This is a genomic window from Streptomyces sp. NPDC004788, from assembly GCF_053601115.1.
In genome coordinates, this window is sequence record NZ_JBSGBF010000012.1 from 1 (window position 1) to 52,859 (window position 52,859).

The 52,859-nt window shown below is 73.4% G+C and carries 53 protein-coding genes; 31 read left to right on the forward strand and 22 right to left on the reverse strand.

Going from position 1 to position 52,859, the window contains the following annotated elements; genetic code table 11:
* Positions 1–99: 99 nt before the first annotated feature.
* Together ACWEJX_RS08165 and ACWEJX_RS08170 are read right to left on the reverse strand one after the other, a co-directional pair.
* Complete coding sequence (locus tag ACWEJX_RS08165; RefSeq protein ID WP_451606707.1) at positions 100–324, reverse strand: hypothetical protein; 225 nt, start codon at positions 322–324, stop codon at positions 100–102.
* A 176-nt stretch (positions 325–500) separates the two neighbouring features.
* Positions 501–1,712, reverse strand: coding sequence for a GNAT family N-acetyltransferase (locus tag ACWEJX_RS08170; protein WP_451606708.1), 1,212 nt, complete (start codon positions 1,710–1,712; stop codon positions 501–503).
* A gap of 115 nt (positions 1,713–1,827) precedes the next feature.
* Between ACWEJX_RS08170 and ACWEJX_RS08175 the strand changes: the two genes are divergently transcribed.
* The gene (locus tag ACWEJX_RS08175) at positions 1,828–2,400 is read left to right on the forward strand and encodes a GNAT family N-acetyltransferase (RefSeq protein WP_451606709.1); all 573 of its coding nucleotides are present in this window, start codon (positions 1,828–1,830) and stop codon (positions 2,398–2,400) included.
* A gap of 12 nt (positions 2,401–2,412) precedes the next feature.
* Here ACWEJX_RS08175 and ACWEJX_RS08180 read toward each other — a convergent pair whose 3' ends face one another.
* Together ACWEJX_RS08180 and ACWEJX_RS08185 are read right to left on the reverse strand one after the other, a co-directional pair.
* A complete protein-coding gene (locus ACWEJX_RS08180; protein ID WP_451606710.1) occupies positions 2,413–3,294 on the reverse strand; it encodes a transglutaminase family protein in 882 nt (293 codons plus the stop codon).
* The gene (locus ACWEJX_RS08185; RefSeq protein WP_451606711.1) at positions 3,291–4,307 is read right to left on the reverse strand and encodes a GNAT family N-acetyltransferase; all 1,017 of its coding nucleotides are present in this window, start codon (positions 4,305–4,307) and stop codon (positions 3,291–3,293) included. The genes ACWEJX_RS08180 and ACWEJX_RS08185 overlap by 4 nt, the downstream gene beginning before the upstream one ends.
* A gap of 112 nt (positions 4,308–4,419) precedes the next feature.
* On the opposite strand from ACWEJX_RS08185, the gene fdxA reads away from it, so the two are divergent.
* Together fdxA and ACWEJX_RS08195 are read left to right on the forward strand one after the other, a co-directional pair.
* On the forward strand, positions 4,420–4,740 hold the full coding sequence (gene fdxA / locus ACWEJX_RS08190) for a ferredoxin (RefSeq protein WP_010474859.1): 321 nt from the start codon (positions 4,420–4,422) through the stop codon (positions 4,738–4,740).
* Between the two features lie 103 nt (positions 4,741–4,843).
* Positions 4,844–5,941 carry a bifunctional succinyldiaminopimelate transaminase/glutamate-prephenate aminotransferase gene (locus ACWEJX_RS08195; RefSeq protein ID WP_451606712.1) on the forward strand — a complete coding sequence of 366 codons (1,098 nt, stop codon included), beginning with the start codon at positions 4,844–4,846 and terminating at the stop codon, positions 5,939–5,941.
* Between the two features lie 89 nt (positions 5,942–6,030).
* On the opposite strand, the gene ACWEJX_RS08200 is transcribed toward ACWEJX_RS08195, so the two are convergent.
* Together ACWEJX_RS08200 and ACWEJX_RS08205 are read right to left on the reverse strand one after the other, a co-directional pair.
* The gene (locus ACWEJX_RS08200; RefSeq protein WP_403792447.1) at positions 6,031–6,399 is read right to left on the reverse strand and encodes an ATP-binding protein; all 369 of its coding nucleotides are present in this window, start codon (positions 6,397–6,399) and stop codon (positions 6,031–6,033) included.
* 311 nt (positions 6,400–6,710) lie between these two features.
* A complete protein-coding gene (locus tag ACWEJX_RS08205; protein ID WP_451606713.1) occupies positions 6,711–7,658 on the reverse strand; it encodes a hypothetical protein in 948 nt (315 codons plus the stop codon).
* 29 nt (positions 7,659–7,687) lie between these two features.
* On the opposite strand from ACWEJX_RS08205, the gene dapE reads away from it, so the two are divergent.
* Entirely contained in the window at positions 7,688–8,800 is a 1,113-nt protein-coding gene (dapE, locus tag ACWEJX_RS08210; protein WP_451606714.1) for a succinyl-diaminopimelate desuccinylase, read from the forward strand.
* Between the two features lie 83 nt (positions 8,801–8,883).
* Positions 8,884–9,633, forward strand: a complete 750-nt coding sequence (locus ACWEJX_RS08215) for an LOG family protein (RefSeq protein WP_451606715.1) — start codon at positions 8,884–8,886, stop codon at positions 9,631–9,633.
* Between the two features lie 198 nt (positions 9,634–9,831).
* Here the strand turns inward: ACWEJX_RS08215 and folP are convergent, their stop codons facing one another.
* Entirely contained in the window at positions 9,832–10,692 is an 861-nt protein-coding gene (folP, locus tag ACWEJX_RS08220) for a dihydropteroate synthase (RefSeq protein ID WP_451606716.1), read from the reverse strand.
* 134 nt (positions 10,693–10,826) lie between these two features.
* Between folP and ACWEJX_RS08225 the strand changes: the two genes are divergently transcribed.
* Both ACWEJX_RS08225 and ACWEJX_RS08230 read left to right on the forward strand, forming a co-directional pair.
* Complete coding sequence (locus tag ACWEJX_RS08225) at positions 10,827–11,183, forward strand: DivIVA domain-containing protein (RefSeq protein ID WP_451606717.1); 357 nt, start codon at positions 10,827–10,829, stop codon at positions 11,181–11,183.
* A complete protein-coding gene (locus tag ACWEJX_RS08230) occupies positions 11,180–11,818 on the forward strand; it encodes a DNA-3-methyladenine glycosylase I (protein ID WP_451606718.1) in 639 nt (212 codons plus the stop codon). Before ACWEJX_RS08225 ends, ACWEJX_RS08230 begins: the two co-directional genes overlap by 4 nt.
* Positions 11,819–11,846: 28 nt before the next feature.
* Here ACWEJX_RS08230 and chcB read toward each other — a convergent pair whose 3' ends face one another.
* Positions 11,847–12,650, reverse strand: a complete 804-nt coding sequence (gene chcB, locus ACWEJX_RS08235) for a 2-cyclohexenylcarbonyl CoA isomerase (protein ID WP_451606719.1) — start codon at positions 12,648–12,650, stop codon at positions 11,847–11,849.
* A 279-nt stretch (positions 12,651–12,929) separates the two neighbouring features.
* Between chcB and ACWEJX_RS08240 the strand changes: the two genes are divergently transcribed.
* The gene (locus ACWEJX_RS08240) at positions 12,930–13,097 is read left to right on the forward strand and encodes a DUF3117 domain-containing protein (protein WP_451606720.1); all 168 of its coding nucleotides are present in this window, start codon (positions 12,930–12,932) and stop codon (positions 13,095–13,097) included.
* A 170-nt stretch (positions 13,098–13,267) separates the two neighbouring features.
* Here the strand turns inward: ACWEJX_RS08240 and ACWEJX_RS08245 are convergent, their stop codons facing one another.
* Complete coding sequence (locus tag ACWEJX_RS08245) at positions 13,268–13,948, reverse strand: O-methyltransferase (RefSeq protein WP_403792591.1); 681 nt, start codon at positions 13,946–13,948, stop codon at positions 13,268–13,270.
* 140 nt (positions 13,949–14,088) lie between these two features.
* On the opposite strand from ACWEJX_RS08245, the gene sigE reads away from it, so the two are divergent.
* The 5 genes from sigE to ACWEJX_RS08270 all read left to right on the forward strand — a co-directional run bounded on the left by sigE (position 14,089) and on the right by ACWEJX_RS08270 (position 18,710).
* The gene (sigE, locus tag ACWEJX_RS08250; protein WP_451606721.1) at positions 14,089–14,847 is read left to right on the forward strand and encodes an RNA polymerase sigma factor SigE; all 759 of its coding nucleotides are present in this window, start codon (positions 14,089–14,091) and stop codon (positions 14,845–14,847) included.
* Entirely contained in the window at positions 14,844–15,542 is a 699-nt protein-coding gene (locus ACWEJX_RS08255) for a zf-HC2 domain-containing protein (RefSeq protein WP_451606722.1), read from the forward strand. Before sigE ends, ACWEJX_RS08255 begins: the two co-directional genes overlap by 4 nt.
* 85 nt (positions 15,543–15,627) lie before the next feature.
* Positions 15,628–17,484, forward strand: a complete 1,857-nt coding sequence (locus ACWEJX_RS08260; protein ID WP_451606723.1) for a S1C family serine protease — start codon at positions 15,628–15,630, stop codon at positions 17,482–17,484.
* 106 nt (positions 17,485–17,590) lie between these two features.
* Positions 17,591–18,034, forward strand: coding sequence for a sec-independent translocase (locus ACWEJX_RS08265; protein ID WP_451606724.1), 444 nt, complete (start codon positions 17,591–17,593; stop codon positions 18,032–18,034).
* 73 nt (positions 18,035–18,107) lie between these two features.
* Complete coding sequence (locus ACWEJX_RS08270; protein ID WP_451606788.1) at positions 18,108–18,710, forward strand: hypothetical protein; 603 nt, start codon at positions 18,108–18,110, stop codon at positions 18,708–18,710.
* A gap of 76 nt (positions 18,711–18,786) precedes the next feature.
* On the opposite strand, the gene ACWEJX_RS08275 is transcribed toward ACWEJX_RS08270, so the two are convergent.
* The 3 genes from ACWEJX_RS08275 to ACWEJX_RS08285 are packed head-to-tail and all read right to left on the reverse strand — an operon-like array spanning position 18,787 to position 21,797.
* Positions 18,787–19,920 (reverse strand): Mrp/NBP35 family ATP-binding protein, encoded by a 1,134-nt coding sequence (locus tag ACWEJX_RS08275; protein WP_451606725.1) that lies wholly within the window; start codon positions 19,918–19,920, stop codon positions 18,787–18,789.
* A gap of 43 nt (positions 19,921–19,963) precedes the next feature.
* A complete protein-coding gene (locus ACWEJX_RS08280; RefSeq protein WP_403792423.1) occupies positions 19,964–20,524 on the reverse strand; it encodes a DUF1003 domain-containing protein in 561 nt (186 codons plus the stop codon).
* Entirely contained in the window at positions 20,517–21,797 is a 1,281-nt protein-coding gene (locus tag ACWEJX_RS08285; RefSeq protein ID WP_451606726.1) for a magnesium transporter MgtE N-terminal domain-containing protein, read from the reverse strand. The genes ACWEJX_RS08280 and ACWEJX_RS08285 overlap by 8 nt, the downstream gene beginning before the upstream one ends.
* A 289-nt stretch (positions 21,798–22,086) precedes the next feature.
* Here ACWEJX_RS08285 and ACWEJX_RS08290 point away from each other — a divergent pair, with 289 nt between their 5' ends.
* Positions 22,087–22,917 carry a hypothetical protein gene (locus ACWEJX_RS08290; protein WP_451606727.1) on the forward strand — a complete coding sequence of 277 codons (831 nt, stop codon included), beginning with the start codon at positions 22,087–22,089 and terminating at the stop codon, positions 22,915–22,917.
* A gap of 70 nt (positions 22,918–22,987) precedes the next feature.
* On the opposite strand, the gene ACWEJX_RS08295 is transcribed toward ACWEJX_RS08290, so the two are convergent.
* Positions 22,988–23,500 carry a hypothetical protein gene (locus tag ACWEJX_RS08295; protein ID WP_451606728.1) on the reverse strand — a complete coding sequence of 171 codons (513 nt, stop codon included), beginning with the start codon at positions 23,498–23,500 and terminating at the stop codon, positions 22,988–22,990.
* A gap of 28 nt (positions 23,501–23,528) precedes the next feature.
* The gene (locus ACWEJX_RS08300; RefSeq protein ID WP_451606729.1) at positions 23,529–24,653 is read right to left on the reverse strand and encodes a magnesium and cobalt transport protein CorA; all 1,125 of its coding nucleotides are present in this window, start codon (positions 24,651–24,653) and stop codon (positions 23,529–23,531) included.
* 488 nt (positions 24,654–25,141) lie between these two features.
* Here ACWEJX_RS08300 and ACWEJX_RS08305 point away from each other — a divergent pair, with 488 nt between their 5' ends.
* The 4 genes from ACWEJX_RS08305 to ACWEJX_RS08320 all read left to right on the forward strand — a co-directional run bounded on the left by ACWEJX_RS08305 (position 25,142) and on the right by ACWEJX_RS08320 (position 28,365).
* A complete protein-coding gene (locus ACWEJX_RS08305) occupies positions 25,142–25,732 on the forward strand; it encodes a suppressor of fused domain protein (protein WP_451606730.1) in 591 nt (196 codons plus the stop codon).
* Between the two features lie 192 nt (positions 25,733–25,924).
* A complete protein-coding gene (locus ACWEJX_RS08310) occupies positions 25,925–26,563 on the forward strand; it encodes a DUF6758 family protein (RefSeq protein WP_403792409.1) in 639 nt (212 codons plus the stop codon).
* Between the two features lie 177 nt (positions 26,564–26,740).
* A complete protein-coding gene (locus ACWEJX_RS08315) occupies positions 26,741–27,601 on the forward strand; it encodes a PHP domain-containing protein (RefSeq protein ID WP_451606731.1) in 861 nt (286 codons plus the stop codon).
* 158 nt (positions 27,602–27,759) lie between these two features.
* Positions 27,760–28,365, forward strand: coding sequence for a MarC family protein (locus ACWEJX_RS08320; protein ID WP_451606732.1), 606 nt, complete (start codon positions 27,760–27,762; stop codon positions 28,363–28,365).
* Positions 28,366–28,475: 110 nt separating this feature from the next.
* Here the strand turns inward: ACWEJX_RS08320 and ACWEJX_RS08325 are convergent, their stop codons facing one another.
* The 3 genes from ACWEJX_RS08325 to ACWEJX_RS08335 form a co-directional block, all read right to left on the reverse strand.
* On the reverse strand, positions 28,476–28,628 hold the full coding sequence (locus ACWEJX_RS08325) for a hypothetical protein (protein WP_389208197.1): 153 nt from the start codon (positions 28,626–28,628) through the stop codon (positions 28,476–28,478).
* Between the two features lie 161 nt (positions 28,629–28,789).
* Positions 28,790–29,713, reverse strand: a complete 924-nt coding sequence (locus ACWEJX_RS08330; RefSeq protein ID WP_451606733.1) for an alpha/beta fold hydrolase — start codon at positions 29,711–29,713, stop codon at positions 28,790–28,792.
* Between the two features lie 88 nt (positions 29,714–29,801).
* A complete protein-coding gene (locus ACWEJX_RS08335; RefSeq protein ID WP_451606734.1) occupies positions 29,802–32,843 on the reverse strand; it encodes a DEAD/DEAH box helicase in 3,042 nt (1,013 codons plus the stop codon).
* A gap of 478 nt (positions 32,844–33,321) precedes the next feature.
* Between ACWEJX_RS08335 and ACWEJX_RS08340 the strand changes: the two genes are divergently transcribed.
* Positions 33,322–34,053, forward strand: coding sequence for a ferritin-like fold-containing protein (locus ACWEJX_RS08340; RefSeq protein WP_403792400.1), 732 nt, complete (start codon positions 33,322–33,324; stop codon positions 34,051–34,053).
* Between the two features lie 19 nt (positions 34,054–34,072).
* Here the strand turns inward: ACWEJX_RS08340 and ACWEJX_RS08345 are convergent, their stop codons facing one another.
* The 4 genes from ACWEJX_RS08345 to ACWEJX_RS08360 form a co-directional block, all read right to left on the reverse strand.
* Positions 34,073–34,342 carry a hypothetical protein gene (locus ACWEJX_RS08345; RefSeq protein WP_451606735.1) on the reverse strand — a complete coding sequence of 90 codons (270 nt, stop codon included), beginning with the start codon at positions 34,340–34,342 and terminating at the stop codon, positions 34,073–34,075.
* 167 nt (positions 34,343–34,509) lie between these two features.
* Positions 34,510–34,737, reverse strand: coding sequence for a DUF3107 domain-containing protein (locus ACWEJX_RS08350; protein WP_365338563.1), 228 nt, complete (start codon positions 34,735–34,737; stop codon positions 34,510–34,512).
* Between the two features lie 180 nt (positions 34,738–34,917).
* The gene (locus ACWEJX_RS08355) at positions 34,918–35,577 is read right to left on the reverse strand and encodes a TetR/AcrR family transcriptional regulator (RefSeq protein WP_451606736.1); all 660 of its coding nucleotides are present in this window, start codon (positions 35,575–35,577) and stop codon (positions 34,918–34,920) included.
* Between the two features lie 180 nt (positions 35,578–35,757).
* On the reverse strand, positions 35,758–35,976 hold the full coding sequence (locus ACWEJX_RS08360) for a hypothetical protein (RefSeq protein WP_451606737.1): 219 nt from the start codon (positions 35,974–35,976) through the stop codon (positions 35,758–35,760).
* A 440-nt stretch (positions 35,977–36,416) separates the two neighbouring features.
* On the opposite strand from ACWEJX_RS08360, the gene ACWEJX_RS08365 reads away from it, so the two are divergent.
* The 12 genes from ACWEJX_RS08365 to moeZ all read left to right on the forward strand — a co-directional run bounded on the left by ACWEJX_RS08365 (position 36,417) and on the right by moeZ (position 51,021).
* Complete coding sequence (locus tag ACWEJX_RS08365) at positions 36,417–37,409, forward strand: alpha/beta fold hydrolase (protein ID WP_451606738.1); 993 nt, start codon at positions 36,417–36,419, stop codon at positions 37,407–37,409.
* Positions 37,410–37,417: 8 nt separating this feature from the next.
* On the forward strand, positions 37,418–38,872 hold the full coding sequence (locus ACWEJX_RS08370; RefSeq protein WP_451606739.1) for a DUF3152 domain-containing protein: 1,455 nt from the start codon (positions 37,418–37,420) through the stop codon (positions 38,870–38,872).
* Positions 38,873–38,972: 100 nt separating this feature from the next.
* On the forward strand, positions 38,973–39,068 hold the full coding sequence (locus ACWEJX_RS08375) for an Ms4533A family Cys-rich leader peptide (RefSeq protein ID WP_389208214.1): 96 nt from the start codon (positions 38,973–38,975) through the stop codon (positions 39,066–39,068).
* Positions 39,069–39,227: 159 nt separating this feature from the next.
* Entirely contained in the window at positions 39,228–40,958 is a 1,731-nt protein-coding gene (locus tag ACWEJX_RS08380; RefSeq protein WP_451606740.1) for an ABC transporter substrate-binding protein, read from the forward strand.
* The gene (locus ACWEJX_RS08385; protein WP_451606741.1) at positions 40,955–41,944 is read left to right on the forward strand and encodes an ABC transporter permease; all 990 of its coding nucleotides are present in this window, start codon (positions 40,955–40,957) and stop codon (positions 41,942–41,944) included. Before ACWEJX_RS08380 ends, ACWEJX_RS08385 begins: the two co-directional genes overlap by 4 nt.
* A complete protein-coding gene (locus ACWEJX_RS08390) occupies positions 41,941–42,930 on the forward strand; it encodes an ABC transporter permease (RefSeq protein ID WP_451606742.1) in 990 nt (329 codons plus the stop codon). The genes ACWEJX_RS08385 and ACWEJX_RS08390 overlap by 4 nt, the downstream gene beginning before the upstream one ends.
* Positions 42,927–44,576: a dipeptide ABC transporter ATP-binding protein gene (locus tag ACWEJX_RS08395; protein ID WP_451606743.1), complete on the forward strand. Its 1,650-nt coding sequence runs from the start codon at positions 42,927–42,929 to the stop codon at positions 44,574–44,576. The genes ACWEJX_RS08390 and ACWEJX_RS08395 overlap by 4 nt, the downstream gene beginning before the upstream one ends.
* 194 nt (positions 44,577–44,770) lie before the next feature.
* Positions 44,771–46,489, forward strand: coding sequence for a glycosyltransferase (locus ACWEJX_RS08400; protein ID WP_451606744.1), 1,719 nt, complete (start codon positions 44,771–44,773; stop codon positions 46,487–46,489).
* Positions 46,490–46,502: 13 nt separating this feature from the next.
* Entirely contained in the window at positions 46,503–47,846 is a 1,344-nt protein-coding gene (locus tag ACWEJX_RS08405) for a hypothetical protein (protein ID WP_451606745.1), read from the forward strand.
* A gap of 185 nt (positions 47,847–48,031) precedes the next feature.
* On the forward strand, positions 48,032–48,994 hold the full coding sequence (locus ACWEJX_RS08410; protein WP_451606746.1) for an NAD-dependent epimerase/dehydratase family protein: 963 nt from the start codon (positions 48,032–48,034) through the stop codon (positions 48,992–48,994).
* On the forward strand, positions 48,982–49,767 hold the full coding sequence (locus tag ACWEJX_RS08415) for a spherulation-specific family 4 protein (RefSeq protein ID WP_451606747.1): 786 nt from the start codon (positions 48,982–48,984) through the stop codon (positions 49,765–49,767). Before ACWEJX_RS08410 ends, ACWEJX_RS08415 begins: the two co-directional genes overlap by 13 nt.
* A 75-nt stretch (positions 49,768–49,842) precedes the next feature.
* Complete coding sequence (moeZ, locus tag ACWEJX_RS08420) at positions 49,843–51,021, forward strand: adenylyltransferase/sulfurtransferase MoeZ (protein WP_451606748.1); 1,179 nt, start codon at positions 49,843–49,845, stop codon at positions 51,019–51,021.
* 85 nt (positions 51,022–51,106) lie between these two features.
* On the opposite strand, the gene ACWEJX_RS08425 is transcribed toward moeZ, so the two are convergent.
* On the reverse strand, positions 51,107–52,690 hold the full coding sequence (locus ACWEJX_RS08425; protein WP_451606749.1) for an alpha/beta hydrolase: 1,584 nt from the start codon (positions 52,688–52,690) through the stop codon (positions 51,107–51,109).
* Between the last annotated feature and the right edge of the window lie 169 nt (positions 52,691–52,859).

Sequence of the window (52,859 nt, forward strand, 5' to 3'; positions counted from 1 at the left end):
ACCCCCCCCCCCGCCCCCGGCGCCCCCCCCCCCCCCCCCCCGCGTGCCCCCCCCCCCCCCCGGGGGGGGGCCCCCCCGCGTCTCCCGGCCGGCCCGCCGTCACCACTCGCCGCCGTACCGCCGCTTCCTCGCCCGCAGCCACTCCTCGACCTCCCGCGTCTCGCTCACGGTCGCGGCGCGCAGATCCCCCGCCCGCACCGTCGCGACGAAGCGCACGAACCGCACCCGCCGGTGCTGTCCGTCCACGCCGATGACCTTGCCGGGACCGTAGACGTCGGTCCCGGTGTGGGCGACGAAGCTGCCGGGGGCGTGTGGGGTTGCCATGGGGGCCCTTTCGCTGTGTGTGCCGTACGTGTGCTGCCCACACAGTGGCGCGCCCGAGGCCGCCCCCACGAGGCGGACGCGCCCGAGCCGCCGAACGGCACGCGAAGGGACGCAAGGGCGTGTCGGTGCGGCGCGGCCCACCCCGACCGCCCCTGCCCTCCGCCCCGCCCCCGCCGTCAGAACCAGTGCAGGCAGTGCGGTCGGTGGTCCGTGCGGAAGAGGGTGTCGGCCAGGGGGATCGCGGCCGGGTGGTGGGCGTGGAGGTGGCCGGCGCGGGCGAGGGTGCTCGGAGTCGTGCCGCCGAGGTAGATCGAGGCCAGGTCGCTCACGTCCAGGGACAGGTCGGGGTCGCGGTCCGTCGGGGTGCAGTCGGCCTTGCCGTCGCGGACCGTGAGCAGGTAGCGGTCGCGCTCGCCGAGGAACGGGTCGTCGACGTCGAGGACGAGCTCGCCGTCGGTGGACCAGCCGCGGGCGGTCAGGGCGCGCGGGACGTCGAGGAGCCGTACCCAGAGCCAGTCGGTGTCGCCGCTCGGTTGACCGGCGCGGAAGTCCGCGAGCTGCCAGCGCAGCGGGTGGTCGGACGGGACGTGCTTGAACACGACCCGGTCGACCAGGTCGTGGCCGAGCGCGAACCGGGCCAGGGCCGTGAAGGCGGCGTCGTGCGTGGCGACGGTCTCGTCGACGGTCAGGGTGTCGCCGTCGAGCGAGTAGCTGGCGTAGCCGTCCGGGACGCCGTCGGCGTCGCGGTGGACGGCGACGTAGCGCGGGGCCGGAGCGATCGGGGGCCGGCCCGCGCCCCGGCTCCACCAGCGGTGCGGCCGGGACAGCGCGCCGGGCTGGGCGCGGCGGTAGCGGTCGTAGACCTCTTCGAGGACGCCGCCGCACTCGGCGCGGCGCAGCACCTCGACCGAGCCCGTCGCGGGCGCCGCCGCGGCCCGGGGCGCGGCGAAGGCCGCCTGGTGGCGCGGCACCGTCAGCCGCCCCGTGTACGTCGCCGGCCCGTAGCCGTACCTGCCGTAGATCGGCGCCTCGGAGGCCAGCAGCACGGCGAGGAACTCGCCCCGCTCCCGCAGCTCCACGAGCTGGTGCCGCATCACCGCCGTGAGCACGCCCCGGCGCCGGTGCGTGGGCACGACGCCGACGGCGGTCACCCCGGCGGCCGGGGCGAGGTGCCCACCGGGCAGGGTGAGCTCGAACGGGTACGTGCCGGCGGTCCCGACGGGCCGGCCGTCCTCCGTGGCGGCGAGCACGCAGCGGTCCGGTTCGAGCGCCGCCCACCAGACCCCGCCGCCGTCCTCGTCCGGGGTCTCCGGGAAGCGCCCGAACGCGGCGTGCAGCGTGTCGACGAAGACGTCGAAGTCCTGGTCGGTCGTGGAACGGATCCGCATTGCTGGCGCTGCCTCCCCGGCTCGTGGTCCCCCGTCACAGTGCAGCCCCGACCAGTCGGCCGGTCAAACGAATTACGGTCGACAAGCCCGCCCGCGATCCGGTTGGCTGCGTGCCATGCCAGGACTGCCAGAACCGCCAGAACCGCCAGAGCTGCGAACCGATCGTCTCCTGCTCCGCCGCTGGCGGGACTCCGACCTCGAACCGTGGGCGGCGATGATGGCCGACCCCGAAGTCCGTGAGCACCTGGGCGAGTTGCTCACCCGTGAGCAGAGCGACGCCACGGTCGACCTCATGCGCGCCCAGTTCGACGAGCGCGGCTTCGGCTGGTGGGCGGTGGAACTCCGCGAGACCGGCGAGTTCCTGGGCCGGGCCGGCCTGGACCAGGTGGGCGCGTCCATGCCGTTCACGGCGGTCGACGTCGGCTGGCGGCTCAAGCGGGCGGCCTGGGGCCACGGTTACGCCACGGAGGCCGCCCGCGCCTGCCTGACGTTCGCCTTCGAGACCCTCGGACTGCCGGAGGTGATCGCGATGACCACCGTCCGCAACGTGCGCTCGCAGGCCGTGATGCGCCGCCTCGGCATGACCCACGACCCCGCCGACGACTTCGACGACCCGAGCGTCCTCGAGGGCCCGCTCCGCCGCTGCGTCTTCTACCGGATCGCCGCGCCGGCCAAGCCTCCGGCGTAGCCCGGGCGCGGCTCAGTTCAGCCGCGCCCGTGCCGCCTTCGCCCGCTGCCTGATCGTCGCCGCCGCGCTCGGTTCGACCGCGTCCATCACCGTCGCGTACGCCTCCATCTCCGCCGCGCCCGTCAGGAAGTCCCCGCGCTGGACGAGGAGTTCGGCACGTTCGTAGCGGAGGCGGGCGGGGTGGGAGGGGAGGAGGAGGGAGAGCTCGACGGCCCACAGGGCGACGTCGGAGCGCTCGGGGCGGGCGGCGGCCCAGGCGCGGATGTTGTTGAGGATGCGGAGCACGATCGCGGGGGCCGTCGCGGGCCGCAGCATCGTCGGGTCGAGGGCCTCGCCGGTGGCGCCCGCGACCAGGAGCTCGGCGTCGGTGGCGGTCATGGGACGGCCGCCCGCGAACGGGTCGGCGAGGTGGAGCTCGGCCGGGTCGCCGAAGCCGACGACGAAGTGGCCGGGCAGCCCGAGCCCGTACACCGGCGCCCCGGCCCGCCGGGCCACCTCCAGCCACACCACGGAGAGCAGGATCGGCAGGCCGCGCCGCCGCCTCAGCACCTCGTGCAGGAGCGAGGACTCCAGGCGCTGGTAGTCGGCGGTCACGCCCTGGAAGCCCGCGCGCCGGCCGAGCAGCTCGCCGAGGGCCGCGATCCACGCGTCGGCGCCCCGGGTCCCGTACGGCACGAGCCCGGCGAGCCGGTCGAGCTCGATCTCGGCCAGGTCCAGGTCGGCCTGGGTCACCGCGGGGTCGGCGACCGCGCCGACGAGCAGGCAGAGGCGGGTGAGGTCGGGCCGCTCGGACCTGGCCTCCTCCGCGAACTCGCGCCGCCAGTCGGGCCCGGCCTCCCCGCCGGTCCCGTCGAATCCGCCCTCGCCCTCGCCCCCGGCGCCCGCGTCGGTCACGCCTCGGTCCCGGTCCCGCGGTAGTGGTGGTAGTGGTGGTGCACGGTGAAGCCCATCCCGTCGTACAGCGCCCGCGCGCCGTCGTTGTCCGACTCCACCTGGAGCCAGGCCGCCGAGGCGCCCTCGTCCAGGGCCCGGCGGGCCAGCACGGTCATGACGGCCGTCGCCAGCCCGCGCCGCCGCTGTTCCGGGTCGACCTCGACCGCCATGAAACCGGCCCAGCGTCCGTCCACGACGCAGCGCCCGATCGCGGCCGGTATGTCTCCCGTGCCCGGCACGGACGCGAACCACACGCTCGGCCCGCTGCCGAGCACCTTCAGGACGTGCGGTCCGGGCTCGCCGAAGCGCTGGTAGCGCCGCAGCCACTGCTCGTCGACCGAGCGGGACAGCCGGACCCCCGCCACGGCGGACACGTCCGCGTCGAGGTCGCCGATCGGCGCGAGCGCCGCGGTCCGCAGCTCCGCCGAGACCTCGCGGACCCAGCCGCGCCGCTCCAGCTCGGCGCCGAGCACCTCCTGGGTGCCCTCCGCGCCCGTCGCGGTCTGGACGTACGGGGGCAGGTCCCGGGCCGCGTACCACTCCCGTACCCGGGTCAGCGCGGCGTCCAGCGGCATCCCGGGGTCGCCGAGCGGCAGCACCGAGTTGGCCCGCCGGGTGAATCCTCCGGCCGCGCGCAGCGTCCACTCGCCGAGCGGCTCGCTCTCCACGGGCTGCCAGGCGCGCGCGGCGGCCCGGGCGAGCTCGGGGAAGCCGGCGGCGGGGCCGCGGCGGCGGGCCGGGGCGGCGGGGACGACCTTGCCGGCGGCGAGGGCGGATTCCGCGATCCGGACGGTCTGGCCGGTCCGGCGTGTGATCAGCAGCACACCCTCGTCCCATGATGTGAGAACACCGACCGCGTCGGTGAATCGCTCCCCCGGCGTGGACGACTCCGTCACGTACCGAACTGAGACACGTTTTCCCACGTCAGCGGCGGTAATTCGCACTTCGAGGCGTCCGCCATCGGTGAATTCCACAGCTTCTCAGCCCCTCCTGTTCGGATCGTCCCCAAGAACGGAGATACTAGGGGCGGGCATCGACGACACCGCGCTCCCGCGCAGACCAGCCCTATCGAGGAGGAACGACAGCGTGACCTACGTCATCGCGCAGCCTTGTGTCGACGTCAAGGACAAGGCGTGCATCGAGGAGTGCCCCGTCGACTGCATCTACGAGGGCCAGCGGTCCTTGTACATCCACCCGGACGAGTGCGTCGACTGCGGGGCCTGTGAGCCGGTCTGTCCGGTCGAGGCGATCTTCTACGAGGACGACACCCCGGAGGAGTGGAAGGACTACTACAAGGCGAACGTCGAGTTCTTCGACGAGCTCGGTTCGCCCGGTGGTGCCTCCAAGCTCGGTCTGATCGAGCGCGACCACCCCTTCATCGCCGCCCTGCCGCCGCAGAACGGCTGATCGGACGATCATCCACCCTCGGTCCCGTACGGCGACGCCGCCGCTGTACGGGACCGTTGTGTTCTCCGTGTTCTCCGTACGTACGAGGAAGTGAGCCCCCACCGTGAGCGCCCCCGTCTCTTCACGTCTGCCCGTCTTCCCCTGGGACAAGCTGGAGCCCTACAAGGCGACCGCGACCGCCCACCCGGACGGCATCGTGGACCTGTCCGTGGGAACGCCGGTCGACCCGGTCCCCGCGCTGATCCAGGAGGCCCTGGTCGCGGCGGCGGACTCGCCGGGCTATCCCACGGTGTGGGGCACCAAGGAGCTGCGGGACGCGCTCACCGGCTGGTGCGAGCGGCGCCTCGGCGCCGTCGGCTTCGCCCACGAGAACGTGCTGCCGGTCGTCGGCTCCAAGGAGCTGGTGGCCTGGCTGCCGACCCAGCTCGGCCTCGGCGCGGGGGACCGGGTCGCCTACCCGCGGCTGGCCTACCCGACGTACGAGGTCGGCGCCCGCCTCTGCGGCGCCGAGCCCGTCGTCTACGACGACCCTACCGAGCTCGACCCGGCCGGCCTGAAGCTGCTGTGGCTCAACTCTCCGTCCAACCCGACCGGCAAGGTCCTCGGCAAGGACGAGCTGACCCGGATCGTCGCCTGGGCGCGCGAGCACGGCGTGCTCGTCTTCTCCGACGAGTGCTACCTGGAACTGGGCTGGGAGGCCGACCCGGTCTCCGTCCTGCACCCGGACGTCTGCGGCGGCTCGTACGAGGGGATCGTCGCCGTCCACTCGCTCTCCAAGCGCTCCAACCTGGCCGGGTACCGCGCCGCCTTCGTCGCGGGCGACGCCGCCGTCCTCGGCGAGCTGCTCCAGATCCGCAAGCACGGCGGCATGATGACCGCCGCGCCCGTCCAGGCCGCCACCGTCGCCGCGCTCGGCGACGACGCGCACGTGGCCGAGCAGCGCGAGCGGTACGCGGCCCGGCGATCCGCCCTGCGCACGGCCCTGGAGGCCCACGGCTTCCGGATCGAGCACAGCGAGGCCAGCCTCTACCTGTGGGCGACCCGCGACGAGCCCTGCTGGGACACCGTGGCGTACCTGGCCGAGAAGGGCATCCTGGTCGCGCCCGGCGACTTCTACGGCGAGGCGGGCGAGCGCTTCGTGCGGGTGGCGTTCACGGCGACCGACGAGCGGGTCGAGGCCGCCGTCAAGCGCCTGGGCTAGGCCTCACACGTACGGGAGGGCCCGGGGAGCGTGTGCTCCCCGGGCCCTCCCGTTTCTGCCCTGCGGCCTTCTGCCCTGCGACCGGCAGGTCAGCCGCCGAGCGGCAGGCCGCCCATCAGCTGGCCGGTCGGCAGCTTGCCGAGCGCGCCGCCCGTGGGGGCCTCGGCCTGCTCGGTGACGGTGCCCGTGGTCTGGCCGACGGTGTTCGTCGCCTCGTCGGCGGTGTTGCCGGCGGTGAGCTTCTGTGCGGCCGGGACCTTGTTCGCGACACCGGTCGCGGTACCGAGGGCACCCTCGGCACCGGCCTTGTCCAGGGAGGTCAGACCCGTCAGGGCGCCGGTCGGCGCGAGCGACTGGTCCGCGGCGCACGCGGAGCCGGCCGCCGCGACCACGGGGGCTGCTCCGGCCGCGACGAGCAGGGCGGCCTGGGCGATCCGACGGGTCAGGGGGAGGGACATGGTGCTCCTTCGACGGAGAGGACGTGTACGCGGTGACAACCGGCCCCGGGGCGGGGGAGGTTGCGGACGCCGAAGGCAAAGACTGGGTAATGCGTCGTATTGTCGGGCGGGGAGGAAACCGGACGAACGGTTCAGTCGCCCCGCGAGTGCCGAACCGTCACTCCCCTTGCGCGACAAGGGCGTTGCGGTGACATGACTGCAGGCCGGAAGGCTGCTCGGCCGGCTCCTCGCCGCCGACGACGCATGACACCTTCGAGGGACAGGTCGTACGGCTGCCCGGTGCCGTCTCCGGCCGTACGGCGCCCGAACCGCTAGCCCGCCGCCAGCCGCAGCCGCACCGACGAGCCGTCCGTCCCCTGGCCGCCGCCCCCGTCCGCCGGCTCCCACTCGCCCGACGAGTCGTCCGCGACCCACACCCGGTCCCCGTACGACACCTCGGCTATGCGCAGCTCGCCGGCCCGGGCCACCGCCCACTGCGCCAGCTCCCAGCCGCGCTGCTCGCGCGGGTCGCGGGACTCCCGCACCGGCAGCGCGAGCTCGGCGGCCGGCGCCGCCGCGTTCGCTCCGGCCGCGCCGCCGGCCGCCGGAGCGGGCCTGGGGGCGGTCTCCTTGCCGAAGGCCCTGACGACCTCGTCCCGGACCCGTACGGGATCGCCCGGCCGGCCCTTCCTGGTGTCGGCCGTGCAGCTGAGCGAGGCGGGCGCGTGCCCGGTCAGGGCGGCGGAGAGGAGCGTGGCGTCCGGCTCGTGCTTCGCGTACGCCTGCGGGTAGCCGCTGCGCTGCACCTTCTGCGCCGCCACCGTCAGGGGCAGCCGCGAGTAGCCCGGGACCTTCTCCAGGCCCTCGTAGAACCTCGTGGACGAGTACACCGGGTCGAGGATCTGCTCCGGATCGCCCCAGCCCTGCGAGGGACGCTGCTGGAACAGCCCGAGGGAGTCGCGGTCGCCGTGCTGGATGTTGCGCAGCCCCGACTCCTGGATCGCGGTCGCGAGCGCGATCGTCACCGCGCGCTCCGGCAGGCCGCGGCTCGTGCCGACGGCGGCGATCGTCGCCGCGTTGGACGCCTGCTCCGGGGTGAACTCGTACTGGTTCGCCCCGGTTCCCACCCGGCAGCGTGGCGCGCCCTTGCTGCCCGTGACGTAGTGCACTGTCACGTAGGCGACCAGGCCGAGGAGCACGGAGAACGCCGCCACGAACCGGGCGGCGCGGCCGCGGCGGGCGGGAGCGGGGACACGGCGGGGCTCGGACACGCGCCCCACCGTACTGGAGGCCGGGTTAGGGTCGGCACATGGCTGACACCGCTTCTCACCAGACCCCCGAAGGCCGTCCGCTGGACCTCGCGCTGGACGGCGCCGCGCTCACCGCGGCACTGGTCGACTTCCCGTCCGTGAGCGGAACCGAGAAGCCGCTCGCCGACGCGATCGAGCAGGTGCTGCGCGAACTGCCCCACCTCACCGTCGACCGCTACGGCAACAACGTCGTCGCCCGCACGAACCTGGGCCGCGAGGAGCGGGTCGTCCTCGCCGGCCACATCGACACCGTGCCGATCGCCGACAACGTGCCCTCGCGCCTCGACGAGGACGGCATCCTGTGGGGCTGCGGCACCACCGACATGAAGTCGGGCGTCGCCGTGCAGCTGCGGATCGCCGCCACCGTGCCCGCGCCCAACCGCGACCTCACCTTCGTCTTCTACGACAACGAGGAGGTCGCCGCCCACCTCAACGGCCTCGGCAAGATCTCCGACGCCCACCCGGAGTGGCTCGCGGGCGACTTCGCCGTCCTCCTCGAACCCTCCGACGGCCAGGTCGAGGGCGGCTGCCAGGGCACCCTCCGCGTCAAGCTGCGCACGGCCGGCGAGCGCGCCCACTCCGCGCGCTCCTGGATGGGCTCCAACGCCATCCACGCCGCCGCCCCCATCCTCGACCGCCTCGCCGCGTACGAGCCGCGCAAGCCGGTCATCGACGGCCTCGAGTACCACGAGGGCCTCAACGCGGTCGCCATCGAGGGCGGCGTCGCGACCAACGTCATCCCCGACGAGTGCGTCGTCACCGTGAACTACCGCTACGCCCCCGACCTCTCCCCGGCCGAGGCCCTGGCCCACGTCCAGGAGGTGTTCGCCGACTGCGGCGTCGCCGAGATGATCGTGGACGACGAGAGCCCCGGCGCCCTGCCCGGCCTGTCCCACCCCGCGGCCGCGGCCTTCATGAAGGCGGTCGGCGGCGCCGCGCACCCCAAGTTCGGCTGGACCGACGTCGCCCGCTTCAGCGCGCTCGGCGTCCCGGCGGTCAACTACGGCCCCGGCGACCCGTTCTTCGCGCACAAGCGGGACGAGCACGTGCACGTGGACCGGATCCACCACTGCGAGGCGCGGCTGCGCGAGTGGCTCACGGATCTCCACTGAGCGATTCCCGTAATTTCGCTTTTCTTCACCTCTGTGGACCTACCCTGACCGGGAAGATCAGAGAACGGTGAAAGGAGCGGACCATGGGTGTACCCGATGAGCCGAAGAAGCTGGAGGAGCAGCGTCTCGGACCGGTGGTCAGGCGCCGTGACCAGGTCCAGCCCGGCACCACCGACCAGCGTCTGCTCGACACCGAGGGCGACTCGGAGTGGGTGCACACCGACCCCTGGCGGGTCATGCGCATCCAGTCCGAGTTCGTGGAGGGCTTCGGCGCGCTCGCCGAACTGCCGAGCGCGATCAGCGTCTTCGGCTCGGCCCGTACGAAGCCGGGCACACCCGAGTACGAGGCGGGCGTACGGCTCGGCCGCGCGCTCGTCGAGGCGGGCTTCGCGGTGATCACGGGCGGCGGCCCGGGCGCCATGGAGGCGGCGAACAAGGGCGCCAGGGACGCCAAGGGCGTCTCGGTCGGCCTCGGCATCGAGCTCCCCTTCGAGCAGGGCCTCAACCCGCACGTCGACATCGGCGTGAACTTCCGCTACTTCTTCGTCCGCAAGACGATGTTCGTGAAGTACGCGCAGGGCTTCGTCGTCCTCCCGGGCGGCCTCGGCACCCTCGACGAGCTCTTCGAGGCCCTGACCCTGGTCCAGACCCGCAAGGTCACCCGCTTCCCGATCGTCCTCTTCGGCTCGGAGTACTGGAAGGGCCTCGTCGACTGGCTCCGCGACTCGGTCGTCGCGGGCGGCAAGGCGTCGGAGCACGACCTGCTGCTCTTCCACGTGACGGACGACGTGGAGGAGGCGGTGGCGCTGGTGTCGAAGGAGGTCGGCCGGTAGGCCGACACCGTGCCGGGGGCGTCCACTCGTGGCGCCCCCGCCCCGTCCCGCCTACGCCGTCCCGCCCTGCACCGGCCCTCGCGTAGGCCGGCCCTCGCGTAGGCCGGCCCTCGCGTAGGCCGGCCCTCGCGTAGCCCGGCCCTCACGCACGCCAGTCCCCGCCTACGCCGGCCGCCCTCGCCTACGCCGGCCCGCGTCCTACGCCAGTCCGCGCCGCGCCACCGCCGGTGCCCGGTGCCCGGCGATCGACGCCACCATGTCCAGCACCTGCTTCGTCTCGGCGACCTCGTGCACCCGGTACACCCGCGCCCCCAGCCACGCCGAGACCGCCGTCGTCGCCAGCGTGCCCAGCACCCGCTCCTTCACCGGCCGGTCCAGCGTCTCGCCCACGAAGTCCTTGTTGGACAGCGACACCAGGACCGGCCAGCCCGTCTCCGTCATCTCCCCGAGCCGCCGGGTCGCCTCCAGGCTGTGCCGGGTGTTCTTCCCGAAGTCGTGACCGGGGTCGATCATGATCCCGTCGCGCCGCACGCCGAGCGCGACCGCGCGCTCCGCGAGACCGACGGTCACCCGCAGGATGTCGGCCATGACGTCCTCGTACTCGACCCGGTGCGGCCGGGTCCGCGGCTCGACACCGCCGGCGTGGGTGCAGACGAGCCCCGCGCCGTACTTCGCGGCGACCTCGGCGAGCCGCGGGTCGACCCCGCCCCACGCGTCGTTCAGCAGGTCCGCGCCGGCCTCGCAGACCGCCTCGCCGACGTCCGCGCGCCAGGTGTCGACGCTGATGACGACGTCGGGATGGCGGCGCCGGACCTCGGCGACGAAGCCGACCGTGCGGCGGGCCTCCTCCTCGGCGGTGACCTCCTCGCCGGGACCCGCCTTGACGCCGCCGATGTCGATGATCGCAGCGCCCTCGGCCACGGCCTGCTCGACCCGGGCGAGCGCCGGCTCGTCCCGGAAGGTGGCCCCCTGGTCGTAGAAGGAGTCCGGAGTCCGGTTCACGATCGCCATGATCACCGGCTCGTGGGGTCCGAATTCCCGCCGTCCCAAGCGCAGCATCCCTTATGTCCTCCCTCGCGGCCGGTCCCCGGCATCGTCTGCGACCCTAACTGTCGGTGGCGCATGGCACGATCGGCACGGGACGTTTTCCGATGGCGGGAACGACCGGGAAGCTGACGGGGAAAGGCTCGCACGTGTTCTGGTTTCTGCTGATCACGATGGTCGTGGTCGTCGCGGCGGTCACCCTGGCGGTGGTCGGCGGCGGCGAGAGCGAGGTGCTGCCCGAGGTGGCCCCCGAGCAGCTGGTGGACCCGTTGCCCGCGACCCGGCCGGTCGGCCAGGCCGATGTCCATGCGCTGCGGCTGCCGGTCTCGGCCCGCGGCTACCGGATGACGGACGTGGACGACGTCCTCGACCGGCTCGGCGCCGAGCTGGCGGAGCGGGACTCCCGGATCGCGGACCTGAAGGCGGCGCTGGCCACCGCCCGGTCCCGGGACGATCGGGACGAGCGCGGCGAGCGGGGCGAGCGCGGCGAGGAGGACGAGGCATGAGCGACGTGACCACGGGCGAGCGGACCGCCGCCGAGCAGACCGTCGTCGAGACCGTGGGCCGGGCCGTCGCCGGCCCGGACGGGCTGCTGCGCTGCCCCTGGGGCCTGTCGACCGAGGACTACGTGGCGTACCACGACGAGGAGTGGGGCCGCCCCGTCCACGGCGACGACGCGCTGTTCGAGCGGCTGTGCCTGGAGGCGTTCCAGTCCGGCCTGTCCTGGATCACGATCCTGCGCCGCCGCGAGGGCTTCCGGAAGGCGTTCTCCGGCTTCCGGATCGCCGACGTGGCCGGTTTCACCGACGCGGACCGCGAGCGGCTCCTCGCCGACGAGGGCATCATCCGCAACCGCGCCAAGATCGACGCCACCATGGCCAACGCCAAGGTGCTCGCCGAGTGGGCCCCCGGCGAGCTCGACGCGCTGATCTGGTCGTACGCGCCGGATCCGGCGACCCGCCCGGCGCCGCTCACGATCGGCGACGTGCCGGCGGTGACGGACGAGTCGACGGCCCTGTCCAAGGACCTGAAGAAGCGCGGCCTGCGCTTCATCGGCCCCACGACGGCGTACGCGCTGATGCAGGCGTGCGGCCTGGTCGACGACCACGTCACCGGCTGCATCGCGCGCGGCCGGCGCTAGGCCGGGGCGGGCCTGGGGGAGCGGGGGCTCAGCGCCCCAGGTACTTCGGCTTCTCCTTGGCGATGAAGGCCTGCACCGCGATCCGGTGGTCCTCCGACGCGCCGGCCCTTGTCTGGAGTTCGTCCTCCTTGTCGAGGGCCTCGGACAGCGAGCGGTCCGCGCCGTAGGCGAGGGACTCCTTCAGGGCCGCGTAGGCGACCGTCGGGCCCGCGGCGAGCCTGCGGGCGACCTTCGCGGCCTCCTCGGCGAGCGCCTCGGCCGGCACGAGCTTGTTGACGATGCCCAGCTCGTACGCCTCCTGGGCGCTGATCGTGCGCGGGAAGAGCAGCAGGTCGGAGGCGCGGCTGTGGCCGACGAGCCGGGGCAGCGTCCAGGACATGCCGGAGTCGGCGGTGAGCGCCACGCCGGCGAAGGCGGTGCTGAAGGAGGCGGTCTCGGCGACCACGCGGTAGTCCGCGGCGAGCGCGAAGCCGAAGCCGGCTCCGGCGGCCACGCCGTTCACACCCGCGACGACCGGCTTGGCCATCCCGGTGAGGGCCCGCACGATCGGGTTGTAGTGGTCGCGGACCGTGTTCATCGTGTCGGTGGTGCCGGCCTCCTGGTCCTGCTGGAGCAGCCCGACGTGTTCCTTCAGGTCCTGGCCCACGCAGAACGCGCGGTCGCCGGCCGCCGTGAGCAGCACCGCCCGTACGGCGGGGTCCGCGGCGGCCGCCTCGGCCGCGTCGCGCAGGGCGACCTTGGCCGCCACATTGAGCGCGTTCATGGCCTCGGGGCGGTTGAGCGTGATCGTGGCGAGCCCGTCGCTCACGTCGTAGAGGACCGTGTCGGCCATCGAGGCTTCCCTTCGCGTCTTCGCTTCGTCTGACCCCTCAGCATGGCGGAGATCACCCCCACCGCACATGTGAGCTGCGTCAAAGAATCGCCGTCCGGACGCCGACCCGGGGCGGCGAAGTATCGCAGGTGGATCGGCGAAATGTGCGGCTTTGTGAAAGCGCGTTGCGGAAGCGATGCCACCTGATGTTGGTCATCGGGTCCTGTGATGCGGGATAATGACCTGGAAGCAATCGTGTTCGATGCTGACGATGAGCTGGTTTCAGGAAGGGGAACGAGCATGGCGGCCATGAAGCCGCGGACGGGTGACGGCCCGCTCGAGGTGACCAAGGAGGGGCGGGGCATCGTCATGCGCGTTCCGCTCGAAGGCGGCGGCCGGCTCGTCGTCGAGCTGACCCCGGACGAGGCGAAGGCGCTCGGCGACGCCCTGAAGGACGTCGTCGACTAAGGACGCGTCTGTCGCGAATTTCCGCTTCTGCCCCGGTACGGTACCCACCGCACCGGGGCAGCGGTGTTCCGGGGGTCGCTATCGGGGGCGTGCGTCTTCGGAGGCGGTACGGCGGTACGGAGGCGGTACGGCGATACAGCGGTACGGGGGCGAGCGGTACGGGCCGAGCCCTACGCGCCCCGGCGCACCGCGCACAGCAGGCCGTCGCCCACCGGCAGCAGCGTCGGCAGCAACTCCCGGCTCTCCCGTACCGTCCGCAGCAACTCCCGTATCCGCTGCACCTCGGCCGGCTGGGCCGCCGAGTCGACCGTGCGGCCGTCGGCGAAGACGCCCTCGAAGCAGACCAGACCGCCAGGCCGGAGCAGGCGCAACGATTCAGCGAGGTAGTCCAGGAGCTCAAGGCGGTCGCCGTCGCAGAAGACCAGGTCGTAGCCGCCGTCCGCGAGCCGGGGCAGCACTTCGAGCGCCCGGCCCGGGATGAAGCGGGCCCGGTTGCCGGCGAAGCCCGCCGCGCGGAACGCCGCCTTCGCGTGCGCCTGCCGCTCCGGCTCCATGTCCACGGTGGTCAGGACCCCGTCCGGACGCATCCCGAGCAGCAGATAGATCCCGGACACGCCCGTGCCCGTACCGATCTCCGCCACCGCCTTCGCGTCCGCCGTCGCGGCCAGCAGGCGCAGCGCGGCACCGGTGCCCGGCGACACCGAGGGCAGCCCCGCCTCATGGGCCCGGTCGCGGGCCCAGCGCAGCGCTTCGTCCTCGGCGACAAAGGCGTCGGCGAACGCCAGGCTCGTCTGCCGGTTGGCGGAAATGGCCCTCTCCTTGTTCCCGTGGCTGTCCCGTAGTTGACGCAGGCGTCGACTGTATCCGCTGGACGCGGGAACCCGCAGATGGGACCGCGCGTTCATACGGACAGGAAGCGAGCGGGACGTCGGCCGGGCCGGCCCCAAATTCGCGTAAAGATTCTTATCCGGAGCTAACGGGCGAGGTGGCTATGGTAGGGGCTCCACTGGACACCACCAGAGCCGACAGGGGAGGTGCGGCTGCGCCTGTGGATCGGAGAAGGGTGCTCAGGCGCCTTCTCGGATCGGCGGGTGAGCCGAAATCCGTGACTGACACAGCTGACCGTTCCCGCATCGCCGACTCCGCACCCACCACCGCGACCTTCGCTTCGGACGCGGAATCGCAGGCGTGGACTCCGCCCAGCTGGGAGGAGATCGTCAGCACCCACAGTGGCCGTGTCTACCGCCTCGCCTACCGCCTGACGGGCAATCAGCACGACGCCGAGGACCTGACCCAGGAGGTCTTCGTCCGGGTCTTCCGCTCGCTGTCGTCCTACACGCCGGGCACCTTCGAGGGCTGGCTCCACCGCATCACCACGAACCTGTTCCTGGACATGGTGCGCCGCAAGCAGCGCATCCGCTTCGACGCGCTCGCCGACGACGCCGCCGAGCGGCTGCCCAGCCGCGAGCCGTCGCCCCAGCAGGCGTTCAACGACACGCACTTCGACGCCGACGTCCAGCAGGCCCTCGACACCCTCGCGCCCGAGTTCCGTGCCGCGGTCGTGCTCTGCGACATCGAGGGACTGTCCTACGAGGAGATCGCCGCGACCCTCGGCGTGAAGCTCGGCACCGTCCGCAGCCGCATCCACCGCGGCCGCTCCCACCTGCGCAAGGCGCTCAAGCACCGCTCGCCCGAGGCGCGCGCGGAGCGGGCCCTCGCCGCCGTCGGCTGGGAGGCGAAAACGGCGTGAGTGGCACCAGTCCGTCACCGACCCCCGCGGAGCACCACCTCGGGGACCGGCTCGCCGCGCTCGTCGACGGCGAGCTCGGTCATGACGCCCGCGAGCGGGTCCTCGCCCACCTGGCGACCTGTCCGAAATGCAAGGCCGAGGCCGACGCCCAGCGCAGCCTCAAGAGCGTCTTCGCGTCCGCCGCGCCCCCTCCGCCCTCGGCGGGGCTGTTGGCGCGCCTCCAGGGGCTGCCGGGGGGACCGAGCGACCAGGGGGGTCCCTTCGACGACCTCCTGCGCGCCGGCGGCGTCCGCGCTGACGCCTTCGCCACGGCGCCCCGCATCACCCCGGACACCGGATTCCGCATCCACGGGGTCGCGGTCGCCGACCGCTCCTCCGGACGCGGCCGGCGCTTCGCCTTCGCGGCGGCCAGCGCCGTCTCGTTCGCGGCGATCGCGCTGAGCGGCTCCCTGCCCCTCGACGCGCGCGGCGGCCAGGGCACCGGCAGCAACGTGACACCGCTGCGGGCGCCCGCGACCTTCGCGTCCGGCTCGCGCCGCGCCGACCAGACACCGACGCCCTCGGCGCCGTCGGTCGTCCCGGCCCGGCTCGAACTGTCCCCGTTCGCCCGCTCGGTGAACCCGGCCCTGCGGATCGCCTACGCGCCCGCGCCCTCCCCGACCGCCACCCCTGCCCCCGGCCCCTCCCACCGCTGACCGGCGACCTGGTTGAATCCTGGGGCAGGGGCGCGCCGCCCGACGATCCGGGCGGCGCGGACAGGTCATCTGTTGCGGGGAGAGCATGAAGAACGGGAAGCCGACATGGTGGAGCCGGCCGTCGACCACGTCCACCGGGACGCCCGCCGACACACCCGCCGGACCCCCTGAGCCGGCGACGGACGACAGCGACTTCACCCTGGCGGCGCCGGCGTCGGCACCGGCACCGGTGGACGTGACGAAGTCCGAGCCCGGAGAGGCCGTGCGGCCCGGGGAGGCCGTGGAGCCGACTGCCGTGCCCGTCGAGACCGAGCCGGAGACCGAGGCGGAGGCCCCGGTCGTCCAGCCCGATGCTCCGGCCGTCGCGCCCGAGCCGGTCCCGGAGGCCGTGGCGGCGCCCGCGCCCGAGGCTCCGCCCGCGCCCGATGCTCCGCCCGTCGCGGCCCACGCGCCCGTCGCGGAGGCGGCGCCCGCGCCCGCACCCGTGCCGCCGCAGACGCCGGCCCACGCCCCCGTCGCGGAGGCGGCGCCCGCGCCCGTACCCGTACCCGTGCCGCCGCAGACGCCTGAATCACCGCAGACGGCACCTCAGGCGCCTCAGGCAGCTCAGGCGCCCCTCCACGCCCCCGACCCGTACGCGACCCCGCCGTACGGTGAGCCGGGGCCCTGGGCCCCCGCGCCGCCCGTCCAGCGGCCCGTGCCGCCGCCGACGGCGCCGGTGGCGGCCGCCGTGCCGCCGGTCGCCCCCGTACCGCCCGCCACGCCCGCGTACGACCCGTGGGGCGCGCAGCCCCTCGTACCGGCCGAGGGCGGCAAGCCGCCGCGGAAGCCGCGGCGCGGTCTCGCGCTCGCCGGGGCGCTGGCCTTCGCGCTGGTCACCGGTGTCATCGGCGGCGGCGTCGGCGCGTACATCGAGCGGAACGGCGGGCTCACCACCGTCGAGCTGCCACAGGCCGACGCCAAGGACATCGGCCGCGCGCCCGACAGCGTCGCCGGGATCGCCGCCAAGGCGCTGCCGAGCGTCGTCACCATCCACGTGACCGGCAGCGGCTCCTCGGGCACCGGCACCGGCTTCGTGCTCGACACGGGCGGCCACATCCTCACCAACAACCACGTCGTCGACGCCGCCGCGTCCTCCGGCGAGATCTCCGTCACCTTCAGCAACGGCGAGTCCGCCGCCGCGAAGCTCATCGGCCGTGACACCGGCTACGACCTCGCCGTGATCCAGGTGTCCGGCGTCTCCGGCCTCAAGCCGCTGCCGCTCGGCAACTCCGAGAACGTCCGCGTCGGCGACCCCGTCGTCGCCATCGGCGCCCCGTTCGACCTGTCCAACACGGTCACCTCCGGCATCATCAGCGCCAAGGAGCGTCCGATCACCGCCGGCGGCGAGAAGGGCGACGGCAGCGACGTCAGCTACGTGGACGCGCTGCAGACCGACGCGCCGATCAACCCGGGCAACTCCGGCGGCCCGCTCGTCGACACCAACGCCGAGGTCATCGGCATCAACAGCGCCATCCGCGCGGCCGGCAACGGCTCCGGCGGCGAGGGCGGCGGCGGTCAGGCCGGCTCCATCGGCCTCGGCTTCGCGATACCCATCAACCAGGGCAAGCGGGTCGCCGAGGAGCTCATCAACACCGGCAAGGCCACCCACCCCGTCATCGGTGTGAGCCTCGACATGCGCTACACCGGCGACGGCGCCCGGGTCGGCGACAAGGCGAAGGGCGGCGCCTCGTCCGTCACCCCCGGCGGCCCCGCCGACAAGGCGGGCATCGAGCCCGGCGACGTCATCACCAAGGTCGACGGCCAGCGCGTGCACAGCGGCGAGGAGTTGATCGTGAAGATCCGCTCCCACCGCCCCGGGGACGCACTGGAGCTGACCCTGACCCGCAACGGCAAAGAGCAGACAAAGACCTTGACCCTGGGCTCGTCAACGGGAGCCTAGGACCTGGCCAAGCGTCCATGTGGAGGACACCACCCCGTACCCGCCCGACAGTTTGGGCGGGTACCGTGGAGCGGGCCGCCCGGGACCGGCGAGAAGGAGCTACAGGGTGTTCAGCGACATAGGCGCACTCGAGCTGGTGACGCTCGTGGTGCTCGCCGTGCTCATCTTCGGCCCGGACAAGCTGCCGAAGGTGATCCAGGACGTCTCGCGCTTCATCCGCAAGGTCCGGGAGTTCTCCGACAACGCCAAGGCGGACATCCGCAGCGAGCTGGGCCCGGAGTTCAAGGACTTCGAGTTCGAGGACCTGAACCCCAAGAACTTCATCCGCAAGCAGCTCGCCGAGAACGCCGACCTGAAGGACCTCAACGAGCTGCGCTCGACCTTCGACCTCCGCAAGGAGATGAACGAGGTCGCGGACGCGGTGCACGGCCGCGAGACCACGCCCACGCCGTCGGTCCCCACGGCGGTGAACGGCTCGCCCGACCTGCTGAAGAAGCAGGACAAGCCGGACACCCCGGAGCGCCCGCCGTACGACTCGGACGCCACCTGACGACGTCCTGTCACCATCCCACTCCGCATAGGTGGCTATCCTCCCTCTGTTGACGAACGAGGAGGCGGCCGAGATGAAGACGACGAGTCGGGTGGAAGCCGACGGCTTTCTGCGCGCGCCCTTCGCCTGGTACGGGCTCGACGAGGCGTTCACCGGGCCGCGCCGGCTGATGCAGATCGGCACGGCGGCGGACGGCACCGTGCAGCACGGCTCCATGGGCCACGGTGACGAGCCGTCGATAAAGTCCGAGGCGGGCGGCGCGGAGAAGGAGCGGTTCGCGGTCGTCGTGACCGTCGCCGCCAACCCCGTACGCCGCAGCGGCGACGGTACGGGCGTCCTGGACGCCACCACGGTCTCCTCGGCCGCCTGGCTGGCCGGCTCGGGCCTGCTGGCCCACACCTGGCCCGCCCAGCTCGACCACGCGCGGCGCGACAACTGGCTGGACCAGCAGACCGAGACGGCCTTCGAGCTCGCCGACGACCTCGACGGGCCGGAGTGGTCCACGCTGTCGCTGCCGGTGGACGGGGTTCCGGTGCCGTTCCACTACCGCGAGTCGGAGTTCGGCTGGGTGCTGGCGGGGTCGGCGCCGGGGGTGCACATCGGGGCGTACGGGCGCGGGATGAGCGCGTACGGGCTGGCGTTCGCGCAGGTGAAGGACCTCAGTCTCTACGCGTGACCCGCGCATACGACGAAGGGCGCCCCGCGGTCGTGCGGGGCGCCCTTCGCTCGTGGAGCTCGTATCGGAACCCGTATCAGAACTTGTTCCGCGGGGTCAGGCCCAGGCTCATGCCCGAGAGGCCGCGCTGGCGGCCGCCGAGCTTGCCGGCGATGGTGCGCAGGGCCGCGCCCGCCGGGGAGTCGGGGTCGGCCAGGACGACCGGCTTGCCCTCGTCGCCGCCCTCGCGCAGGCGGACGTCGATCGGGATGGAGCCGAGGACCGGGACGGTCGTGCCCGTCGTGCGGGAGAGGCCGTCGGCGACCTTCTGGCCGCCGCCCGTGCCGAAGACGTCGACCATCTCGTCGCAGTGCGGGCACGGCAGGCCCGACATGTTCTCGACGACGCCGACGATCTTCTGGTGGGTCTGCACGGCGATCGAACCGGCGCGCTCGGCGACCTCGGCCGCCGCCTGCTGCGGGGTGGTGACGACCAGGATCTCCGCGTTCGGGACCAGCTGCGCGACGGAGATCGCGATGTCGCCGGTGCCCGGGGGCAGGTCGAGCAGCAGGACGTCCAGGTCGCCCCAGTACACGTCGGCGAGGAACTGCTGCAGCGCACGGTGCAGCATCGGGCCGCGCCACACGACCGGCGCGTTGCCCGGCGTGAACATGCCGATGGAGATGACCTTCACGCCGTTCGCCGACGGCGGCATGATCATGTTCTCGACCTGGGTGGGCTTGCCGTCCACGCCCAGCATGCGCGGCACGCTGTGGCCGTAGATGTCGGCGTCCACGACGCCGACCTTCAGCCCGTCGGCCGCCATCGCCGCCGCCAGGTTGACCGTCACCGAGGACTTGCCGACGCCGCCCTTGCCGGAGGCCACCGCGTAGACCCGGGTCAGCGAGCCGGGCTTGGCGAAGGGCACCTCGCGCTCGGCGGTGGTGCCGCGCAGCGCCGAGGCCAGCTCCTTGCGCTGCTCGTCGCTCATGACGTCCAGCGAGACCTCGACGCCGGTGACCCCCTCGACCCGGGCGACGGCGTCCGTCACGCGCTGGGTGATGGTCTCGCGCATCGGGCAGCCGGAGACGGTGAGGTAGACCGTCACGGCGACCTTGCCGTCGTCACCGATCTCCACCGACTTCACCATGCCGAGCTCGGTGATCGGTTTGTTGATCTCGGGGTCGTTCACCGTCGACAGTGCTTCGCGCACCGCGTCTTCCGTAGCCATAGAGAGATGGTACGGCGACGACCACCGGCTGATGAAAGCCCTGTCAACGGTCGGGTACGTCACTCCCGTGCGGACCGCCGTCCGGGAATAGATCCCGCCGCTCCTCAAGCTCCTTGAGCAGGTCCTGGAGCTCCGAGCGCATCCAGTCCCGGGTCGCGACCTCGCCCAGGCCCATCCGCAGCGCCGCGATCTCCCGCGTCAGGTACTCGGTGTCCGCGATCGAGCGCTCGTTCTGCTTGCGGTCCTGTTCGAGGTTGACCCGGTCCCGGTCGTCCTGCCGGTTCTGCGCGAGCAGGATCAGCGGGGCCGCGTACGAGGCCTGGAGCGACAGCATCAGGGTCAGGAAGATGAACGGGTAGTTGTCGAAGCGCAGCGCGTCCGGGGCGGAGATGTTCCACACCACCCACGCGATGATGATCACCGTCATCCAGACGATGAACCGCCCCGTCCCCAGGAAGCGGGCGATGCGCTCCGACAGACGCCCGAAGGCCTCGGGGTCGTACTCGGGCAGGAACCGCGGCCGCCGTACGCGCGGCTGGTCGAGCCGGATCCGGGGCAGCTGCCGCTCCCGCTCCCGCTCGCGCTCCTGTGCGCGCTCAGCCACGGTGCACCCCCTCGTCGTGGAACTCCGTCTCCCGCCAGTCGTCCGGCAGCAGGTGGTCGAGGACGTCGTCCACCGTCACCGCCCCGAGCAGCGAACCGCTCTCGTCCACCACCGGCGCCGCGACCAGGTTGTACGCGGCGAAGTAGCTGGTCACGGCCGGCAGCGGGGTGTCCGGGCCGAGCGGCGGCAGATCGCTGTCGACCATCCCGCCGACCAGCGTGAACGGCGGGTCCCGCAGCAGCCGCTGGAAGTGCACCGTGCCCAGGTACTTGCCCGTCGGCGTCTCGTCCGGCGGGCGGCACACGTACACCTGCGCCGCGAGCGCCGGCGACAGGTCCTGCAGGCGCACCCGGGCGAGCGCGTCGGCGACCGTGGCGTCCGGGCGCAGCACGATCGGCTCCGTCGTCATCAGACCGCCCGCGGTCCGCTCCTCGTACGACATCAGCCGCCGCACGTCGGCCGCCTCGTCCGGCTGCATCAGCGTGAGCAGCCGCTCCTTGTCCTCCTCCGGCAGCTCGGAGAGCAGGTCGGCCGCGTCGTCCGGATCCATCGCCTCCAGGACGTCGGCGGCCCGCTCCTCCTTCAGCTTGCCGAGGATCTCGATCTGGTCGTCCTCGGGCAGCTCCTCCAGTACGTCCGCGAGCCGGTCGTCGTCGAGGGCGGCGGCGACCTCGGCGCGGCGCTTGGGCGAGAGGTGGTGCAGCACGTTGGCCAGGTCGGCGGGGCGCAGCTTCTCGAAGGTGGCGACCAGGTTCTCGGCGCCCTGCCCGTGCTCCTCCAGGGAGAAGCCGGTGACGCCCGACCAGTCGACGGTCAGGGTCTCGCCCTTGCGGCGCAGCGCCCCGCCCTTGCCGCGCCGCACGAAGACCTTGTCGATCTCCCAGTCGCGGCGGGCCGGCAGCTGCTGGATGGCGACGTCGAGGACGGTGACCTCCTCGCCCTCCGAGCCGTCGGGTTCCACGAGCCGCACCCGCCGGTCGAGCAGCTCGCCCAGCACGAGCCGTTCGGTGGGGCGCTGCTCGAACCGCCGCATGTTGACCACGCCGGTGGTGATGACCTGCCCGGACGCGAGGCCGGTGATCCGGGTCATGGGCACGAAGACGCGGCGCCGGGACAGCACCTCGACGACCATGCCGAGCAGCCGCGGCGGGCGCCGGCCCACGCGCAGCATGGCCACCAGGTCGCTGACCCGGCCGACCTGGTCGCCGACGGGGTCGAAGACCGGGACCCCGGCGAGGTGGGAGACGAAGATGCGGGGGGCGCCTGCCGCCATGCCACGCGCCTCCTCCGTGCCGCGCGATCCGATTGGTTCTGCCGTCGGTCGCCGTCAGTCGCCGTCTGTCCTTGCCGATTGTCGGGGATTCTCCGAACTTGCCGGATTCACCGGCTTCAGGCTAGCCGGTGCCGCCGGGGGCCGCTCCGTCAGGGCCGCCCGTACGGCTGGCCCGCGGGCGGCTGCCCGCAGGCGCGTCATCCGGCCCGGGTACGCTGCGGTCTGCCGTCCCCACCGGCCTCCGGTTCCCCCGCCGGCCCGTCCCCCCACCGACCAGAGAGGCGCCCAGGTGACCGCTCTCCGCCCGTCCCCGCGCATCCGCCGGGCCGCTCTGCCGCTGGCCCTCTGCACCGGTCTCGCGGCGGCGCTCACCGCCTGCGCCGCCGACCCGGACGAGGGCACCAACGGCGTGGGCAAGCTGACCGCGCCGGCCATCGAGCAGCAGGCCCAGTCGGCGGCCGAGGGGGCGAAGGCGGTACGGCTCTCGGGCACGCTGGTCAGCAAGGGCGGCACGTTCAAGCTGAACATGCGGCTGAAGCAGGACGGCGCCTCGGGCTCGGTGACGACGAAGAACAGCACCTTCGAGCTGCTGCGGGTCGGCGACGCGCTCTACCTGAAGGCGGACGCGGGTTTCTGGTCGCACGAGGAGCCGTCGACCCGGTCGTCCTCGGACTCCGGTTCCGGTTCGGGTTCCGGTTCGGACTCCGGCTCGGACTCCGGCTCGGGTTCCGGTTCCGCTTCGGACACAGGATCCGAAGCGGCCGACAAGCTCGACGACAAGTACGTGAAGGTGCCGCAGAACGACCCCTCGTACAAGCAGCTGCGCGGCTTCACCGACATGGGCGTGCTGCTCGACGGGCTGATCGGGCTTCACGGCGAGCTGGTCAAGGGCGACCACGGCACGATCGGCGGCACCCGCACGATCAACATCAAGGGCGGCGCGAGCGGCGACGGCGGCTCCCTCGACGTCTCCCTCGACGGCACCCCGTACCCCGTGCGCTTCGCGCGCGGCGGCGGCGCGGGCGTCGTGATGCTGTCCGAGTGGGACAAGGACTTCCCGCTGGCCGCGCCCGCCAAGGGCCAGACCGTCGACTACGGCAACCGGCTGCCCCGTACGTAACCGCTCCCGGCGCCGCCCCTCGCACCGTTCTCGCCCAGCCGCCGGTCCCCGCTCAGCGGCCCGTCCCCGCTCAGCGGCGCTTCTTGCGGCGGAAGAGGAGCTTCGGCAGCGCCGCCGGCACCGCGCGCCGGGTCGTCGCGTCCGACGGCAGCGGTACGGCGGCGAGCGAGCCGTCCGGCAGGTCGGTCGTCGAGGTGCGCGGTTCGAGCCGCACCACCCGGCACTCGCGCGCCCAGCGCTCCGGCATGGCCTCGCCGTCGGGCGCGTTCAGCCGCTTGCCCTTGAGCTCGGCGACGGCGGCGTCCCATTCCTCCGTGCCGGGCGCGATCTCGCGCACGGCGGCGGTCCAGGCGACGATCCGGCCGCCCTTGTCCTTGCTGCGGACGGTGACCTCGGCGCTTCCGCCGTCGACCAGGCCCGGCAGCGGCTGCTCGCCGGGGCCGTCGCCGACGACCAGGGCGGCGCCGCCGTGCCACACGTGCCAGAGCGCGCGGGCGGCCGGGGCCTCGCCCCGCACCCAGATGAGGCCGGACTTCTTGGTGGCCTCCTCGACGAGGGCGGGCCCGAACAGCGCGTCTGTCATGCCCGCAGCCTACCGAGCGCCGTCGGTGCTACAGCCAGCCGTTCCGCTTGAGCGTGCGGTGGATGGCCAGGCAGGCGACCGCGATGCCCGCGAGGACCATCGGGTAGCCGTACTTCCAGTGCAGCTCCGGCATGTGGTCGAAGTTCATGCCGTACACGCCGCAGACCGCCGTCGGGACGGCGACGATCGCCGCCCACGAGGTGATCTTGCGCATGTCCTCGTTCTGGGCGACCTGCGCCTGCGCCAGGTTGGCCTGGAGGATCGAGTTGAGCAGCTCGTCGAAGCCGACGACCTGCTCCTGGACGCGGGCGAGGTGGTCGGCGACGTCCCGGAAGTACTTCTGGATGTCCGGGTCGACGAGCCGCATCGGGCGCTCGCTGAGCAGCTGCATCGGGCGCATCAGCGGCGTGACGGCCCGCTTGAACTCCAGCACCTCGCGCTTGAGCTGGTAGATCCGGCCGGTGTCGGCGCCGCGCGTGGAGCCCTTGGCCGGCGGCGAGAAGACGTCGATCTCGATCTGGTCGATGTCGAGCTCGACGGCGTCCGCGACCGCGATGTAGCCGTCGACGACGTGGTCGGCGATGGCGTGCAGCACCGCCGAGGGGCCCTTGGCGAGCAGCTCGGGCTCGCCCTGGAGGCGGTGGCGCAGGTTGCGCAGCGAGCCCTGGCCGCCGTGCCGGACGGTGATGACGAAGTCGGGGCCGGTGAACACCATCACCTCGCCGGTCTCCACGACCTCGCTGGTGGCGGTGAGTTCGGCGTGCTCGACGTAGTGGATCGTCTTGAAGACCGTGAAGAGGGTGTCGTCGTACCGCTCCAGCTTGGGCCGCTGGTGGGCGTGGACGGCGTCCTCGACGGCGAGCGGGTGCAGCCCGAACTCGGCGGCGATGCCGGCGAATTCGGCCTCGGTCGGCTCGTGCAGACCGATCCACGCGAAGCCGCCGCGCTCCCGCACCTGGCGCATCGCGCCGCGCGGCGTCAGGCAGGTGCGGTCGTCGACCCGGCGGCCGTCGCGGTAGACGGCGCAGTCGACGACGGCGGTCGGGGCGGCCGGGTCGCGGGTGGGGTCGTACGGGGGCACGACGACGGGCTTGCGGAGGGAGTGCCGCAGGGAGGGACGGACGGCGGCGCGCAGGTCACGGATCATCGACATGGGCGTGCTCCTTCACGGATCGGCCGTCGGCGACCGTGGCACAGCCCGGAATGGGGACGTGGAGGTACGTCGTCCACAAAGCGGGCGGCACCGGGGGATCGCGGTGACGGCGTTCGCTACTGACGGGCGGAGAGCGCCGCTCTCGGGCAAGAGCGCTGCTCTCAGGCAACGAAGGGAGCTCTTCCGTCGTGCGAGATGCCGGAGAGGAGGGGCCTTCGAGACGGCCCTGGAGTCACCGGAGGGAGAAACGCGCCCGGCTGGTGCTGGTGTTGCTGGAGTTACTGCCGGTGCGGCTCGGCGGAAGAGCGGCTGGTACTGCCCGATCGACTTCGATCCATCGCAGTCCCACCTCCTCCGGCCGGTCCCTCGTGAGGGATGACGTGTGACGAGCAGTCGGGTAATCCATCCCGACCAGTGGCCAAGACTATCAGCCGACTGAGGGTCAATCCCTTACTTTGCCCGTTCCATACGCGCTTTATGCTCGCCGCATGGCAGAAATTCTCGCTCTCGTCGAGGCCCGGCTCCGCACGGCCCTCGGCGAGCCGGACGCCCGCGCCGCGATCACCTTCCTCGGCACCGACCGCATCGAGGTGCTCCGCTTCGTCGACGCGGACGCCGGCCTGGTGCGTTACGCGACCCTCGGGATGTCCGCCCAGCCGATGGCCGACCCGACGGCCGTGCTCGCCGACCCGGTCAAGGGCCCCCGCGCCGAACTGGTCCTGTCCGTACGCGCCGGCCTCGCCGACACCGACAAGGTGCTCCGCGCGCTCGCGGTGCTCGCCGCCACCCCGCAGGTCGAGGGCGTGGTCGTGGCCCCGGGCGCCTCGCTCGACGTGGGCGAGCCGCTGTGGCCGGGCGCGCCCTTCACCTCGGTCCTCGTCGCCGAGTCGGGCGGCCTGGTGGAGGACCTGGACCTCGACGACCCCATGGACCCGGTCCGCTTCCTGCCGCTGCTGCCGATGACGCAGAACGAGGCCGCGTGGAAGCGGGTGCACGGGGCGCAGGCCCTGGAGGAGCGCTGGCTGGCGAACGGCACGGACCTGCGCGATCCGCTGCGCAGGTCCGTGACGCTGGACTGAGTCCGGGCTGAGTCCGGGCTGACTCCGGGCTGAGTCCGGTCCGCTGGGTGCGGGCGCGGCGCCGCGCCACGCTGTTCGAACCGTATGCGTATGGGGCGGAAGCTCGACCGAGGGTGAACGGCTCCGTCCGGACGGGTGATCGTCGGTGATCGTCCTTGACGGGGCGCCCCCGGGGTAGGACCGTTGAGCCCTATGAGGGGCGAACCCAGTTGCCCGAAGTGCGGTGGCCGGGTCAGGGCGCCCGGTCTCTTCGCCGACTCCTGGCAGTGCGATGTGCATGGCTCGGTGCACCCGCTTCAGCCCGTGATCCCGCCCAGCGTCGAGGCCCTCGGTGCCGTCGTGCACCGGTCCCACGTGCCGGTGTGGATGCCGTGGCCCTTGCCCGTCGGATGGCTCTTCACCGGGGTCGCGTACGCCGGTGACGACCGCAACGGTGGACGCGCGACCGTCGTCGCCTGCTCCGGACCCGGTCCGCTCGGCGGCATCGGGGAGCTGCTGCTCGTCGCCGAGGAGCTGGGCGTCGGTCTCGGCGCCCGGTACGCCGGCATCGACGGCCCCGATCCCGGATCCGGCATGGCCATCGACAAGCCGCCGCAGGTCAAGGTGCTCGCCGCCGGCCGGCCGACGCCGCTCTGGCACGTCACCGGCGCCCCGCAGGACCGCGCGGTCTTCGCGGGCGAGGCGCGCGGTCTGTGGCTGTGGGCGGTCGTCTGGCCCGAGCAGTCCGGCCTGCTGATGTACGACGAGCTGGTCCTCACCGACCTGCGGGACGCGGGCGCGGAGGTCGAGCTGCTGCCGTGCGGGGCGCTGACGCCGAGGCTGCTGACGTAGCGGGGCAAGGCGAGGTGAGGGGCCGGCGCAGCGGGGCAAGGCGAGGGAAGGCGGCTGACGCGGCGGGGGCGAGGTAAGGGGCGGACCGGTTTCGCGGTTCCGTACACGGGTGTTCGATTCGCCCGTTATGCTGGATCGTCCCTGTCGTCCGCCCCGAGCCCTTTGGAGTCCTGAGTCGTGCGCATCGATCTGCACACCCACTCCACCGCCTCGGACGGTACGGACACCCCGGCCGAGCTGGTTCGCAACGCGGCCGCCGCCGGGCTCGACGTGGTCGCGCTGACCGACCACGACACCAGCCGCGGGTACGCGGAGGCCGTCGCCGCCCTGCCCGAGGGGCTGACGCTCGTCACCGGCGCCGAGCTCTCCTGCCGCTACGACGGCGTGAGCCTGCACATGCTGGCCTACCTCTTCGATCCCGAGGAGCCCGCCCTGCTCGCCGAGCGCGAGCTGGTCCGCGACGACCGCGTGCCGCGCGCCCGTGCCATGGTCGGCAAGCTCCAGGAGCTCGGCGTCCCCGTCACCTGGGACCAGGTCGCCCGCATCGCCGGCGACGGCTCCGTCGGCCGCCCGCACGTCGCCGAGGCGCTCGTCGAGCTGGGTGTCGTGCCCGACGTCTCCGGCGCCTTCACGCCCGAGTGGCTCGCCGACGGCGGCCGCGCGTACGTCGAGAAGCACGAGCTGGACCCCGTCGACGCCATCCGCCTGGTCAAGGCCGCCGGCGGCGTCACCGTCTTCGCCCACCCGCTGGCCCTCAAGCGTGGCGAGTGCGTGCCCGAGTCGGCCATCGCCCGGCTCGCGGAGGCCGGCCTCGACGGCATCGAGGTCGACCACATGGACCACGACGAGCCGACGCGGGCGCGGCTGCGCGGCCTCGCGAAGGAGCTGGGTCTGCTGACCACCGGCTCCAGCGACTACCACGGCAGCCGCAAGACCGTCGGTCTCGGCGACTTCCTGACCGACCCCGAGATCTACGGCGAGATCACCCGCCGCGCCACCGGCGCCTTCCCGGTGCCGGGCGCCGGCGGACGCGCCTGACCCACGCAGCACACAGGCTCCGCCCGTCGCCCACCGGTGGCAGGGCGGAGCGAGGTGCGTCGCATGACTTCCTCCTCAGGCATGGCTTCCGCCTGCCCTTCTCTCGGAACCTCTGGTTCCGGATGCTCTTGTACACCCCTTTCGCGCAAGGCCACACCGTGTTCGACGTCGCCGTCTTCGGCTCGCTGTTCCTCACCCTCTTCGTGATCATGGACCCCCCGGGGATCACCCCGATCTTCCTCGCCCTCACCGGCGGCCGCCCCGCCAAGGTGCAGCGCCGCATGGCCTGGCAGGCCGTCGCCGTCGCCTTCGGCGTCATCACCGTCTTCGGCATCCTCGGCCAGCAGATCCTGGCCTATCTGCACGTCTCCGTCCCCGCGCTGATGATCGCGGGCGGGCTCCTCCTGCTGCTCATCGCGCTCGACCTGCTCACCGGCAAGACCGACGAGCCGAAGCAGACCAAGGACGTCAACGTCGCCCTCGTACCGCTCGGCATGCCGCTGCTCGCCGGCCCCGGTGCGATCGTGTCCGTGATCCTCGCCGTGCAGAACGCGAACAGCGTCGCCTCGCAGATCTCGGTGTGGACCGCCATCGCCGCCATGCACCTCGTGCTGTGGGTGACCATGCGGTACTCGCTGCTGATCATCCGGGTCATCAGGGACGGCGGCGTCGTCCTGGTCACCCGGCTCGCCGGCATGATGCTGTCCGCCATCGCGGTGCAGCAGATCGTCAACGGCGTCACCCAGATCATCCAGGGCTCCTGACGCGGTCAGGGCCGGTGAACCGGACCGGCCCCGGACACCACTGCGCCCCCGTACGGATTCCGTTCTCCGGAGTCCGTGCGGGGGCGCGGTGCGTGAATGAGGTGTGCCGGTTACGAGGCCGAGGCGTCGGCCGGCCGGATCCAGATGCGCTGGCCGATCGCGGCGGCCTGCTGCACGATCCCGTTGACGGAGGCGGCGTCCACGACAGTGGAGTCGACGGGGGTGCCGTCGATGTCGTCGAGGCGCAGGATTTCGAAGCGCATGGGCTTCTCCCTTCGTCTGAGTTGATCCTCCAGGGCGGAGAACTGCGTTACGTAGGGGTACAACGAGGCCCATCCATGAAACATTCCCTACGCTAAGGAAATTTTTTGGATGGCTAACTAGTGTCCGGTGGAGCCTCTCCGCAGATCCTCGCAGAGCCGGGTTACGACGACGCTTCGGCCGCGTTGCGACCGGCGGCCGCGCGGGGCGCGCGCGTCTGCGCGCTCAGCTCCCAGAACGCGGTGAGCCGCGCCGCCAGCTCCTCCGGGTGCGAGACGTTGGGGGAGTGGCCCGCGCCCGCGACCACCGTGTGGTGCGCGCCGGTACGGGCGGCCGCCGCCGCGAGGGCCTGCACCGGCCAGACCGTCTCCTCGTCGCCGTACGCGATGTGCAGCGGCATCGGCAGCGCGCCCAGCGCCGCCGTGCCGTCCGGGTCGCCGAGGATCAGCCGGCCCGCGCCCGCGAGCTGAGCGATCCGGGTCCGCATCCAGCGGCGGCGCAGGAAGGCCACGATCTCCGGCGGATCCGTCACGCCCGGCTCCTCGCCCCGGCTGTCCAGCCAGCGGGTCGCCTGCCACACCCGTTCCTTCGAGAGCAGCGCGAACGCGGTGCGCAGCGCCCGGACCCGCACCCGCTGGGAACGCGCGACCTTCGTCGGGCCCGAGGCGAGCAGGGTGAGCGAGAGGAACGCGTCCGGCGCGAGCTCCGCCGCCGCGCGGGCCACCAGGCCGCCGAACGAGTGCCCGAGCAGATGCACCGGCCCGTCGCCGAGCGCCGCCGCCTGCGCCACCACGTCGAGCGCGAGCGCCTTGCGGCGGTAGGCCGCCCGGCCGCGCGGACCCGGCGTCTCGTGCTGGCCGCGCCCGTCGACGGCGACCGCGCGGTAGCCGGCCTCGCCCAGCGGGCCGAGCAGCGCCAGGAAGTCCTCCTTGCTGCCGGTGAAGCCGGGCAGCAGCAGCACGGTCCCGTGCCGGGGAACGGCGGCGGGGGCGGGCGCGGCGTCGAGCACGGCGAAGTCGCCCCGTGCGGTGGAGAGGCGGTAGGCACGGGTCCGGGGCGGCAGCGCGAGGGAGCGGGGCTTGCTCATACAGGGACTGTAACCGCAGGCCGTGACACCGCAGAACGCACCGCGGCCCGGCCCCTCGGGGAGGGACCGGGCCGCGATACGCGGGTGACTACGCCTCGGGTGCGGCGGCGGCCTTCTTGGTGGCGCGCTTGCGCGGCGCCGCCTTCTTCGGGGCCTCGGCCTCGACGGTCTCGGCGACCGGCTCGGCCGCCTTCTTCACCGTACGGCGACGGGTCGTCGTCTTCTTCGGCTCGGACGCGTCCGGCGCCACGGCCGCGACGGCCTTCTTGGCGGCGGCCCGCTTGCGCGGCGCGGCCTTCGGGGCCTCGGTGGCCTCGACGGTCTCGGCGACCGGCTCGGTCACGGCCACGGCCTTCTTGGCGGTGGTGCGCTTGCGCGGGGCCGCCTTCTTCGGCGCCTCGGCCTCGGTGGCCTCGACGGCCACGACGGCCTCGGCGACCGGCTCGGCGACGGCCTTCTTCGCGGCGGCCCGCTTGCGCGGAGCCTTCGGCGCCTCGGGCTGGGCGGCTTCGACGGTCTCGGCGACCGGCTCGGCCACGGCCACGGCCTTCTTCGCGGTGGTGCGCTTGCGCGGGGCGGCCTTCTTCGGCTCCGCCACGGGCTCCGCGACCGGCTCGGCGACCGGCTTCGGTTCCTCGACGGGCGCGGCGACCGGAGCGGCGGCGATGATCACCACACCGGCCTCGGCGGAGGTCGACGTCACCGGGCTCGACACCCGGCGGGTCGCCCGCCGGCGGACCGGCTTCGGCTCCTCGACGGGCGCGGCGACCGGCTCCTCGACCGTGACCTTCGGCTCCTCGACGACGGTCGCGACGCTGTTCGTCGCCGGACGCGTCGCCCGGCGGCGGACCCGCGGGCCGGCCGTCGGAGCGGCGGCCGGGGCGACAGCCGGAGCGGCGGCGGGAGCGGAGACCGGGGCGGTGGCCTGCGCGGGCACGGCGGCGACAGCCGCACGCACCGGCTTGGGCTCCTCGGTCGCCTGGGCCGGCACCGTGGCGGCGGCCAGCGCGGCCGCGGCCGTCTCCACCGTCTGGAACGTCACCGTCTCCTCGGCGGCACGCGGCCGCACCCGGCGCCGACGCGGCGCCGGCGCCTCGGCCGGAGCGGCCACGGCGACGGAAGCGGCGGCCTTCGCGGCCACCGGCGCACCACGACCACGACGACGGCGCGGAGCCTCCTCGGCCTCGACGACCGGAGCCTGGGCGGCCGGGGTCTCGACGACCGGCGCCTCGGCCTCGGCGGACCGGCCGCGGGTGCGGCGGGTCCGGCCTTCGGCGGCCGGGGCCTCGGCTGCGGGGGTCTCGGCGGCGGGGGTCTCGACGACCGGCGCCTCGGCCTGGGCGGACCGGCCGCGGGTGCGGCGGGTCCGGGCCTCGGCGGCCGGGGTCTCGGCTGCGGCGGTCTCGACCACGGCGGCTGCCGCGGGGGTCTCCAGCGCGGCGGTCTCGACTGCGGCTTCGGCGGTACGGGCCTCGCCGGAGCGGCCGCGGCCACGGCGACGGGCGCCCGACTCGGCGGTGGCGGCGTCGGCCACGGCGGTCTCGGCCGTCGGGCCGGCCTCGGTGCCGGCGTCCACCGTCACCTGGGTCTCGACCGTCGCCTCGGCCGTACGGCCCTCGCCGGAGCGGCCGCGACGGCGGCGGGTCCGGGCGCCCTCGACGGCCGGAGCGGCCTCGGCGGCCTCCGTCACGACCGGGGTCGCGCCCGCGACCGGAATGCCGGCGCCGGCTCCGCCGCGGGTGCGGCGGCGGCGCGGGCGGCGCGGGCCGGTGGACTCGGCGGCGTCCGTGTCGGCGGTCTGCTCGGTGGCGGTCGCCGGGCCCGCCTGGTCGGCGAGGTCGCTGCCACCGCGGGTACGGCGGCGCTGGCGCGGCGTACGGGCCGGGCGCTCCTCGGCCTGCTGCTGCTCGCGGCGCGGGGCGCGGCCACGACGGCCGCCCGGCTCGCCGAGGTCCTCGATCTCCTCCGCGTCGAGACCGGCGCGGGTGCGCTCGGCGCGCGGCAGGATGCCCTTGGTGCCCTCGGGGATGTCGAGGAGCTCGTACAGGTGCGGCGAGCTGGAGTACGTCTCGACCGGGTTGCCGAAGTCGAGCTCCAGCGCCTTGTTGATCAGCTGCCAGCGCGGGATGTCGTCCCAGTCGACCAGCGTGATCGCCGTACCGCTCGCGCCCGCGCGGCCGGTGCGGCCGATGCGGTGCAGGTAGGTCTTCTCGTCCTCGGGGGACTGGTAGTTGATGACGTGGGTGACGCCCTCGACGTCGATGCCGCGCGCGGCGACGTCGGTGGCGACGAGCACGTCGACCTTGCCGTTGCGGAAGGCGCGCAGCGCCTGCTCGCGGGCGCCCTGGCCGAGGTCGCCGTGGACGGCGCCGGAGGCGAAGCCGCGCCGCTCCAGCTGCTCGGCGATGTCGGCGGCGGTCCGCTTCGTACGGCAGAAGATCATCGCGAGGCCGCGGCCGCGGGCCTGCAGGATGCGGGAGACCAGCTCCGGCTTGTCCATGTTGTGGGCACGGAACACGTGCTGCGTGATGTTCGCGTGGGTCGCGCCCTCGTCGTCCGGCGAGGTGGCGCGGATGTGCGTGGGCTTCGACATGTAGCGGCGGGCCAGGCCGATGACCGCGCCCGGCATGGTCGCCGAGAACAGCATCGTCTGGCGCTTCGCCGGAAGCATGTTCATGATCTTCTCGACGTCGGGCAGGAAGCCCAGGTCGAGCATCTCGTCGGCCTCGTCCAGGACGAGCACCTTGACGTGGGACAGGTCGAGCTTGCGCTGGCCGGCCAGGTCGAGCAGGCGGCCGGGGGTGCCGACGACGACGTCGACGCCCTTGTTCAGCGCCTCGACCTGCGGCTCGTACGCGCGGCCGCCGTAGATGGCGAGGACGCGCACGTTGCGCACCTTGCCGGCGGTGAGCAGGTCGTTGGTGACCTGCTGGCACAGCTCGCGGGTGGGGACGACGATGAGCGCCTGCGGGGCGTCGGTCAGCTGCTCGGGCTTGGCCCGGCCGGCCTCGACGTCGGCGGGGACGGTCACGCGCTCCAGGATCGGGAGGCCGAAGCCGAGGGTCTTGCCCGTACCGGTCTTGGCCTGGCCGATGACGTCGGTGCCGGAAAGGGCGACCGGAAGGGTCATCTCCTGGATGGGGAAGGGGGTGACGATGCCGACGGCTTCCAGGGCCTCGGCGGTCTCGGTGAGAATTCCGAGCTCTCGGAACGTAGTCAGGGTGCTGCCTCTTCTGTGAGACGCGGCGCGAGGCGAACGAGGGGGGTCTCACCGTGCCTGGAACTTCCTGCGGGATCCGGAAGATCACCGCCGGGTGGCGCGGGACCGCTGCCTTCGCTCGAGCGTCGTGCCGCTGAGGGACCCTTCGGCAGGCCGCCGGAAGGGCTGTCGGGCCGGAGCCGATCGGGCCACCGACCGGGCATCCTCATTCATGAGTCGGCCCACCGGGTACGTCCGAACGTGCGAAAGCATGTCCGCATACTCAGCAGGCGCCTTACCACTGTACCCCGGAATCGCGCATGTGTGTCGGGAGAATTCCCGCCGAGGTCACGGTCACAGTCACTGACCAGGGCCCTTGGCGGACGACGGAGCGGGCTATTGTGCGCTCATGGAGACGCCCGACAACGCCACACCCACCGGTATCGCCGCCCAGGACTGGGCCACCGCCTCCGCCGTGCCGCAGTACCGCGCCGCCGTGATCGACCTGCTCGGCGCCCTCGCCTACGGCGAGCTCGCGGCCTTCGAGCGGCTCGCCGAGGACGCCAAGCTGGCGCCGACACTCGCGGACAAGGCCGAGCTGGCGAAGATGGCCTCCGCCGAGTTCCACCACTTCGAGCAGCTGCGCGACCGGCTCGCCGCCGTGGACGCCCCGCCGACCGAGGCGATGGAGCCGTTCGCCAGGGCGCTGGACGAGTTCCATCGCCAGACCGCCCCGTCCGACTGGCTGGAGGGCCTGGTCAAGGCGTACGTCGGCGACTCGATCGCCAGCGACTTCTACCGGGAGGTCGCCGCCCGCCTCGACTCCGACACCCGCGCCCTGGTGCTCGGTGTGCTCGACGACACCGGCCACGGCAACTTCGCCGTCGAGAAGGTCCGCGCCGCGATCGACGCCGACCCGCGGGTCGGCGGCCGCCTCGCCCTGTGGGCGCGCCGGCTGATGGGCGAGGCCCTGTCGCAGGCGCAGCGCGTGGTCGCCGAGCGCGACGCGCTGTCGACGATGCTCGTCGGTGGCGTGGACGGTATGGCCGCGGGCTTCGACCTCGCCGAGGTCGGCCGGATGTTCTCCCGCATCACCGAGGCGCACACCAAGCGCATGGCCGCGCTCGGCCTCGCCGCGTAACCCTTCCGGGGAAGTGGCCTCAGACCGCCGCTGATCGGCGCAGTCGTCGCGAGGCGGGCCGGATCAGCAGCGACAGCAGCACGGCCGCGATCGCGAAGGCGCCGATCAGGGTGGCCAGGAAGTGGCCGGGCCCGAGGGCGCCGTGGGTGACCAGGGCACCGAAGACGCCGCCGAGCGTCCCCGTGGTCAGGACGGCGCCCCGTGCGGGGAGGCGGTCGGAGAGCCGGTGCACGGCTACCCAGGCCAGGGCGAAACCGAGCAGAGCGGAACCGAGGGCTTCCAGGAACACGGCGGATCACCTCGCGGGGGTGTGCGGGGCGGGCGTTCGGTCACACCCGTCCTACCCGGTCACTCGTGATGACAATCCTCCCCATACGCCCTGACGTGGGCAGACACGGACAAGAGAGGGGCCCGGCGGACCGAAGTCCGCCGGGCCCCTGCCCGTCTGTGTGTCGCTCAGAGCGCGCCGAAGCCCACCCGACGCACCGCCGGCTCGCCGAGCTCGACGTACGCGATCTTGTCAGCCGGCACCAGGACCTTGCGGCCCTTCTCGTCCGTCAGGCTGAGCAGCTGCGCCTTGCCGGCCAGCGCGTCGGCCACCGCGCGCTCGACCTCCTCGGCGGACTGTCCGCTCTCCAGCACGATCTCCCGGGGTGCGTGCTGCACGCCGATCTTGACCTCCACGGCTATGTCCCTCCGAACGGTCAGCCTTGCGCGTGGGTCCCGCGCCGTACTCGCCCACATTAGCCCGGTGAGGGGACGGACACGGCGCGCGCAGGGAACGCCAAGAGCGAACAACCGCGAGCGCCGAACCCCTCGTACCGCCGTCCGCACCGGACGGCGGTCGGTCGTACGGGGTGGTGCTCAGTGGCCCTCGGCGCTCAGCTGTCCCTCCGCGCCGTGCAGCGGGAAGCCGGCGATGCCTCGCCAGGCCAGCGAGGTCAGCAGCGCCACCGCCTTGTCGCGCGGGATGGCGGACTCGCTGGACAGCCAGTAGCGGGCGACGACCTGCGAGACACCGCCGAGGGCGACGGCGAGCAGCATCGACTCGTCCTTGGCCAGGCCGGTGTCCTCGGCGATCACGTCGGAGATCGCCTCGGCGCACTGCAGCGAGACCCGCTCGACGCGCTCGCGCACGGCCGGCTCGTTGGTGAGGTCCGACTCGAAGACCAGACGGAAGGCGCCGCCCTCGTCCTCGACGTACGCGAAGTAGGCGTCCATGGTGGCCGCGACGCGCAGCTTGTTGTCCGTGGTGGACGCGAGGGCCGCGCGCACCGACAGCAGCAGGGACTCGCAGTGCTGGTCCAGCAGCGCCAGATACAGCTCCAGCTTGCCCGGGAAGTGCTGGTAGAGAACCGGCTTGCTGACGCCGGCCCGTTCGGCGATGTCGTCCATGGCGGCCGAGTGGTACCCCTGCGCGACGAACACCTCCTGGGCCGCGCCGAGGAGCTGGTTCCGTCGGGCACGGCGCGGCAGGCGCGTGCCCCGAGGGCGTGCTGCCTCTGTCTGCTCGATGGCGCTCACGCCGCCTCCCAAAAATCGATCCATGCGCGCTCTGACGTCGCGCCGCCATCGTACTTTTGGGTAACCCGGCAGTGCGCGTTGCGAACGCAGAATTTCACGGACCGGACGCCTGGGGCGAGAGGCGACGGCCAAGTAGTTGGACGGTAAACCGAACAAATCGATGAAGGACCACGGGGCTACTCAGCGGTAGTCGTCCTCGTCGAGCGTGACGACCCGCGCCTGCTCGATGGCGTCCGCGTCGTTCGCGGCGTCGTGCTTGATGTGGTTGAGCGGCTCGTCCTCGTGCTGCTGCAGTTCGGTGTGCTGCTCGGCCGCGTCGGCCTCCGGGATCTCCTCGTCGAGCACGACGTCCTCTTCTTCCTCGGCGAATGTGTCCGGCTCGTTCGGGTCGACAGTCATGCGGTTCCTTCCGGCGAGCGGGTCTGTCCGTCCCTTCCGGCGGGCGGGTCCGCGGGTGCTGTCCGAGGGCCGTGCCCGGCTCTCACTCCGAGCGTAGGAGCTCCTCCCGTGCACCGCACCCGATCCGCCACTCTCGGGCGTCGCCTGCACCCGATCGTGCGAGCCGCCGCACCCGCTCGACGCGGATCCGGCGACGAGACAGATCACGCGCGCGACCGCGACAGTCCCTCGATCGATCGCGCGAGCGACCACGACGGTCCCTCGATCGATCGATCGCGGGAGCGACCACGACGGTCCCTCGATCCCGTGCCGCGTCCGATTCCACGGGCCACCGCGACAGCCCTTCGGCCCGGCGCCGCGACCGGTCCTGTGACGCCACCCACACCTCTGTGACGCCACCCACACACTTCCGGGCGTGATCGTCTCGTAATATCGCTGCCATGTCCTCGACCGAGCTGCCGGAAACCCGGACCGCCGCCTCGCCCGCGACCCGGCCGCCGCGCACCGTACGGGTCGCCGACGGCGAGGAGCTGCGGTCCGTCGCGCTGCCCGGACTCACCCTGACCGTCCGCGCGCGGCCCGCCGGCCGGACCGGTCTGCCGCCCGCGCTGTTCGTGCACGGGCTCGGCGGCTCCTCGCAGAACTGGTCGGACCTGATGCCGCTGCTCTCCGACCTCGTCGACGGCGAGGCCGTCGACCTGCCCGGCTTCGGCGACTCGCCGCCGCCCGACGACGGCAACTACTCCGTGACCGGTCACGCCCGCGCGGTCATCCGGCTGCTCGACGCCGCAGGCCGCGGCCCGGTGCACCTGCTCGGCAACTCCATGGGCGGCGCGGTCGCCACCCGGGTCGCCGCCGTGCGTCCCGACCTGGTCCGCACCCTGACGCTGATCTCCCCGGCCCTGCCCGAGCTGCGCGTCCAGCGCAGCGCCTGGCCGACCGCGCTGCTCGCGGCGCCCGGCATCGCGTCGCTGTTCGCGAGGCTGACGAAGGACTGGACGGCCGAGCAGCGGGTCAAGGGCGTGCTCTCCCTCTGTTACGGCGACCCCGGCCGGGTCTCCGAGGAGGGTCTGCGGCACGCCGTCGAGGAGATGGAGCGGCGCCTGGAGCTGCCGTACTTCTGGGACGCCATGGCCCGCTCCTCGCGCGGCATCGTCGACGCGTACACGCTCGGCGGCCAGCACGGACTGTGGCGGCAGGCGGAGCGGGTGCTCGCGCCGACGCTCCTCGTGTACGGCGGGCGGGACCGGCTCGTCGGCTACCGGATGGCGCGCAGGGCGGCCGCCGCCTTCCGCCGTTCGACGCTTCTCACGCTCCCGGAGGCCGGGCACGTGGCGATGATGGAGTATCCGGAGACCGTCGCCGCGGCGGTACGGGAGCTGATCACCGGTGCCGCCGACGCGCGGCCGCCGGCGGCCGAGGGCGGGAGCTGAGCCGGACCGTGGGACGACATAGTCGCAAGGGCCCCGCCGCCCCGGTGAACGACACCGGGGAGCGGGAGGCCGCAGGGCCGGGGCCGGGGCCGGGGACGGGGACGGGGCGACGCAGGCGGACCGGTGGGCAGCAGCCCCCGGCGGCACCGCAGCCCCCGCGCCCGTACGACAGCACCTATGACACACCGGGCCAGGGCCGCCCGTATCCGCCGCAGGGCCAGGGCCGGATGTACGAGACGCCGGGCCGTGGCACCCCGGCACACGGCACCCCCGCACACGGCACGCCGACGTACGGCGCCTCGGCGCCCGGCACCCCGACGCACGGCACCCCGGCACACGGCACCCCGGCATACGGCACGCCGACGCATGGCACCCCCGCACACGGCACGCCGACGTACGGCACCTCGGCGCCCGGCACCCCGCGCCACGCCGGGGCGTACGAGACCTCCGGCCGGCCCTTCGTGCGCGGCGGGCACCCGGCCCACCCCGAGGCGGCGGCCCCCGCCGCCCGCTACCCGTACGCGAAGCCCGCACCCGCCGGTCCCGCCTCACCCGCCGCCCCGTTCATACCGGCACCGCGCCGGGAGGCGCCCCCCGCGCAGGAGCAGCCCGCACCGGCCCCCGAGTCCAGGGAGCGGGCCAAGCCGGGTGCCGCCCTCGGCCGTACCCTCACCGGGATCGCCGCGGCGGCCGTCACCACCGTCCTCGCGGTCGTCATCGCGGGTCAGGTCGCCGGCAGCGACGGCGACGGCTCGCGCGCGACGCACGCCGCCGACGACTCCGCCGACCGGATCGGTGCGGAGAGCCCGGCCTCGCGCTCCGACGACCGGGCCGCGCCGTCGAAGCCGCCGGCCGCGCCGCCGACGTACGAGCAGCTGATGGCCCGCCAGTTCCCCATCGACCCGCACCTGAAGGGGTCGGGGGAGTTCGAGACCGTGCCCGGTCTCGACAAGGCGCCGGGCAAGGGGCGCACGTACCGCTACCGGGTCGACGTCGAGAAGGGGCTCGGCCTCGACGGGACGCTGTTCGCACAGGCCGTGCAGAAGACCCTCAACGACCGGCGCAGCTGGGCCGGGAAGGGGGAGATGACCTTCGAGCGGATCTCCACCGGCGACCCGGACTTCGTGATCACGCTGGCCAGCCCGGGCACCACCGGTGCCTGGTGCGCCAAGTCCGGCCTCGACACGACGGTCGACAACGTGTCCTGCGACTCGGCCGCCACGCAGCGCGTGATGATCAACGCGTTCCGCTGGGCGCAGGGCTCGGTCACCTTCGGGCCGCACGCGATGCACGCGTACCGCCAGATGCTCATCAACCACGAGGTCGGGCACCGACTGGGGCACAGCCATGTGAGCTGCCGTACGCCGGGCGCGCTCGCGCCGGTGATGCAGCAGCAGACGAAGTCGCTGGACATCGACGGGATCAAGTGTCGGCCCAACCCCTGGGTGCACCCCGAGGGTTGACGGGCCGTCACCGTCACGTCCGTCCGCATGGTGAGACGGGCGTCTCGGGAGCGTGTCCTTCGCGTTGACATCGCTCAGGCGTTCGTCCATATTTCTCGGCATGTCGAACCGAGCCGTCACCACCGAGCGCGCCGCCCTTGAGCTGGCGCTCTTCGGCGTGACCGGCCACGCGGTCGCCGACATCCTCTGTCGCTGACGCAGCCCGCGCGCTACGTCGGCCTCTTTTCGCACGCCGCACCCGCACGGGTTCTCCTCCGCAGGTGCGTCGCGCTCTCCTTCCGGCTTCCGGGACGTCTCCCCGTGCCTGCGGTATTCCCTTGCTCCTTCCCGCAGTTCACCCCGAGAGGTTCCTCCGATGCGTCCATCGTCCGTGATTTCGCGCCGCGTGGCGGCCGCCGCCGTCGGTCTCGTCCTGGCCTCGGGCGCCGTCGCCTGCGCCGGACCGCAGGACGCCACCGGCGGAGGATCCGCCGGCAAGGGCGCCGACGGCGCCCCGAAGAAGGGCGGCACCCTCACCGTCCTCAACAGCGAGGCGCAGAGCGACTTCGACCCCGCCCGGCTCTACACCTCCGGCGGCGGCAACATCCCGTCCCTCGTCTTCCGCACGCTCACCACCCGCAACCGCGAGGCCGGCGCCGCCGGCACCCAGGTCGTCCCCGACCTCGCCACCGACACCGGCCGCCCGAACAAGGACGCCACCGAGTGGACGTACACCCTCAAGGACGGGCTGACGTACGAGGACGGCACGCCCATCACCAGCGCCGACATCAAGTACGGCATCGAGCGCTCCTTCGCCGCCGAACTCTCCGGCGGCGCCCCCTACCTGCGCGACTGGCTGGTCGGCGGCGAGACCTACCAGGGCCCCTACAAGGACCCCAAGGGCCTGGCGTCGATCGTCACGCCCGACGCCAGGACCATCGTCTTCAAACTGCGCAAGCCCGAGGGCGAGTTCCCGTTCGTCGCCACCCAGACGCAGTTCGCGCCCGTCCCCAAGGCCAAGGACAAGGGCGCGAAGTACGAGGAGCACCCGGTCTCCTCCGGCCCGTACAAGGTCGTGAAGAACGAGAACGACGGTGAGCACCTCGTCCTGGAGCGCAACCCGCACTGGGACCCGAAGACGGACGACGAGCGCAAGGCGTACCCCGACCGGATCGACGTCAGGTCCGGGCTCGACGAGGCCGTCATCAACCAGCGGCTCGCCACCTCCTCCGGCGCCGACGCCGCCGCCGTCACCACCGACACCAACCTCGGCCCCGCCGAACTCGCCCAGATCGGCTCCGACAAGGAACTCGCCGCCCGCGTCGGCACCGGCCACTTCGGCTTCACCAACTACATCGCCTTCAACCCGAAGGTGAAGCCCTTCGACAACCCCAAGGTCCGCCAGGCGATCTCCTACGCCGTCAACCGCACCAGCGTCGTCAACGCCGCCGGCGGCTCCGCGCTCGCCGAGCCCGCCACCACCTTCCTGCCCGAGCAGAAGTCCTTCGGCTACACCCCCTACGACCACTTCCCGGCCGGCAAGACCGGCGACCCGGCCAAGGCCAAGGCGCTGCTCAAGGAGGCCGGCTACCCCAACGGCCTGACCGTCACCCTGCTGCACTCCACCGCCCAGAACCGCACCACCAGCCCCGAGATCGCCACCGCCGTCCAGGAGGCGCTCGCCAAGGCCGGCATCACCGTCAAGCTCGACGGCCAGGAGCCCAACGCCTTCAACGAGAAGCGCTGGAGCGTCAAGGACGCGCCCGGCTTCTTCCTCTCCCGCTGGGGCGCCGACTGGCCGGCCGGCGGCCCCTTCCTCGCGCCGATCTTCGACGGCCGGCAGATCGTCACCAACGGCTCCAACTACAACCACGCCCAGCTGAACGACCCCGCCGTCAACCACGAGATCGACGAGATCAACAAGCTCACCGACCTCAAGGCCGCCGCCGCCCGCTGGGGCGCCCTCGACAAGAAGATCGGCGAGCAGGCGCTCGACGTGCCGCTCTTCCACCCCGTCTACAAGCGGCTCGTCGGCAAGGACGTCAAGAACGTCGTCATCAGCGACTGGACCGGCGTCCTCGACGTCTCGCAGGTCGCCGTCAAGTGAGCGCGCCGACCGACCTCGCGGCACCCGTGGCGGCCGGCGCTCCCGCCGCCACGGGCGCCGCCCGGCGGGTGTGGCAGCGGCTGCGCACCCGCCCCGCCGCCCTCACCGCCGGCGCCGTCCTCGTCCTGCTCGTCCTGCTCGCCGCGGGCGCGCCGCTGCTCGCCGCCCTAGCGGGCCAGGACCCGCACAGCTACCACGACGACCTCGTCGACTCCGCCCGCGGCGGCGTCCCGTACGGCTCCTTCGGCGGGATCAGCGCCGAGCACTGGCTCGGCGTCGAACCCGGCACCGGCCGCGACCTGTTCGTCCGGCTCCTCTACGGCGCCCGGATCTCGCTGCTCGTCGCGCTCGGCGCCACCGCCGTGCAGGTGCTCACCGGCGTCGGGCTCGGCCTCGCCGCCGGGCTCGGCGGACGCTGGGCCGACGCCGTCATCGGCCGGATCACCGACGTGTTCGTCGCCCTGCCGTTCCTCGTCCTCGTCATCGCGCTCACCGCCGTCGTCCCCCGCGACTTCCCGCGCCCGCTGCTGCTGATCCTGGTCATCGGACTGCTCGGCTGGGCCGGCACCTCCCGGATCGTGCGCGCCCAGACGCTCACCCTGAAGAGCCTCGACTTCGTCTCCGCGGCCCGGCTGGCCGGCTCGGGGCGGTGGCGCACCGCCCGGCGCGAACTGCTGCCGTCGCTGGCCGCGCCCGTCCTCACGTACGCGGCCGTCCTCGTGCCCGCCAACATCGTCACGGAGGCGTCGCTGTCCTTCCTCGGAGTGGGCGTCACCCCGCCCACCCCGTCCTGGGGGCAGATGCTCTCCACCGCGCAGACCTGGTTCCGGGCCGATCCGGCGTACGTGCTGCTGCCGGCCGGAGTGCTCTTCGCGACCGTGCTCGCCTGCACCGTCCTCGGCGACGCCGTGCGCGCCGCACTGGACCCGCGCGAGGCCGCCCGCGTGCGGGCACCGCGCAAGGTCCGCAAGGAGAAGACCTCATGACCCGCTACGTCCTGCGGCGGCTCGCGGGCGCCGCCCTCGTCCTGCTCGCGCTGTCCGTCCTCGTCTACGCGCTCTTCTACGTCGCCCCCGGCGACCCCGCCCGGCTCGCCTGCGGCGAGCGCTGCAACCCGCAGCAGATCGCCCAGGTGCGGGACCAACTCGGCCTGAACGAGAGCGTGTTCGCGCAGTACCTGCACTTCGCCCAGGGCGTGGTGGCCGGGCGCGACTACTCCGGCGGCACCGGTGTGCTGCACTGCTACGCGCCCTGCCTCGGCCTGTCGTACCAGACCGACCAGCAGGTCACCGACCTCATCCTGGAACGCCTCCCGGCCACCGCCTCGCTCGCCCTCGGCGCGATGGTGATCTGGCTCGTCATCGGCGTCGGCACCGGACTCCTTTCCGCGCTCCGGCGCGGCGGACTCACCGAGCGGGCCCTCACCGTGCTGACCCTCGCCGGCACCGGCACGCCCGTCTTCATCCTGGGACTGCTCCTCCTCATGGCCGTCTGCGCCTATCTGCGCTGGCTGCCCTTCCCGACCTACGTGCCGCTCGGCGAGGACCCCGAGCAGTGGGCCTGGAACATGCTGCTTCCCTGGCTCACCCTCGGCTTCTTCGAGTCCGCCAAGTACGCCCGGCTGACCCGGAGCTCCACCCTGGAGACGCTCGCCGAGGACCACATCCGCACCTTCCGCGCCTACGGGGTGGGGGAGCGGGCCGTCGTCACCCGGCACGCGCTGCGCGGCGCCGTGCCGCCCGTCGTCGCGCTCAGCGCGCTCGACCTCGGCTCGATGTTCGGCGGCGCCGTGCTCACCGAGTCCCTCTTCGGCATCCCCGGACTCGGCAAGACCCTCATCGACGGCGTCCGCCAGATCGACCTGCCCGTCGTCGTGGGCGTCGTGCTCCTCATGGGGACCGCCGTGGTCGTCGCGAACGTCGTCGCGGACCTCCTCTACGCCGTCGCCGACCGAAGGGTGGTCCTCACGTGAGCGTCCCCGTCGTCCCCGTCGCCCCTGCCGCACCCGTCGTCCCCGTCGCCCCCGTCGTCACCGTGGAAGGGCTCACCGTCGCCTTCGACGACTCCGTCACCGCCGTCGACGACCTCTCCTTCACCCTGGACGCGGGCCGCGCCCTCGCCCTCGTCGGCGAGTCGGGCAGCGGCAAGTCCACCGTGGCCGGCGCCCTCCTGGGGCTGCACCACGGCACCGGCGCCCGCGTCGGCGGCCGGGTCACGGTGGGCGGCATCGACGTGGGGTCGGCCGGCCCGGCCGAACTGCGCGGGCTGCGGGGCGGGGTGGCGGCGATGGTCTTCCAGGACCCGCTGTCCGCCCTCGACCCGTACTACGCGATCGGCGACCAGATCGCGGAGGTGTACCGGGTGCACCGGCCCGGCGCGTCCCGTGGCGCCGCCCGCGCCCGCGCCGTCGAGGTCCTCGACCGCGTCGGCATCCCCGACGCCGCCCGCCGCGCCCGCTCCCGCCCGCACGAGTTCAGCGGCGGCATGCGCCAGCGCGCCCTCATCGCGATGGCACTCGCCTGCGAGCCGCGGCTCCTCGTCGCCGACGAACCGACCACCGCCCTCGACGTCACCGTCCAGGCCCAGATCCTCGACCTGCTCCACGAGCTGCGCCAGGAGACCGGTACGGCCCTGCTGCTCGTCACCCACGACGTCGGCGTCGCCGCGGAGAGCGCCGACGACATCCTGGTCATGCGGGGCGGACGGGCGGTCGAACGCGGGCCCGCGGCGCGGGTGCTCGCCGCGCCCACGGAGCCGTACACCCGCGAGCTGCTGAGCGCCGTGCCGCGGCTCGACGGACCGCTGCGACCCGCCCCGGCCGCGCCGCCCCGAGGCGAGCCGCTGCTCGAAGCGGTCGGCCTGCGACGCGAGTTCGGGCGCGGGAAGGCGAAGGTCACGGCCGTCGACGGCGTCTCGCTGACCGTACGCGCCGGGGAGACCCTCGGCGTCGTCGGCGAGTCCGGCAGCGGCAAGACCACCCTCGGCCGGATGCTGGTGCGGCTGCTCGACCCGACCGACGGCCGGCTGCGGTACGCCGGGACGGAGATCGGCCGGCTGTCCGAGAAGGAACTGCGCCCGCACCGGCGCGAGCTGCAGATGGTGTTCCAGGACCCCGTCTCCTCCCTCAACCCGCGCCGCTCGGTCGGCGAGTCCGTCGCCGACCCGCTGCGCGCGGCGGGCGAGCGCGACGACCGGCTCGTCCGGAACCGGGTGCGGGAGCTGCTCGACCGGGTGGGGCTCGACCCCGACCGGTACGACGCCTACCCGCACGAGTTCAGCGGCGGCCAGCGCCAGCGCGTCGGCATCGCCCGCGCGCTCGCCGCCCGGCCGCGCCTGATCGTCTGCGACGAGCCCGTCTCCGCGCTCGACGTCACCACCCAGGCCCAGGTCACCGCCCTGCTCGCCGACCTCCAGGCCGAACTCGGCCTCGGGCTCGTCTTCATCGCCCACGACCTGGCGGTGGTGCGGCAGGTCAGCGACCGGGTCGCCGTGATGCGGGCCGGGCGGATCGTCGAGCAGGGCACCGTCGAGAAGGTGTACGGAGCGCCCGAGGACCCGTACACGCGACGGCTCCTCGCCGCCGTCCCCGCCCTGGAACGGGCGCCCGCGGTCGCCTGAGGATCGCACGGACAGTGATGTGACGATCTCGTAGCGCGACAAAACGCGACCGCGGTGCGAAAGTTACGAGCATTCACCCCTTCCGGTGGCGCGATGGACAACCGTCCGTCGCGCCACCGTCATATCCGCTTACGTTCTTCCCGCCGCGGGACACCAGTCACGGCAGGCGTCACGGGAGAACGGGGGTGTTGCTCATGCGGATCGGACTGCTCACGGAGAGTGGCTATCCGTACGCCACGGGTGAGTCCGGCCTCTGGTGCGACCGGCTCGTCCGCGGGCTCGCGCCGCACGAGTTCGACGTCTACGCGCTCAGCCGTGACGCCCGCCAGGACGCCACCGGCCGCGCGCACCTGCCGCACCTGCCGCCCAACGTGCGCGCGGTGCGCACCGCCGCGCTCCGGGACGGCGCGGGCGACGGGGCGCCCCTCGCCCGCCGTACGGGATACGGGCGGCGCGAGCGCCGGCGCTTCGAGACCGCGTTCGCGGAACTCGCGCACGGCATCTGCGCCGAGGACGGACAGCCCGCGGCCGGCCGGACGGCGGCCGGAGGCGCCGGGGCCGAGCGGTTCGCCGCCGGGCTCTACGAGCTCGCCGGACTCGCCCGCGAGCACGGCGGACTGCCCGCCGCGCTGCGCTCCGAGCCCGCCGTCCGGATCCTGGAGGCCGCCTGCCGCGCCCCCGGCGCGCGCCGCGCCGTCGCCGCCGCCACCGTGCCCGACCAGCTCGCCTTCACCGAACAGCTGGAGCGCGCGCTGCGCCCGCTCTCGCTCGACTGGTACGACGAGACGGAGCCCGGCACGGACGGCGCCGACGGCGCGGCGGGCGGCGGCCTCGCGCTCGCCGACCTCTGCCACGCCGCCTCCGCCGGCGCCGCCGCGGTCCCGGGCCTGCTGGCCAAGCGCTTCTTCGGCACCCCGCTGCTCGTCACCGAGTACGGCGTCCAGCTCCGCGCCCACTACCTCGCCGCCACCGGCGCCCCCCTCGCCACCCCCGTCCGCGCCCTGCTCGCCGCCTTCCACGGCCGGCTCGCCGGCGAGGTCTACCGCCAGGCCGCGCTGCTCACCCCCGGCAACGCGCACGCCCGCCGCTGGCAGGAGAAGTGCGGCGCCGACCGCGCCCGGCTGCGCACCGTCCACCCCGGCATGGACGCCGACCGCTTCGCCGAGGTCGGCGAGGACGAGGAGAGCGGCGACCCGGCGACCCTCGCCTGGATCGGCCGCGTCGAACCCGCCAAGGACCTCGTCGCCCTGCTGCACGCCTTCGCGGAGGTGCGGCGGCAGCAGCCCGACGCCCGGCTGCGGATCATCGCCGCGCCGGTACGGGAGCCGGGCGCCGCCGCGTACCTCGCGCACTGCCGGGGCCTCGCCGAGCAGCTCTTCCCGGACGAGGCGAGCGGCGTGCACGCCGTCGGCGAGAACCCCGTCTCCTTCGAGGAACTGGGCGGCCCCGAGGCCCCCACCCTGGAGGACGCGTACGCCGCCAGCGCCGTCGTCGTCCTCTCCAGCGTCGTCGAGGGCTTCCCCGTCGGCCTGGTCGAGGCCATGTTCTGCGCGCGGGCCACCGTCTCCACCGACGTCGGCGCGGTCGTCGAGGTCATCGGCGGCACCGGACTCGTCGTCCCGCCCCGCAACCCCAAGGCGCTCGCCGACGCCTGCCTCGCGCTGCTGCGCGACCCCGAGCGGCGCTACCGCCTCGGCGCCGCCGCCCGCGCCCGGGCCCTGGAGCTGTTCACCGTCGAACAGAACCTCGCGGCGTTCCGCGGCATCTACCTCGAACTCCTCTCCCACTCGCCGGTCCGCCGCCGGACCAGCTGCGGCGTGCCCTTCGCCCATCCCGCCGAGGCCCATGTGCCGGGCAGCTGGGCGGACCAGCCGGTCACCACCGCGGCCGGAACGGGAGATCCCGATGCCTGAAGGAGGCACAGCCATGCGCGGCCCCGCCGCTCCCACCAGCCCCGGCCCCTGGGACTCCCGCTCCGAGGCCCTGCTCAAGGCCGCCGCCCTCGCCCCGGCACCAGAACCCGCGGAAGCGTTTGCCGAAGCGATTCAGCAGCCGGAGCCGCAGCCGGAGCGGCAGTCGCAGCCGGACCGGCAGTCGCAGCCGGTGCGGCATTCCGCGCCGGAGCCCGCACCGGACTCCGCCCCGGGGGCCGCCCCGGAGCCCCTGCCGCCGCTCGCGCCGCAGCCCGTGCGGACGGCCGCCCGGCGCGGACCCGCCGACCCCGTCAAAGCGCTGATGCACCGCCACCGCGAGCTGTGCGAACGGGCCGTCGACGCCCTGGAGATCGCCGCCGGACTCGAAGCGCACGGCGTCACCGACCGGACCGCCGCCCGCTTCCGGCACCGCGACGTCTTCTCGCTCGCCGAGGAGCTGTACGCGCGCGTGCCGCGCGGCGAGAGCCCCCGTACCCGTACCGAACCCGCCGCCCCGCCCCGCACCCCGTGGACCGTGTGGGCGCTCACCACCTGCGCGCCCGGCGCCGTCGCCGCCCTCGCCGTCACCGGGCTCGCGCTCACCACCGGGGCGGCGCGGACCACGGCCGGAGTGCTGGGGGCGCTCGGCCTCGCCGCCGCCGTGCTCGCCGCCGTGCGCCGCGGCCCGCTCCGCGCCACCGGCCGCGCCGTGCCCGCGACCCCCCTCTGGGTCCTGTGGCTCCTCGCGTACGCGGCCGCCGGCGACGGCGTACTCGACCAGCTGCTCAGCGGCGGACCCGACGGCGCCCCGACCGTCGTCACGCCGCTCGACGGCCCGGCCGGTACCAGTTGGCTCCTCGACACCGGACCGCTGCTCGCCCTCGCCCTCTCCGTCGCCCCCGCCGCCTGGTGCGCCCACCTCTTCGCCGCCCGCGCCCGGCGCAGACTCGCCGCCAGCCGCGGCCTCGCCGACTTCGCCGCCGGCACCAGACCGCTGCTCGTCGGCAGCGTCGCCCTCCACCTCGCCGCCCTCACCGGACTGCTCCTCCTCACCGGCTTCCACCCCGGCGCCCTCGCCCTCGGCACGCTGCTGCTGCTCGCCCGGCTGCTCGCCGTGCACGGCTTCGCCGAGGCCGCCGACAGCGTCCTCATGGCCACCGCCTCCGCCGAGGCGCTCGTCCTCGCGAGCGTCCTCGCCGCCCGCCTCCCGGGCTGCGACCTCCTCGGCACCCCCGTCCGCGCCGTCGTCGCCCTCTGGGGACCGGCGGCCCCGCCCACCCTGCTCTGCGGCACGGCGGCCCTCGCCCTGCTGATCCACGCCACCGGCGCGCTCTCCCGCGCCTCGGCCCACGCCTGACCCGTACCGCCCCCGCCCCACGACCCCTGCCCGCCCGATCCCCCACCGGTGCACCCCGCGCACCCGCGGAGCCGACGCCGCGGGCGTGCCTCCCCGTACCCGATCCCTCGCCACTCGCAAGGAGACGAAAGAGACATGACGCACCACCTCCCCACCACGGCCGGTCGGCACGAAGGGGCCGCACGATGAGGGTGCTGCTGCTCGGAGCCAACGGATTCATCGGCCGGTTCGTCGCCGACCGCCTGCTCGCCGACCCGGCCGTCCACCTCACCGCGCTGGGCCGCGGCGACGACGCCGACGTGCGGTTCGACCTCGCCACCGGCAGCCCCGGCGCGCTGACCCGGTTCTTCGACGCCGTCCACCCCGGGGTCGTCGTCAACTGCGCGGGCGCCACCCGCGGCGGCGCCCGCGACCTCACCCGGCACAACACCGTCGCCGTCGCCACCGTCTGCGAGGCGCTGCGCCGCAGCGGCTGCGGCGCCCGGCTCGTCCAGGTCGGCTGCGCCTCCGAGTACGGGCCCAGCCAGCCCGGCTCGTCCACCGCCGAGGACGCGGTGCCGCGGCCCGGCGGCCCCTACGGAGTGTCCAAGCTCGCCGCGACCGAACTGGTCCTCGGCTCCGGCCTCGACGCCGTCGTCCTGCGGGTCTTCTCGCCCGTCGGCCCCGGCACCCCGGCCGGCTCCCCGCTCGGCCGGCTCGCCGAGGCGATGCGGCGCGCCATGCAGGCCGGCGACGGCGAGCTGAAGCTCAGCGGCCTCGGCGTGCAGCGGGACTTCGTGGACGTCCGGGACGTGGCCCGGGCCGTGCACGCCGCCTCGCTCTCCGCCGCCCAGGGCGTCGTCAACATCGGCACCGGCCGGGCCGTGAAGCTCCGCGACGCCGCCGCCGTCCTCGCCAGGGTCGCCGGATACGCCGGCCAGCTCCACGAGCTCGACGGGCCGCCGCCGCGCCCGGTCATCGGCGCCCCGCGCACCGAGGCCACCATCGCCGAGCAGCTGGCCGCCGCCCCCTACCCGTACCCGGACGGCTGCGGCCCCTGGCAGCAGGCCGACGTGCGCACCGCCCGCGACCGGCTCGGCTGGCGGCCCCGGATCAACCTGGAGGAGTCCCTGGCGGACATCTGGATGGAGGCGGCATGCCGCATCTGACCGCCACCGGCACCGGGACGGTCACCGGGATGGGGGTGGGCGTCCCCGGCTACGGCCACCCCCTGCTCGCCCCCGTGGAATGGGCCGAGCTGACCCGCCCCGGCGCCCCCGTCCACTGGGCCGTCCTCAACGTGGCCGACGGGCCGGGCGACCGGCCCGACCCGCACTGCCTGGAGGCCGCCGGCAAGCTGCGGAACGCGGGCGTCCGGGTGCTCGGCCACATCGACCTGTCCCACGGCTCGCGCCCCTTCGGCGAGGTCGTCTCGGACGCCCAGCGCTACCTCGACTGGTACCGGGCCGACGGCTACTACCTGGACCGGTGCCCCTCCGACCGGGCCGACCTGGCGGGCGTACGGCGCATTGCCGGCACCCTGGAGGCGCTGCACGAGGGCGAGGCCGGGGACGGGGGCGGCGGCGAAGGTGCCGGCGGGGGCGGCGTCCACCTCGTCCTGGGGCACGGCACCCACCCGTACCCGGGCTACGCGGAGACCGCCGACCAGCTCGTCACCTTCTCCGGCGCGTGGGCCGACTACCGCTGGTCGCAGGTGGCCGAGTGGACGGCCGACTACCCGGCCGCGAAGTTCGTCCATCTCGTCCACGGAGTGCCCAGGACGCATCTGGACGAAGCCCTCCGAATCGCCCGCTGGCAGGGCGCCGCCACGGTCTTCATGACCGACCGGCGGGCCCGCCCGGGACAAAACGACCAATTCCACACTCTGCCCGGCTACTGGGACGAAATCGTCTCGCGGATCGGACGGGGTGTCTCGGAATGAGGAGGGCCATGGCAGTGTTATGGGGAGAACAACCGTCGTAAAGACATCCCGACCAGCTGTATTGATGAGGTCTCCGTGTCGCTGCCACCCCTGGTCGAGCCGGCTGCCGAGCTCACCGTTGACGAGGTCCGCAGGTACTCCCGCCACCTGATCATCCCTGATGTCGGGATGGACGGGCAGAAGCGGCTGAAGAACGCCAAGGTGCTCTGTGTGGGCGCCGGCGGGCTCGGCTCCCCGGCCCTGATGTACCTGGCCGCGGCCGGCGTGGGCACGCTCGGCATCGTGGAGTTCGACGAGGTCGACGAGTCGAACCTGCAGCGCCAGATCATCCACAGCCAGTCCGACATCGGCCGCTCCAAGGCCGCGTCGGCGCGCGACAGCGTGCTCGGCATCAACCCGTATGTGAACGTGATCCTTCACGAAGAGCGGCTCGAGGCCGAGAACGTGATGGACATCTTCAGCCAGTACGACCTGATCGTCGACGGCACGGACAACTTCGCGACCCGCTACCTGGTCAACGACGCGTGCGTGCTGCTCAACAAGCCGTACGTGTGGGGTTCCATCTACCGCTTCGACGGCCAGGCCTCGGTCTTCTGGTCCGAGTACGGCCCCTGCTACCGCTGCCTCTACCCGGAGCCCCCGCCGCCGGGCATGGTCCCCTCCTGCGCCGAGGGCGGTGTCCTGGGCGTGCTCTGCGCGTCCATCGGCTCCATCCAGGTCACCGAGGCCATCAAGGTCCTCGCGGGCGTCGGCGACCCGCTGGTCGGCCGCCTGATGATCTACGACGCCCTGGAGATGCAGTACCGCCAGGTCAAGGTCCGCAAGGACCCCAACTGCGCGGTCTGCGGCGACAACCCGACCGTCACCGAGCTCATCGACTACGAGGCCTTCTGCGGCGTCGTGTCCGAGGAGGCCCAGGAGGCGGCGCTCGGCTCCACGATCACTCCGAAGCAGCTCAAGGAGTGGATCGACGCGGACGAGAAGATCGACATCATCGACGTCCGCGAGCCGAACGAGTACGAGATCGTCTCCATCCCGGGCGCCCGCCTGATCCCGAAGAACGAGTTCCTGATGGGCAACGCCCTCCAGGACCTGCCGCAGGACAAGCGGATCGTCCTGCATTGCAAGACGGGTGTCCGCAGTGCGGAAGTCCTCGCCGTGCTGAAGTCCGCGGGCTTCGCGGACGCGGTGCACGTCGGCGGCGGCGTCATCGGCTGGGTCCACCAGATCGAGCCGGAGAAGCCGATCTACTGATCGCGCGAAGACGAGTGCGACAGGGCCCGGATCCGTACGGCGGATCCGGGCCCTGTCGCGTGCGGCGGCGGGCCCGGCGCGGTGGCTAGCCGCAGGTCGTGCCGGGCGCCGGCACCGTCCCGTTCAGCAGGTACGCGTCGGTCGCGGCCTTCACGCACTTGCTGCCGCTGCTGTACGCGCCGTGGCCCTGGCCGTTGTACGTGAGCTCCACGCCGACCCCCTTGCCGAGCGCGTTCACCATCGAGCGGGCGCCCTCGTACGGGGTGGCCGGGTCGCCGGTGTTGCCGATGACCAGGATCGGGGCCGAGCCGGGGGCCGAGACGTCCGGGTGGTCCCAGGCGCCCGGCACGGGCCACTGGCTGCAGCTCGCGAGGCCCCAGCCCATGAAGTCGCCGAAGACGGGGGAGGCGGCGCGGAACTGCGGCAGGCTCTCCCTGGCCTGGTCGAAGGTGAAGCGGTCCTTGAAGTCGACGCAGTTGATGGCGGCGTTGGCGGCCTGGATGTTGCTGTAGACGCCGTTCTGGTCACGGCCGTTCATCGAGTCGGACAGCGCGAGCAGCAGCGCGCCGTTGCCCGCGTCGGCCTCGTCGAGGCCCTGCTCCAGATACGGCCAGAACTCCTTGGAGTAGAGGGCCTGCGCGATGCCGTTGGTGGCCTGCGTCTGCGTCAGCTTGCGCTCGCCGATGCCCGCGATCGGCTTCTTGTCGAGCGAGGCCAGCAGATCCGTGATGAAGCCCTCGATCTCGGCGGGCGACGAGCCGGGCAGCACGCACTCCTCGGCGCGCGCCACGCAGTCCTTCGCGAAGTTGTCGAGCGCCAGCTGGAAGCCCCTCGCCTGCCCGAGCGCGCCCTCCTCCACGCCCGCCGCCGGGTCCACGACCGCGTCGAAGACGGCCCGGCCCACGTTCTTCGGGAACAGGTGGGCGTAGACGCCGCCGAGCTCCGTGCCGTACGAGATGCCGAAGTAGTACAGCTTGTCGTCGCCGAGGACCCGGCGCATCAGGTCCATGTCGCGGGCCGCGTTCTCGGTGCCGACGTAGGGCAGTTGGGCGCCGGACTGCTTCTCGCAGCCGTCGTCGTACTTCTTCTGCGCGTCGCCGAGCGTCTTCTCCTCGGCGGTGTCGTCCGGCGTGAAGTCCAGGGCGTAGTAGACGTCCAGCTGCTTGTCGGAGAGGCATTCCACGGGCTTGCTGCGGCCGACCCCGCGCGGGTCGAAGGAGACCAGGTCGTAGCGGGAGCGCAGCGACTCGAAGTCGTTCGCGAAGCCGGGCAGACCGGTGACGCCGGAGCCGCCCGGCCCGCCGAAGTTGAAGATCAGCGAGCCGATCCGCTGCCCCTGGTCGCGGGCCTTGGCGCGGATCAGGGCGAGGTCGACGGTGTCGCCGTCGGGTTTGTCGTAGTCGAGCGGCGCGGCGAGGAAACTGCACTCCCAGGCCGTCCCGCCGGGCAGCGGCGTCGGCGCCGGCCCGCCGCCCTCCGCCGCGTTCGGCGGCAGACACGGCGCCCATTCCAGCTTCTGCGCCGCGAGCCGGTCCAGCCCGGTGGGCCCGCTGGCCTCGGGGACCGCCGCCTCGCCCCCGTCGTCGGAACACCCGGCGGTCAGCAGCAGGGCGGTCGCGGTGAGCGTCGCGGTGAGCAGAGCGGCGCGGTGGCCGGCGGAGATCGGCATGGCCCCATCCTGGTTCGGCGGGCGGGGCGCCGCGCGGGAGGAGGGCCATGCGGGTGGTGCCCCGGCGGTGGCGGGGCGGGCCGGCCGGATACGGGGAGGGCGGCCGTTGACAGCAGCCCACCAGTCTACTTGCTCTTCCCCGCCGATTCCTTCTGGCCCTTCTCCACCG

Coding starts and splice junctions, on each gene's coding strand:
- ACWEJX_RS08380 (WP_451606740.1), top strand. CDS start 39,228: ATGCGTCCATCGTCCGTGATTTCGCGCCGCGTGGCGGCCGCCGCCGTC.
- ACWEJX_RS08275 (WP_451606725.1), bottom strand. CDS start 19,920: ATGGCTACGGAAGACGCGGTGCGCGAAGCACTGTCGACGGTGAACGAC.
- ACWEJX_RS08340 (WP_403792400.1), top strand. CDS start 33,322: ATGGAGACGCCCGACAACGCCACACCCACCGGTATCGCCGCCCAGGAC.
- ACWEJX_RS08335 (WP_451606734.1), bottom strand. CDS start 32,843: ATGACCCTTCCGGTCGCCCTTTCCGGCACCGACGTCATCGGCCAGGCC.
- sigE (WP_451606721.1), top strand. CDS start 14,089: ATGGTAGGGGCTCCACTGGACACCACCAGAGCCGACAGGGGAGGTGCG.
- ACWEJX_RS08390 (WP_451606742.1), top strand. CDS start 41,941: ATGACCCGCTACGTCCTGCGGCGGCTCGCGGGCGCCGCCCTCGTCCTG.
- ACWEJX_RS08200 (WP_403792447.1), bottom strand. CDS start 6,399: ATGTCCCTCCCCCTGACCCGTCGGATCGCCCAGGCCGCCCTGCTCGTC.
- ACWEJX_RS08365 (WP_451606738.1), top strand. CDS start 36,417: ATGTCCTCGACCGAGCTGCCGGAAACCCGGACCGCCGCCTCGCCCGCG.
- ACWEJX_RS08400 (WP_451606744.1), top strand. CDS start 44,771: ATGCGGATCGGACTGCTCACGGAGAGTGGCTATCCGTACGCCACGGGT.
- ACWEJX_RS08230 (WP_451606718.1), top strand. CDS start 11,180: ATGAGCGACGTGACCACGGGCGAGCGGACCGCCGCCGAGCAGACCGTC.
- ACWEJX_RS08300 (WP_451606729.1), bottom strand. CDS start 24,653: ATGTCGATGATCCGTGACCTGCGCGCCGCCGTCCGTCCCTCCCTGCGG.
- ACWEJX_RS08360 (WP_451606737.1), bottom strand. CDS start 35,976: ATGACTGTCGACCCGAACGAGCCGGACACATTCGCCGAGGAAGAAGAG.
- ACWEJX_RS08270 (WP_451606788.1), top strand. CDS start 18,108: ATGAAGACGACGAGTCGGGTGGAAGCCGACGGCTTTCTGCGCGCGCCC.
- ACWEJX_RS08410 (WP_451606746.1), top strand. CDS start 48,032: ATGAGGGTGCTGCTGCTCGGAGCCAACGGATTCATCGGCCGGTTCGTC.
- ACWEJX_RS08215 (WP_451606715.1), top strand. CDS start 8,884: ATGGGTGTACCCGATGAGCCGAAGAAGCTGGAGGAGCAGCGTCTCGGA.
- ACWEJX_RS08310 (WP_403792409.1), top strand. CDS start 25,925: ATGAGGGGCGAACCCAGTTGCCCGAAGTGCGGTGGCCGGGTCAGGGCG.
- ACWEJX_RS08260 (WP_451606723.1), top strand. CDS start 15,628: ATGAAGAACGGGAAGCCGACATGGTGGAGCCGGCCGTCGACCACGTCC.
- ACWEJX_RS08425 (WP_451606749.1), bottom strand. CDS start 52,690: ATGCCGATCTCCGCCGGCCACCGCGCCGCTCTGCTCACCGCGACGCTC.
- ACWEJX_RS08175 (WP_451606709.1), top strand. CDS start 1,828: ATGCCAGGACTGCCAGAACCGCCAGAACCGCCAGAGCTGCGAACCGAT.
- ACWEJX_RS08330 (WP_451606733.1), bottom strand. CDS start 29,713: ATGAGCAAGCCCCGCTCCCTCGCGCTGCCGCCCCGGACCCGTGCCTAC.
- ACWEJX_RS08405 (WP_451606745.1), top strand. CDS start 46,503: ATGCGCGGCCCCGCCGCTCCCACCAGCCCCGGCCCCTGGGACTCCCGC.
- ACWEJX_RS08325 (WP_389208197.1), bottom strand. CDS start 28,628: ATGCGCTTCGAAATCCTGCGCCTCGACGACATCGACGGCACCCCCGTC.
- ACWEJX_RS08240 (WP_451606720.1), top strand. CDS start 12,930: ATGGCGGCCATGAAGCCGCGGACGGGTGACGGCCCGCTCGAGGTGACC.
- ACWEJX_RS08295 (WP_451606728.1), bottom strand. CDS start 23,500: ATGACAGACGCGCTGTTCGGGCCCGCCCTCGTCGAGGAGGCCACCAAG.
- ACWEJX_RS08305 (WP_451606730.1), top strand. CDS start 25,142: ATGGCAGAAATTCTCGCTCTCGTCGAGGCCCGGCTCCGCACGGCCCTC.
- ACWEJX_RS08285 (WP_451606726.1), bottom strand. CDS start 21,797: ATGGCGGCAGGCGCCCCCCGCATCTTCGTCTCCCACCTCGCCGGGGTC.
- chcB (WP_451606719.1), bottom strand. CDS start 12,650: ATGGCCGACACGGTCCTCTACGACGTGAGCGACGGGCTCGCCACGATC.
- ACWEJX_RS08170 (WP_451606708.1), bottom strand. CDS start 1,712: ATGCGGATCCGTTCCACGACCGACCAGGACTTCGACGTCTTCGTCGAC.
- ACWEJX_RS08375 (WP_389208214.1), top strand. CDS start 38,973: ATGTCGAACCGAGCCGTCACCACCGAGCGCGCCGCCCTTGAGCTGGCG.
- dapE (WP_451606714.1), top strand. CDS start 7,688: ATGGCTGACACCGCTTCTCACCAGACCCCCGAAGGCCGTCCGCTGGAC.
- ACWEJX_RS08165 (WP_451606707.1), bottom strand. CDS start 324: ATGGCAACCCCACACGCCCCCGGCAGCTTCGTCGCCCACACCGGGACC.
- folP (WP_451606716.1), bottom strand. CDS start 10,692: ATGCTGCGCTTGGGACGGCGGGAATTCGGACCCCACGAGCCGGTGATC.
- ACWEJX_RS08415 (WP_451606747.1), top strand. CDS start 48,982: ATGCCGCATCTGACCGCCACCGGCACCGGGACGGTCACCGGGATGGGG.